The 54,300-nt window shown below is 74.1% G+C and carries 38 protein-coding genes, 1 pseudogene and 1 riboswitch; of the genes and pseudogenes, 16 read left to right on the top strand and 23 right to left on the bottom strand.

Annotated features, from left to right (window positions below; translation table 11 throughout):
• The coding region (locus ACFYUY_RS29280; protein ID WP_387905060.1) for an ice-binding family protein at positions 1 to 1,070 on the bottom strand (1,070 nt) is incomplete at its 3' end.
• Between the two features lie 561 nt (positions 1,071 to 1,631).
• Here ACFYUY_RS29280 and ACFYUY_RS29275 point away from each other — a divergent pair.
• The gene (locus tag ACFYUY_RS29275; RefSeq protein WP_360211982.1) at positions 1,632 to 2,066 is read left to right on the top strand and encodes a hypothetical protein; all 435 of its coding nucleotides are present in this window, start codon (positions 1,632 to 1,634) and stop codon (positions 2,064 to 2,066) included.
• Between the two features lie 112 nt (positions 2,067 to 2,178).
• On the opposite strand, the gene thiC is transcribed toward ACFYUY_RS29275, so the two are convergent.
• The 4 genes from thiC to ACFYUY_RS29255 form a co-directional block, all read right to left on the bottom strand.
• On the bottom strand, positions 2,179 to 4,011 hold the full coding sequence (gene thiC, locus ACFYUY_RS29270; RefSeq protein ID WP_360211984.1) for a phosphomethylpyrimidine synthase ThiC: 1,833 nt from the start codon (positions 4,009 to 4,011) through the stop codon (positions 2,179 to 2,181).
• Positions 4,007 to 4,142: riboswitch (TPP riboswitch) on the bottom strand. It overlaps the preceding gene by 5 nt.
• A gap of 173 nt (positions 4,143 to 4,315) precedes the next feature.
• Positions 4,316 to 4,516: a DUF5326 family protein gene (locus tag ACFYUY_RS29265; protein ID WP_360211986.1), complete on the bottom strand. Its 201-nt coding sequence runs from the start codon at positions 4,514 to 4,516 to the stop codon at positions 4,316 to 4,318.
• Positions 4,517 to 4,767: 251 nt separating this feature from the next.
• Positions 4,768 to 5,436, bottom strand: coding sequence for a thiaminase II (gene tenA / locus ACFYUY_RS29260; RefSeq protein ID WP_360211988.1), 669 nt, complete (start codon positions 5,434 to 5,436; stop codon positions 4,768 to 4,770).
• Positions 5,437 to 5,515: 79 nt separating this feature from the next.
• On the bottom strand, positions 5,516 to 5,833 hold the full coding sequence (locus ACFYUY_RS29255; RefSeq protein ID WP_387905055.1) for a cupin domain-containing protein: 318 nt from the start codon (positions 5,831 to 5,833) through the stop codon (positions 5,516 to 5,518).
• A gap of 164 nt (positions 5,834 to 5,997) precedes the next feature.
• On the opposite strand from ACFYUY_RS29255, the gene ACFYUY_RS29250 reads away from it, so the two are divergent.
• Positions 5,998 to 6,378 (top strand): phage holin family protein, encoded by a 381-nt coding sequence (locus ACFYUY_RS29250; RefSeq protein ID WP_360211992.1) that lies wholly within the window; start codon positions 5,998 to 6,000, stop codon positions 6,376 to 6,378.
• Between the two features lie 89 nt (positions 6,379 to 6,467).
• Here ACFYUY_RS29250 and ACFYUY_RS29245 read toward each other — a convergent pair whose 3' ends face one another.
• The gene (locus tag ACFYUY_RS29245; protein ID WP_387905052.1) at positions 6,468 to 6,893 is read right to left on the bottom strand and encodes an SsgA family sporulation/cell division regulator; all 426 of its coding nucleotides are present in this window, start codon (positions 6,891 to 6,893) and stop codon (positions 6,468 to 6,470) included.
• A 218-nt stretch (positions 6,894 to 7,111) separates the two neighbouring features.
• On the opposite strand from ACFYUY_RS29245, the gene ACFYUY_RS29240 reads away from it, so the two are divergent.
• Entirely contained in the window at positions 7,112 to 7,654 is a 543-nt protein-coding gene (locus ACFYUY_RS29240; RefSeq protein WP_360211995.1) for an NUDIX domain-containing protein, read from the top strand.
• 54 nt (positions 7,655 to 7,708) lie between these two features.
• Here the strand turns inward: ACFYUY_RS29240 and ACFYUY_RS29235 are convergent, their stop codons facing one another.
• The 4 genes from ACFYUY_RS29235 to pdhA form a co-directional block, all read right to left on the bottom strand.
• Positions 7,709 to 9,220 (bottom strand): globin domain-containing protein, encoded by a 1,512-nt coding sequence (locus ACFYUY_RS29235; protein ID WP_387905049.1) that lies wholly within the window; start codon positions 9,218 to 9,220, stop codon positions 7,709 to 7,711.
• A 460-nt stretch (positions 9,221 to 9,680) separates the two neighbouring features.
• Positions 9,681 to 10,988: a dihydrolipoamide acetyltransferase family protein gene (locus ACFYUY_RS29230; protein ID WP_387905203.1), complete on the bottom strand. Its 1,308-nt coding sequence runs from the start codon at positions 10,986 to 10,988 to the stop codon at positions 9,681 to 9,683.
• Entirely contained in the window at positions 10,988 to 11,956 is a 969-nt protein-coding gene (locus ACFYUY_RS29225) for an alpha-ketoacid dehydrogenase subunit beta (protein ID WP_387905200.1), read from the bottom strand. The genes ACFYUY_RS29230 and ACFYUY_RS29225 overlap by 1 nt, the downstream gene beginning before the upstream one ends.
• Before the next feature lie 80 nt (positions 11,957 to 12,036).
• A complete protein-coding gene (gene pdhA / locus ACFYUY_RS29220) occupies positions 12,037 to 13,176 on the bottom strand; it encodes a pyruvate dehydrogenase (acetyl-transferring) E1 component subunit alpha (protein WP_360211999.1) in 1,140 nt (379 codons plus the stop codon).
• Between the two features lie 149 nt (positions 13,177 to 13,325).
• On the opposite strand from pdhA, the gene ACFYUY_RS29215 reads away from it, so the two are divergent.
• Positions 13,326 to 13,787: an Lrp/AsnC family transcriptional regulator gene (locus tag ACFYUY_RS29215; protein ID WP_360212001.1), complete on the top strand. Its 462-nt coding sequence runs from the start codon at positions 13,326 to 13,328 to the stop codon at positions 13,785 to 13,787.
• 18 nt (positions 13,788 to 13,805) lie between these two features.
• On the opposite strand, the gene ACFYUY_RS29210 is transcribed toward ACFYUY_RS29215, so the two are convergent.
• Positions 13,806 to 14,390 carry a TetR/AcrR family transcriptional regulator gene (locus ACFYUY_RS29210; protein ID WP_360212003.1) on the bottom strand — a complete coding sequence of 195 codons (585 nt, stop codon included), beginning with the start codon at positions 14,388 to 14,390 and terminating at the stop codon, positions 13,806 to 13,808.
• Between the two features lie 174 nt (positions 14,391 to 14,564).
• Here ACFYUY_RS29210 and ACFYUY_RS29205 point away from each other — a divergent pair, with 174 nt between their 5' ends.
• From ACFYUY_RS29205 to ACFYUY_RS29195, 3 genes are all read left to right on the top strand, one after another.
• The gene (locus tag ACFYUY_RS29205) at positions 14,565 to 15,830 is read left to right on the top strand and encodes a hypothetical protein (RefSeq protein ID WP_387905044.1); all 1,266 of its coding nucleotides are present in this window, start codon (positions 14,565 to 14,567) and stop codon (positions 15,828 to 15,830) included.
• A gap of 151 nt (positions 15,831 to 15,981) precedes the next feature.
• Entirely contained in the window at positions 15,982 to 17,682 is a 1,701-nt protein-coding gene (gene paaN / locus ACFYUY_RS29200; RefSeq protein WP_387905041.1) for a phenylacetic acid degradation protein PaaN, read from the top strand.
• Positions 17,683 to 17,826: 144 nt separating this feature from the next.
• Positions 17,827 to 19,314 (top strand): FAD-dependent monooxygenase, encoded by a 1,488-nt coding sequence (locus tag ACFYUY_RS29195; RefSeq protein ID WP_360212009.1) that lies wholly within the window; start codon positions 17,827 to 17,829, stop codon positions 19,312 to 19,314.
• A 97-nt stretch (positions 19,315 to 19,411) separates the two neighbouring features.
• Here the strand turns inward: ACFYUY_RS29195 and ACFYUY_RS29190 are convergent, their stop codons facing one another.
• A complete protein-coding gene (locus ACFYUY_RS29190; RefSeq protein WP_360212011.1) occupies positions 19,412 to 19,978 on the bottom strand; it encodes a CGNR zinc finger domain-containing protein in 567 nt (188 codons plus the stop codon).
• Between the two features lie 257 nt (positions 19,979 to 20,235).
• On the opposite strand from ACFYUY_RS29190, the gene ACFYUY_RS29185 reads away from it, so the two are divergent.
• From ACFYUY_RS29185 to ACFYUY_RS29170, 4 genes are all read left to right on the top strand, one after another.
• On the top strand, positions 20,236 to 22,380 hold the full coding sequence (locus tag ACFYUY_RS29185; protein ID WP_387905037.1) for a protease pro-enzyme activation domain-containing protein: 2,145 nt from the start codon (positions 20,236 to 20,238) through the stop codon (positions 22,378 to 22,380).
• Between the two features lie 278 nt (positions 22,381 to 22,658).
• Complete coding sequence (locus ACFYUY_RS29180) at positions 22,659 to 23,672, top strand: XRE family transcriptional regulator (RefSeq protein WP_360212015.1); 1,014 nt, start codon at positions 22,659 to 22,661, stop codon at positions 23,670 to 23,672.
• Positions 23,673 to 23,912: 240 nt separating this feature from the next.
• A complete protein-coding gene (locus ACFYUY_RS29175; protein WP_387905035.1) occupies positions 23,913 to 24,383 on the top strand; it encodes a VOC family protein in 471 nt (156 codons plus the stop codon).
• 25 nt (positions 24,384 to 24,408) lie between these two features.
• The gene (locus ACFYUY_RS29170) at positions 24,409 to 25,335 is read left to right on the top strand and encodes a pyridoxamine 5'-phosphate oxidase family protein (protein ID WP_360212019.1); all 927 of its coding nucleotides are present in this window, start codon (positions 24,409 to 24,411) and stop codon (positions 25,333 to 25,335) included.
• Positions 25,336 to 25,500: 165 nt separating this feature from the next.
• Here ACFYUY_RS29170 and ACFYUY_RS29165 read toward each other — a convergent pair whose 3' ends face one another.
• The 5 genes from ACFYUY_RS29165 to ACFYUY_RS29145 form a co-directional block, all read right to left on the bottom strand.
• Positions 25,501 to 26,253, bottom strand: a complete 753-nt coding sequence (locus ACFYUY_RS29165) for a TrmH family RNA methyltransferase (RefSeq protein WP_387905032.1) — start codon at positions 26,251 to 26,253, stop codon at positions 25,501 to 25,503.
• Between the two features lie 43 nt (positions 26,254 to 26,296).
• A complete protein-coding gene (locus ACFYUY_RS29160) occupies positions 26,297 to 28,462 on the bottom strand; it encodes an FUSC family protein (RefSeq protein ID WP_387905030.1) in 2,166 nt (721 codons plus the stop codon).
• 10 nt (positions 28,463 to 28,472) lie between these two features.
• Positions 28,473 to 29,822 carry an HTTM domain-containing protein gene (locus ACFYUY_RS29155; RefSeq protein WP_387905028.1) on the bottom strand — a complete coding sequence of 450 codons (1,350 nt, stop codon included), beginning with the start codon at positions 29,820 to 29,822 and terminating at the stop codon, positions 28,473 to 28,475.
• A complete protein-coding gene (locus ACFYUY_RS29150) occupies positions 29,819 to 30,484 on the bottom strand; it encodes a DUF5819 family protein (RefSeq protein ID WP_387905026.1) in 666 nt (221 codons plus the stop codon). The genes ACFYUY_RS29155 and ACFYUY_RS29150 overlap by 4 nt, the downstream gene beginning before the upstream one ends.
• Before the next feature lie 92 nt (positions 30,485 to 30,576).
• The gene (locus ACFYUY_RS29145; protein WP_387905023.1) at positions 30,577 to 31,800 is read right to left on the bottom strand and encodes a rhodanese-like domain-containing protein; all 1,224 of its coding nucleotides are present in this window, start codon (positions 31,798 to 31,800) and stop codon (positions 30,577 to 30,579) included.
• A gap of 279 nt (positions 31,801 to 32,079) precedes the next feature.
• Here ACFYUY_RS29145 and ACFYUY_RS29140 point away from each other — a divergent pair, with 279 nt between their 5' ends.
• Positions 32,080 to 34,845, top strand: coding sequence for a SpoIIE family protein phosphatase (locus ACFYUY_RS29140; RefSeq protein WP_387905021.1), 2,766 nt, complete (start codon positions 32,080 to 32,082; stop codon positions 34,843 to 34,845).
• 54 nt (positions 34,846 to 34,899) lie between these two features.
• On the opposite strand, the gene ACFYUY_RS29135 is transcribed toward ACFYUY_RS29140, so the two are convergent.
• Together ACFYUY_RS29135 and ACFYUY_RS29130 are read right to left on the bottom strand one after the other, a co-directional pair.
• A complete protein-coding gene (locus ACFYUY_RS29135) occupies positions 34,900 to 35,613 on the bottom strand; it encodes a hypothetical protein (RefSeq protein ID WP_387905018.1) in 714 nt (237 codons plus the stop codon).
• Positions 35,614 to 35,887: 274 nt separating this feature from the next.
• Positions 35,888 to 37,717: a phosphatidylglycerol lysyltransferase domain-containing protein gene (locus ACFYUY_RS29130; protein WP_387905016.1), complete on the bottom strand. Its 1,830-nt coding sequence runs from the start codon at positions 37,715 to 37,717 to the stop codon at positions 35,888 to 35,890.
• A 340-nt stretch (positions 37,718 to 38,057) separates the two neighbouring features.
• Here ACFYUY_RS29130 and ACFYUY_RS29125 point away from each other — a divergent pair, with 340 nt between their 5' ends.
• Both ACFYUY_RS29125 and ACFYUY_RS29120 read left to right on the top strand, forming a co-directional pair.
• Positions 38,058 to 38,711 carry a response regulator gene (locus tag ACFYUY_RS29125; RefSeq protein ID WP_387905198.1) on the top strand — a complete coding sequence of 218 codons (654 nt, stop codon included), beginning with the start codon at positions 38,058 to 38,060 and terminating at the stop codon, positions 38,709 to 38,711.
• Entirely contained in the window at positions 38,708 to 39,856 is a 1,149-nt protein-coding gene (locus ACFYUY_RS29120; protein ID WP_360212035.1) for a histidine kinase, read from the top strand. The genes ACFYUY_RS29125 and ACFYUY_RS29120 overlap by 4 nt, the downstream gene beginning before the upstream one ends.
• A 76-nt stretch (positions 39,857 to 39,932) precedes the next feature.
• On the opposite strand, the gene ACFYUY_RS29115 is transcribed toward ACFYUY_RS29120, so the two are convergent.
• The 4 genes from ACFYUY_RS29115 to ACFYUY_RS29100 all read right to left on the bottom strand — a co-directional run bounded on the left by ACFYUY_RS29115 (position 39,933) and on the right by ACFYUY_RS29100 (position 43,399).
• A complete protein-coding gene (locus ACFYUY_RS29115) occupies positions 39,933 to 41,057 on the bottom strand; it encodes an acyl-CoA dehydrogenase family protein (protein ID WP_360212037.1) in 1,125 nt (374 codons plus the stop codon).
• A gap of 4 nt (positions 41,058 to 41,061) precedes the next feature.
• Positions 41,062 to 42,180 (bottom strand): hypothetical protein, encoded by a 1,119-nt coding sequence (locus ACFYUY_RS29110; protein ID WP_387905013.1) that lies wholly within the window; start codon positions 42,178 to 42,180, stop codon positions 41,062 to 41,064.
• 88 nt (positions 42,181 to 42,268) lie between these two features.
• A complete protein-coding gene (locus ACFYUY_RS29105) occupies positions 42,269 to 42,511 on the bottom strand; it encodes an acyl carrier protein (RefSeq protein ID WP_360212041.1) in 243 nt (80 codons plus the stop codon).
• Between the two features lie 18 nt (positions 42,512 to 42,529).
• Entirely contained in the window at positions 42,530 to 43,399 is an 870-nt protein-coding gene (locus tag ACFYUY_RS29100) for a 3-hydroxyacyl-CoA dehydrogenase NAD-binding domain-containing protein (RefSeq protein ID WP_360212043.1), read from the bottom strand.
• 640 nt (positions 43,400 to 44,039) lie between these two features.
• Here ACFYUY_RS29100 and ACFYUY_RS29095 point away from each other — a divergent pair.
• Positions 44,040 to 51,380 (top strand): amino acid adenylation domain-containing protein, encoded by a 7,341-nt coding sequence (locus ACFYUY_RS29095; protein WP_387905010.1) that lies wholly within the window; start codon positions 44,040 to 44,042, stop codon positions 51,378 to 51,380.
• Positions 51,373 to 54,300, top strand: a pseudogene (gene gdnF, locus ACFYUY_RS29090) (guadinomine polyketide synthase module 2 GdnF); the annotation flags it as partial. The gene ACFYUY_RS29095 and the pseudogene gdnF, both read left to right, overlap by 8 nt.

The raw sequence follows: 54,300 nt of genomic DNA, 5'->3' as shown, positions 1-54,300 counted from the left end.
GCACCCGGCGAACCGTTGGCACCGGGGGCTCCGGGAGCACCATTGGGCCCGGGTGCGCCGGGAGCACCATTGGGCCCGGGTGCGCCGGGGGATCCGGGGGCACCAGGGGCACCAGGGGCGCCCGGGGCGCCGTTGGGGCCGGGAGCACCCGGAGCACCCGGGGAACCCGCCACACCCGGAGCACCATTGGGGCCGGGGGCGCCGGGGGCGCCGGGCGCACCAGGGGCCCCGTTGGGGCCGGGAGCACCCGGGGCGCCGGGCGAACCGTTGGCGCCGGGGGCGCCGTTGGGGCCGGGGGCGCCGTTGGGGCCGGGAGCACCCGGAGCACCCGGGGAACCCGCCACACCCGGAGCACCGTTGGGACCGGGTGACCCCGGGGAACCGGGAGGACCGGCGGGCCCGCTCGGTCCGGGCGGCCCGCTCGGTCCGGGCGGACCACTCGGTCCGGGCGGGCCGACGGCGCAGGCCGCTCTCGTGATGGTGTTGTCGTCCAGAGTGACGGCGCCGTTGCGTGCCAGGGCGCGGCCTTCGATCACCGAGGCGTGGTTCACGCTGATGGACGTGAGGGCCAGGATGTTGCCCTTGAAGAAGGAGTCGACGTCGATGGTGGCGGAGCTGCCGATCTGCCAGAACACGTTGCAGGGCTGTGCTCCGTTGACCAGGCTGACGACGCTCGACGGAGCCGTGATGAGGGTGGAGCCGATCTGGAAGATGAAGACGGCGTTCGGGTCGCCCATCGCGTCGAGGGTGACGGTACCGGTGAGGTTCAGCGACGAACTCGCCTTGTAGACCCCGGGTGTCAGCGTCAGCCCACCGATGTCGCCGGGCGAGGTCAGGATGGCCGTGGGGGCCCGGCCGGCGGCGTCGTTGTAGGCGATGACGAGGTCGGACTGGGCCTGCGCCGCCTGGGCGTCGTTGACGTGCTGGACCCCGTGCACGGCTCCGGGCGGGAAGCCCGTGACGCTGGTGCCCGGGAAGAGACCGAGATCGCCGTAGATGTCACTGGGGCCGGTGTTGGTGACGGTCGAGCCCGCCAGGACCGCGTAGCTGGTGTCAGTCCCCAGCCCCACTGGTGCCGTTGCGGCGTGCGCGGGGTTGGGGAACAGGCCGGCCGTCGCGAGCAACGTCAGTCCGGACAGCAGGACGGACGCCCCCGCGAGTCGAGCGCGTCTGCGCCCTCGTCCCGGTGGAGCGGACAACATGGCATCGACTGCCATAGGACAGTACCTTTCTTGTCGCCGTTGAACCCCGTCACCCGAAGAGGGCATGCGGAGCGCCGCTGGTGCTTCCGGCCGGGCCTCACGTCCACGCGCTCATGTCGGAGGGCTTTCGAGGGCGAGGGCCGACCACGGCAGGTGATGAATAGTCACCGACTCACTACACCGTGCAACAACAACATGGAAAGAAGAGAGTCATAAAGATGCAACGGAGTGACGCACCAGAGCCGATCGGGGAATGACCCCCATTCCACAGCTCCGTTCGTCTACGTACTAAATGATGAGCTGCCCCCACTGGACGCCGTCGGCTGTCCAGGGCGCCGCCAGCGCCATAGCAGTACCGTTTTTTCCTCTTGGCCGCGCCCAGGCCGGTGAATCACGTATCGCCCCGTGATCCCAATCGTTGGCCCGATCATGAACGACCTAACGAATCTGCAGGAAGAGGCTCCCCCCACTGCGGCCGCCGGGGGCGCCGGCACGGTGGCCGAGCGCTGCCGCGCCGCAGGCGGCCTGCTCAGGGTCACCCTCGGTGAACTGCGCGCGGAAGTCGGCTACCGAAGACTCGGCAAGTACGTCCTGGAAGAACTCGCCGACCGCCTCGCCGAAGAGGGGCTCGGCTGGTTCCCGGCCTGGCGGCTCTCCCCGACGGAGAACGGCGAGCCGCGGAAGGACCACGAGGTGTGGGTGTTCGTCCGGGACGGCGGCCTCCGCTGTCAGGTCATCGACGCCGTCCAGGCCCCCGACGGCTCCGACGTCCCCACGGTCCTGAACGACCTGCTCGCCGGCCGCCCCCAGAACCTCTCCCCGGAGCGCAAACTCGGGCTCATCCGCGAGATCCTCGGGCTCTGACGCACACTCGGGCGATCCACGGGATTCCCCCTGCAGGCCCGGACGTTCGCGGGCGCCGCACCGGACGGCCCCTTCAGGGATCCCGGCGCAGCGCCCCGACACCCACCGTCAGTCAGTCCGCCAGCGGGAGGTAGACCCGGTTGCCCTGGGCCGCGAACTCCTCGGACTTGGCCTGCATGCCGGCCAGCGCCTCGGCGTCGAACCCGCTGGCGACGGCGGTGGAGCCGTCGCCGTGCTCGTCGCGGATCTTCTGGGAGATCTTCATCGAGCAGAACTTCGGGCCGCACATGGAGCAGAAGTGCGCGGTCTTGGCCGGCTCGGCGGGAAGGGTCTCGTCGTGGAACTCGCGGGCCGTCTCCGGGTCGAGGGCCAGGTTGAACTGGTCCTCCCAGCGGAACTCGAAGCGGGCGTCCGAGAGCGCGTCGTCCCAGGCCTGGGCACCGGGGTGGCCCTTGGCGAGGTCGGCGGCGTGGGCGGCGATCTTGTAGGTGATCACGCCGGTCTTGACGTCGTCGCGGTTGGGCAGGCCCAGGTGCTCCTTGGGCGTGACGTAGCAGAGCATCGCGGTGCCCCACCAGGCGATCATCGCGGCGCCGATGCCCGAGGTGATGTGGTCGTAGCCGGGGGCGACGTCGGTGGTGAGCGGGCCGAGCGTGTAGAACGGCGCCTCGTCGCAGATCTCCTTCTGGAGATCCATGTTCTCCCGGATCTTGTTCATCGGGACGTGGCCGGGGCCCTCGATCATCACCTGGACGTCGCGCTCGCGGGCGATCCGGCCGAGCTCGCCGAGGGTCTGCAGCTCGGCGAACTGCGCCTCGTCGTTGGCGTCGGCGATGGAGCCCGGGCGCAGGCCGTCGCCCAGCGAGAAGGTGACGTCGTAGGCCGCGAGGATGTCGCAGAGCTCCTCGAAGTTCGTGTAGAGGAAGTTCTCCTGGTGGTGCGCCAGGCACCAGGCGGCCATGATCGAGCCGCCGCGCGAGACGATGCCGGTCTTGCGGCGGGCGGTCAGCGGGACGTACCGCAGCAGCACGCCGGCGTGGACGGTCATGTAGTCGACGCCCTGCTCGCACTGCTCGATGACGGTGTCCCGGTACACCTCCCAGCTGAGCTCCTCGGCCCTGCCGTCGACCTTCTCCAGGGCCTGGTAGAGCGGCACCGTGCCGATCGGCACGGGGGAGTTGCGCAGGATCCACTCGCGGGTGGTGTGGATGTTGCGGCCGGTGGAGAGGTCCATGACGGTGTCGGCGCCCCAGCGGGTGGCCCAGGTCATCTTCTCCACCTCCTCCTCGATCGAGGAGGTGACGGCGGAGTTGCCGATGTTGGCGTTGATCTTCACCAGGAAGTTGGTGCCGATGATCGCCGGCTCCACCTCGGGGTGGTTCACGTTCACCGGGATGACGGCCCGGCCGCGGGCCACCTCGTCGCGCACGTACTCGGGCGCCAGCCCCTCGCGCAGTGCCACGAACTCCATCTCCGGGGTGATCACCCCCCGCTTGGCATAGGCGAGTTGGGTGACGGCGGCACCTCCGCGGCCGCGCAGCGGACGGCGCGGGCGGCCGGGGAAGACGGCGTCGAGGTTGCGCAGGTTCCCGCCGCGCGGCGAGGTGTGCTTGATGCCGTCGTCCTCGGGGCGCGCCTCCCGGCCGTCGTACTCCTCGACGTCGCCGCGCTGGCGGATCCAGGAGTCGCGCAGGGCGGGCAGGCCGCGCCGCACGTCGGGCTCGTAGGCGGCGTCGGTGTACGGGCCGGAGGTGTCGTACAGCGGGACGGTCCGGCCGTTGGTGAGCTGCACCTCGCGGTACGGGACCCGCAGATCGGGCCGGGACCCCTCGCGGTAGGCCTTGCGCCAGGCCGGGGTGGGGTAGCCGGTGCCCGCGCTGGTGACGGCGGAGCCGTCGGCGTCGGTGCTGCGGGCAGACTTCGGCTGTGCGTCGAACGTGGTCATCTGACCTCATACTCCCTACGCCGGCATTACCCGGTCCAGGTTCCTGCGGTCGACGCAGCCGTCGGTCCGTCCGTCGACGGTCCGGTCAGCGTCCTCTCAGCCCGGTGCTCCGAGCTCCCGCGTCCACAGGCGGTGTTGCCTGCACATGACGCCCAACACCGTAGCGAGCCGATCGCCGCAGGTCCAGAGGGGGTCCACGGACGGCGGGGCGGGACCGGCGGACCGGGCCCCCAGGCGCGCGGCGGCCGGGAACGCCGGAGGCCCGGTACCCCGCGCGGGGTACCGGGCCTCGGGGGTGCCGGTCTCAGCCCTTGGCGGCCTTCTTGACCAGGACCACCACGGCGGCGGCGATGCCGACCACCACCAGCACCTTGATCACGATCGCCAGCAGGGCGCCCACGACGCCGAAGACGAATCCCACGACGTTCCAGAGCAGCACCAGGACCAGCACCGGGATGACGATGTTGCGCACCCAGGAGGGCAGCGACTTCCAGAGCTCAGCCATGTCCGTTCCTTCTCTCCCCGTGGGGTCGGCTGCCTGTCCGGTGCCGTCTCCCGCTTGCTTTCGGTACTTCGATCGTACGGGGGCCGGGGTGCCGGAACGAGGGCCCGCAGCCCGGAGAGAACCCGGAGATCACCCCGACCCGGAGACCGGGGAAACCCTGGTCAGGGCCCGGGGAGGACTCCCGGACAGGCCCCCGGAGAAGCCCCCCCGGGAGCGGCCCCGGAAGGCCCGGGCCGCGGTCCGGCCGGCCGTCAGACCGGCCAGCGCTCCCCGCGCCAGGCCGCGTCCCAGAACATCCACTCGTACCGCGAGGTGGTGACGAAGTGCTCGACCACACGGCGCCGTTCGGCCGGGGACACCTCCTCGCCGAGCCGGTCGGTGAGCGCCAGCACCCGGCGCACCACGGACTGGAAGGCCTCGTCGCCGTACGTGGCGATCCACTTGGCGTACAGCGGATCGGGCGAGCCCTGGGCGAGCAGCGCCTCCCCGACCCGGGCGTAGATCCAGTAGCAGGGCAGCACCGCGCCGACCGCCTCGGCGAAGGAGCCGCCGTAGACGGTGGCCAGCAGGTAGCTGGTGTAGGCCCGGGTGGTGGGCAGCACCGGCTCGGCGGCGGCCTGTTCGGCGCTGTCGCCGAAGGCCGTCATGAACTCGGCGTGCATGCCCTGCTCCGCGGCCAGCGCGCCGACCGCGTCGTCGGCGAAGGCCCGCACGTCCGCCTCGCCGGGCGCCTTGGCGGCGCAGACCGCGAGCGCCCGGGCGTAGTCGCGCAGGTAGTGCGAGTCCTGGACGACGAAGTGGCGGAAGGCGGCGCGCGGCAGGGTGCCGTCGGTGAGGCCGCCGATGAAGGGGTGGGCGAGGATCTCGGCGTACACCGGCTCGATGGCCGCCCAGAGTTCTTCCGTCAGGCTCATGCTCATGCCCCGACCCTAAGGCGTGCCCCGTGGATCACCGCCGGGGCCGGTGGCCGGGGCGGTCCCGGAGCGGCGGCCGGCCGGCTCAGGCCTCCGGCGGCGAGAACACCACCAGCACCCGGAGTTCCTCGGTGACGTGGTGGAAGCGGTGCGGGGTGCCGGCCGGGACGTAGACGACGGTGCCGCGCGCGACGGTGGCGGTCTCGGCGCCGACGGTCAGTTCGGCGCGGCCGCTGATCACCTGGTAGATCTCGTCCTGGTCGTGCGCGGTCTGCGGGTCGGTCGCTCCGGGGGCGAGCGCGTAGAGCCCCGCGGACATCCGCGGTTCGCGCAGGAACCGCAGGTAGGCACCGTCGTTGGCCGCGCGTTCGGCGTCCAGCTCGTCCAACCGGAACAGCTTCACGCCGCCGTCCTCCCTCGTCCGTCCGTGGTGGGGTCGCTCGCATTCAACACCACCGGAGGCGGCGCCGGCCGTCCGCGGGGAGGCGCCGGGCGGGGCACCGGGAGCGGGGAGGCACGCCGGGGGAGCTTCCCCCGGGGCCTCGGGGCCTGCCACTCTTGGGCGCCATGAAGGGTTTCGTCATCAAGACACTGATCAACGCGGTGGCCATCTGGGTCGCCGCCTGGATCGTCACCGGTATCCAACTCGCCGACGGCAAGGCCGACTGGCAGCACAAGACGCTGACGGTGCTCGCCGTCGCCCTGGTCTTCGGCCTGGTCAACTTCCTCATCAAGCCGCTGGTCAAGCTGTTCTCGTTCCCGCTGTTCATCCTCACGCTGGGCCTGATCACCTTCGTGATCAACGCCCTGATGCTCTGGCTGACCTCCTGGGCGTCGGGGAAGCTGGAACTGGACTTCAACGTCACCGGCTTCGTTCCCGCGCTGCTCGGTGCGCTGATCATCAGCCTGGTCTCCTGGGGCCTGCACCTGGCCCTGGACGACGACTGAGCCCCTCCACCGGCCCCCGAGGGGCCCGCACCCGGGTGACGGCCCGGGCGCGGGCCCCTCTCGTTCCCGGTGCCGGCCCGGCGGGCCGCTCAGCCCGCGTTCTCGCGTCCGCCGAGGATGGCCGCGAGCTGGGCGTCGAGCTCCCGCCCGGCCGTCTCCCGGCCGGTCGGCACCAGCCGTTCGGTGCCCGCCAGGAAGGCGAGCACCGGCGCCACGGCGGCCCGCAGCACGGCGGCGCCCTCCGGCGAGCGCAGCACGATGCGGAGCTCGTCCGGGTCACCGTCGGCGGGGTGGACGCGGACGTCCCCCTCGCCGCACGGGCGGCCGAGGCCGTGCAGCAGCAGCCCGCGCGCGAACACCCAGGTGACCGGGTCGTCGCCGGACAGGTGGAAGGTCAGGCGGACGGCGTACGGGTCGGCGGCCCGGTACTCCAGGTCCGCCAGGACGCGGAGGGAGAGCTCGCGCGAGACGACGAGGCTCATCTCGAGGTGGGTCTGGACGGTGCTCTGCTGCATGGCGCCGGTACCTCTCCTTCTGCCCGGCCGGTGGGGTGCGGCCGGTCCGCCGGCCGCCGGCCGTGCGGTTCGCTGACGTGTCGCCGGGACGCCGGGCCGGGGAGCACGGCGACCGGGCGGATCGTGCGGCATTCGGGCGGACCGACCGGTTCGGACGGGTTTCGCCCGGACCGCCCCGCGGGAGACTCCCGCACAACGCTCCCGCCCCGGAGGTCGCCATGGGCCCCGCCAACCGAATCCCGCCGCCCCGCCCGGTGGTCAAACGCACCGCGCGGGCGATCCTGCTGGAGCTCGACCCGGCCGACCCGTACGGCCCGGCCTCGATCGTGCTGATCCGGCGGGTCCGGCCGGGCTCGCCGCACCCGTACTGGATCACCCCCGGCGGCGGCGTCGAACGCGGTGACCGCACGGTGGTCGAGGCGCTGCACCGCGAGGTGGACGAGGAGCTCGGCGGCAAGATCACCGACGTGGTGCCCGCCTTCGTCGACACCATCAGCCACACCCACCACGACGACGGCACGCTGCTCCACCCGCACGGGGTCAAGGTGCAGCACTTCTTCGTCTGCCGGCTCGCCTCGATGGACCTCGACCGGCGGCACGGGCCCGAGGTGGACGAGCCCAACGGCGAGTACCAGGTGGTGCGGCTGCCGTTCACCCGCGAGGGCGTGACCTCCGTCAACGTCGTCCCGCCACGGCTCCGGGCGTACCTGGCGGCCAACATCGAGGGCGTCCGCGCGCTGCTGGCACCCGATCTGGGCTAGGGCTCCCGGTCCGCCGGGCGTCCGGCCCGTTCGGCGGTCCGTGCTCCCGTCCGTTCAACCCGCCGCGAGGTCGCCGACCAGGTCGTGCCGGATCCACTCGGCCGCGACGCCCGACCGCAGCAGCACCCCGACGCCCCGCCGGACCATCGCGGGCGGCCCGCTGAGGAAGGCCTGCCGACCGGTCCACGGCCCGAACCGGCCGACCACCTCGGGCAGTTCGCCGGTCATCGCGCCACCGGACGGCCCGCTGCCGGAGAGCACCGGCCGCACCGTGAGCCACGGGTGCCGGCGGGCCAGCTCCTCCAACCCGTCCAGCTCGTAGAGGTCCGCCGCGCGTCGGGCGCCGTAGAAGACGTCCATGCTGCGCACCGGCGTGCCGCGCTCGGCGACCTCCTCGACCAGGGCGCGGATCGGCGCGATGCCGGTGCCGCCGCCCAGGCAGAGCAGGTCCGCCCCGGCGCCGTGGTCGACGGTCATCGAGCCGGCCGCCGGGCCGAGCCGCAGGACGTCGCCGGGCGCCGCCCGGTGCACCAGGGCGTTGCTCACCCAGCCCGCCTGGACGGCCTTGACGTGGAAGGTCAGCAGGCCGTCCGGGCGGGGGGCGGAGGCGAACGAGAAGTGCCGCCACACCCGGGGCCACCAGGGCGTCTCCAGGCTGGTGTACTGCCCGGCCCGGTACGGGTAGGCCTGGTCGGGGCGGACGGTGATCACCGCGACGTCCCGGGTGCGGCGTTCGTGCCGGACCACCTCGCCCTGCCACCACGGCGGCGAGGTGCGGGCGGCCTCCTCGGCGGCCTCGATCATGATCGACGACACCAGCCGGTAGACCCGGCGCCAGGCCAGCTCGGTCTCGGCGTCCCAGCGACCGCCCGCGTACCGGGCCAGCGCCTGCACCAGGCACTCGCCCACCGGCCCGTAGTGCCCGGTCAGGGTGCCGTACCGGCGGTGGCCGCGGCCGAGCCCGCTCAGGTAGACGCGCAGGCCCTCCGGGTCGTCGGCGCTGCGGGCGGCGGCCAGCAGCGCCCGGAACAGGCGGTCGCGCTGGACGTCCATGGCGGCCGGGAAGAGCGCCCGGACCTCGGGGTGGTGCAGGAAGATCAGCGCGTAGAAGTGCGCGGTGGCCCGGTCGGCGAGCGGCTCGACCACCGCCAGGCTGGCCCGGATCAGTTCGACGTCCCGTGCGGTGGGCGGGAGTTCGGCGGCCGAGTGGTTGTGCGCCGGGTCGGGCAGGGCGGCCGGCCGGCCCTCGGCGAGCGTCTGGACGGCCCAGGCCTGGCTCCAGCTGTCGCCCGGGCCGGCCCAGTTGAGGCCGGGGGCATCGGTGAACAGCGGCTGGAACGCGGCGGCGGCGGGCGGCGCGGCGACCGGCTCCGGATAGCTCGGCGCGGGGACGACCGGCGGCCGGGCCGGCGGTTCGGGCACGGCCGGCCGCACCGGCTCGGCGGCCACCGGCGGCAGGACGGCCGTCGGCGGACCGGGATCGGACGGCGCCGTCAGCACCGGCAGGACGGCCGTCGGCGCCTCCGGCGCGGCCGGGGGCGGGAGGTCGGGCGGGTCGAGCGGCATCGGCGGCCGTTCGTACCGAGCCGCCGGCGCCGGCCCGTACGCCTGCGCGGGCGCGGCCCCCTGTGCCGGCCCGAGGACGTCCCCGGGCGTCCGCGCCACCGTCGCGTCGGGCGGGAGCTCCGGCAGGCCCGGGACGGAGGCGGCTCCCCCCGCGCCGTGCCCGGTGCGGACCAGAAGTGTTCTGCGGGACTTCACCGCAACATTTCGAGTACCCAAGAGAATCGTTTCGCCTCCGGCCGGCCTGTGCCACCACCTGGCTTGTCCCTGTTGACGCCTAGGCAGCGTGGCACGCCCGAAGTGCTCATCCGACAAATCGCGCGAAGCCCGGACACCCGGGCCGGGGACGCGCTACTCTCACCCGACCTACGGCCGGACGCCCCGGGCACGGAGTCCGCGCCCGGGGCGTCCCGACCTGCCGGAACGGCTCCCCGACAGAGCCGCCCCGCCCCTGGAGACGACCTCAGAGCTGCCGCAGCAGCGTCCCCGGCCGCTCCACGCAGTCCGCGACGAACCGCAGGAAGCCGCCCGCGGTGCCGCCGTCGCAGACCCGGTGGTCGAAGGTGAACGACAGCTGCACGACCTCGCGCACCGCCAACTCCCCCTCGTGCACCCAGGGCTTGGCGATGATCCGGCCGACCCCGAGCATCGCCGCCTCGGGGTGGTTGAGGATCGGGGTGGAGCCGTCCACCCCGAACACCCCGTAGTTGTTCAGGGTGAAGGTGCCACCGGTCAGCTCGGCCAGGGAGAGCGAGCCGTCCCGGGCCGAAGCCGTCAACCGCCCGAGCTCCTCGCCGAGCTGTTCGGTCGTCCGGGCGTGGGCGTCGCGCACCACCGGCACCACCAGGCCCCGCTCGCCCTGGGCGGCGAAGCCCAGGTGCACCGCGGAGTGCCGCACGATCGCCGAACCGTCCTCCGTCACGCTGGAGTTGAGCTCCGGGAAGCGGCCCAGCGCGACGGTGCAGATCCGGGCCAGCAACGCCAGTACGCTCACCTTCGGGCCCGGCGTGGCATTCAACTGCCGCCGCAGCGCCATCAGTTCGGTGGCGTCCGCGTCCACCCAGCAGGTCGCGTCGGGGATCTCCCGACGGCTGCGGCTGAGCTTCTCGGCCACCGCCTTGCGCAGGCCGCGCAGCGGGACGACCTCCTCCCGCCCGTCCGGCGCGGGCGCGGCCGGGGCCGCCACCTTCGCCGCGACCGCCCGGTCGACGTCCGCCCGTATGATCAGCCCGTCCGGGCCGCTGCCGGTCAGCCCGGCCAGGTCGACCCCCTGCTCCCGGGCCAGCCGCCGCACCAGCGGCGAGATCACCGGCACCACCGCGGGCGCGACCGGACCGGACCGCAGCACGGGGGCGGGGGCCGGCACGGCGGGGGCGGTGGCCACGGCGACCGGGGCGGCGGCGCCCACGGCCGGCACCCCCACCCGGCGCCGCCGACCGCCCTTGCCGGTCTCGGCCACGCCGTACCCGACCAGCGGCCGCTCCACCTGCTCGGCCGGCTCCCCCGGCAGCACCGGGCCGTCCGACGGAGCCACCGCCACCGTCACCAGCGGCGCGCCCACGGCGATCTCCTCGCCGGGCTCGCCGTACCGGGCGGTGACCACCCCGCCGTACGGGCAGGGCACCTCCACCACGGCCTTGGCCGTCTCCACCTCCACCACCGGCTGGTCGACCGCGATCACCTCGCCGACCTCGACCATCCAGCGCACCACCTCCGCCCCGGTGAGACCCTCACCGAGGTCGGGCAGCTTGAACTCGCGCACGACGGGCATCATCCTCGGTCCTCCCACTGCAGCCGGGCGACCGCGTCCAGGATCCGGTCCACCCCGGGCAGGTGGTGGTGCTCCAGCATCGGCGGCGGGTACGGGATGTCGAAGCCCGTCACGCGCAGCACGGGCGCCGCCAGGTGGTGGAAGCAGCGCTCGGTGACCCGGGCGGCGATCTCCGCACCCGTACCGCCGAAGCCGCTCGCCTCGTGCACCACCACGGCCCGGCCGAGCGAGCGCACCACCCGGCAGACCGTCTCGTCGTCGAACGGCACCAGCGTGCGCAGGTCCAGCACCGCGAGGTCCCAGCCCTCGGCCTTCGCCGTCTCGGCCGCCTCCAGGCAGACCGGCAGCGACGGGCCGTAGGTGATCAGCACGGCGGAGGTGCCGGGGCGGCGCAGGACCGCCCGGCCGACCGGCTCCACCGGCACCGCCGGATCGAACCCGTCCTTGCCCCAGTAGAGCCGCTTGGGCTCCAGGAAGACCACCGGGTCGTCCGAGGCGATCGAGGCGCGCAGCAGCCCGTACGCGTCGGCCACCGTGGCCGGCGTGACCACGTGCAGGCCGGGCGTGCTGGTGTAGTACGCCTCGGAGGCGTCGCTGTGGTGCTCGACGCCGCCGATGCCGCCGCCGTACGGGATCCGGACGGTGATCGGCAGCGGGAGCCGGCCCCCGGTGCGGTTGCGCATCTTGGCGACGTGCGAGAACAGCTGCTCCAGCGCCGGGTAGGCGAAGGCGTCGAACTGCATCTCGACCACCGGGCGCAGCCCGTACATCGCCATGCCGATCGCCGTGCCGAGGATGCCGGCCTCGGCCAGCGGGGTGTCCAGGCAGCGGTCGGGGCCGAACTCGGCGGTCAGCCCGTCGGTGATCCGGAAGACGCCGCCGAGCGCGCCGACGTCCTCGCCGAGCACGTGGACCGTCGGGTCCTCGCGCAGGGCGTCGCGCAGCGCGGCGTTGAGCGCCTGCGCCATGGTGGCGGTGCGCGCACCGGCGGGGCGGGCCGCGGCGGCCCGGGCCGGGGCGGCGGGCGACGGGTGGGAGGTCGGGGACATCAGTGCTGCACCTCGGCCTCGGCGGCCAGCTCGGCGGACAACTGGGCGGCCTGCTCCCGCAGCTGCGGGGTCGGCTCGGCGAAGACGTGGGCGAAGAGCGACATCGGGTCCAGCTCGGGATCGGCGTGGAACTCGGCCCGCATCCGGGCCGCCAGCGCCTCCGCCTCGTCCGCCGCGGCCTGCACCAGCGCGTCGTCCAGCACGCCGAGCCCGCGCAGCGCGCGCTCCATCAGCAGGACCGGGTCGTGCTCGCGCCAGGCCTCAACCTCGGGCTCGGTGCGGTAGCGGGTGGCGTCGTCGGCGTTGGTGTGCGCCTCGACCCGGTAGGTCAGCGCCTCGACCAGGGTCGGACCGCCGCCCGTGCGGGCCCGCTCGACCGCCTCGGCGAGGACGCCGTGCACGGCGGGCGCGTCGTTGCCGTCCACCAGCCGGCCCGGCATCCCGTAGCCGACGGCCTTGTGGGCCAGGGTCGGCGCGGCGGACTGCGCGCTGAGCGGCACGGAGATCGCGTAGCCGTTGTTCTGCACCAGGAAGACCACCGGGGCCCGGAGCACCGCGGCGAAGTTCAGCGCCTCGTGGAAGTCGCCCTCGCTGGTGCCGCCGTCGCCGAGCATGGCGAGCGCCACCACCGGGTCGCCGCCCAGCCGGGCGGCGTGCGCCAGCCCCACCGCGTGCGGGGCCTGGGTGGCCAGCGGGGTGCAGAGCGGGGCGGTGCGGCTGGCGCGCGGGTCGTAGCCGGTGTGGGCGTTGCCGCGCAGCAGGGTGAGCGCCTCCAGCGGGTCGACGCCCCGGGAGACCACCGCGAGGGTGTCCCGGTAGCTGGGGAACAGCCAGTCGCGCTCGCCGAGCACCAGCGCGGCGGCGACCTGGCAGGCCTCCTGGCCGGTGGACGCCGGGTAGACGGCGAGCCGGCCCTGCTTGGTCAGGGTGGTGGCCTGCTGGTTGTAGCGGCGGCCGACCACCAGGCGGCGGTAGAGCTCGCGCAGCAGCGCCGGGTCGTACTTCTCCAGCTCGGGGGTGCCGAGCACCCGGACGGGGGAGGCGTCCGGGAGCAGGGGGGCCGGATCGGAGCGCGGGGCGGTGGCCCCGGGCTCCCAACCGGGCACCGCCGTGTGGTGTCTGTGGTCGAGAACGGTCATCTCGGGGCACCTCCTGGGGTGGCGGGGGCTCCCTACCGATTGTTCGGTCGTCTGTTCATCTTGACCAGAAGCGTGACAAGGTGGTGGACATTCGGCCCGTTCGGCGGTCGACTGGTGGCAGTGCGTCCAATCGGTGAGGGTGGGGGGTCATGTCGGCTGAACAGATGTCCAGACTCGACCGGGTCGACCGGTCGATCCTGCGGCTGCTGCAGCAGGACGGTCGCGCCTCCATCCGCTCGGTGGCCGAGCGGGTGCACGTGTCCCGGGCCAACGCGTACGCCCGGATCTCCAGGATGGTCGAGGACGGCGTCATCCGCGGCTTCACCGCTCGGGTCGACCACGAACGGGCAGGTCAGGGCGCGTCCGCGTACATCACCCTGAAGATCGTGCAGAACTCCTGGCGGACGGTCCGGGAGCAGCTCCTGGAGCTCCCCGGGGTCGCCCACATCGCCCTGGTCGGCGGGGACTTCGACGTCCTGCTGCTGGTGCACACCGCCGACAACCACGCCCTGCGGGAGCTCGTGCTCAACCGCATCCAGTCCATCCCGCAGGTGCTCGGCACCCGGACCATGCTGATCTTCGAGGAGACCGACCAGGTCCCCCCGCTCTGAGCGGCGCCGGGTGCGGCGCTAGCGGGCGCGCAGGCCGTCGAAGGCCAGGTGGACGACCGCGTCCGCGACGCCGTCGGCGCCGCGCAGGCCCGGCCGGTACCACTCCACGATCGAGTTGATCATCCCGAACAGCAGCCGGGTGGCCAGCCGGGGCTCGACGTCCGCGCGCAGCGAGCCGTCCGCGACGGCCGCCCGCAGCAGCTCGGCGACCTGGTGGTCGAAGTCCCGGCGCCGCTCCAGCGCCCACAGCTCGGTGGCCGTGTTGCCGCGCACCCGCAGCAGCAGGGTCACGTACGGCAGCTCCGCCAGCAGCACCTCGGCGGTACGCCGCACCACGTGCTCCAGCCGCTCCACCGCGGGGCCCTCGACCGCCGCCGGCTCGGACAGGATCGCGAACAGCCCGTCCAGCGCCCGCCCGACGGCCAGCCGCAGCAGCTCCTCCTTGCCGCGGACGTGGTGGTAGATGGACGACTTGGAGATCCCGGCGGCCCGGGAGAGGTCCTCCATCGAGGTGCCGTCGTAACCGCGCTCGTTGAAGACGTCGACGGTCACCGCGAGCAGTGACTCGACGGTGTAGGCGGTGCGCGTGGTGTGATCGGCCATCCCCCGAGTATCCCCGGCCCCCCGGCGCCATACGCGATCGGGTCGGCCCGGTGCGCACCGGCCGCGGTGCGCACGGGCTCTGCTCCACACGGGCTCTGGTCCACACCAGCTCTCAGGGCCAGGGCCTAGACTCTGCGGACGATCGTCCACGTCCAGCAGGTGGGGTCCAGTCCGATGAACGCAATACCGGCCGTCGCCTCCGACGCGCCCGAGCAGCGCAGCGACGAGCCGGAGGGCGTTCCCGGCGGTTGGCGGGAGCACGCCCGGGCCCTGGTGGTCCGGTTCGGCCCGGCGGTGTGGTGCTACGCGGTGCTGAAGCTGATCGGCTTCACGGTCTTCATGAAGCTGCTCTCCTTCTCCGGCGACTACATCAAGAAGCACCCCCGGTTCGGCGGCGGTGCCAATCCGTGGGACGTCCTGGCCAGCTGGGACGGCTGGTGGTACCAGCAGGTGGCCGAGTTCGGCTACCACCCCGCACTGATCCCGGTCCCGAACGGCCCGGTGGGCTTCACCGTCGAGCAGAACTCCGCCGCGTTCTTCCCGCTCTACCCGGGCCTGATGCGGATGACCTCGGACGTCACCGGCCTCGGCCTGTACGGCGCCGGGATGCTGGTGTCGGTGGTGGCCTCGCTGTTCGCCGCCGCCGGGATCTACGCGGTGGTGGACCGGATGGCCGGCCCGAAGGCGGGCGTGATCGCGGCCGGGATCTGGGCGATCGCCCCGGGCTCGGGCGCCGAGTGGGCGATCTACTCGGACTCGCTGTTCGTCGCGCTGGCCGCCTGGGCCTGCTACTGCGTGATGAGCAGGCAGTGGGTCGCGGCCGGCGTGATCACCCTGGTCGCCGGGCTGAACCGGCCGACGGCCGCGGCGCTGATCGGGGCGGTCGGGCTGGCGGCGCTGGTCGAGCTGTACCGGCGCGACAGCGGCGTGCTGCGCCCGCTGGCCGCGATGGTGCTGGCCCCGGTCGGCCTGCTCGGCTACGTCGCCTGGGTGGGCTGGCGGATGGGCGAGTGGGGCGGCTACTTCCGGCTGCAGCACGACGCCTGGCTGCACTACTTCGACTGGGGCCAGGGCACCTGGGCGGCGATGCGGGGCGTGCTGCTGGGGCGCAACGACTACCCGTTCGCGTTCCCGGTGCCGGACCTCTTCGCGACCCTGATCGTGCTGACCCTGCCGGCCCTGGTGGTGCTGCTGTTCCGGCTGCGCCCGCCGCTGGTGCTGACCGCCTACACGCTGGCCACAATCGTCTCGGTGCTCGGCAGCCTGGGCATCTTCGGCAACGTCTCGCGCTACCTGCTGCCGGCGTTCCCGCTGTTCATCGCGCTGGCGGTGGCGATGCGCAAGCTCAGCTGGCCGGTGCTGGCGGCGGTGCTGGGCACCGGGGCGATCGCCTCGGGCTGGTTCGCCGGGTACGTCATCTTCGAGCTGGGCGTTCCGTAGACCGACCACCTCTCCAGGCCCCCGGGGGCGCGTCCGCGACGGACGCGCCCCCGCGTGCTTCCCGGATTCGCGACCGCTGCACCCTCTTGAGCCGACCGATCGTTCGGTTACTCTGTGACGTGTCCCGTCCTCCCCTCTGAGGAGCGCACAGATGTCCGCAGCGGTCACCCACCCCCTCGTCGGCGAACTGGTCGAGCGCCACCAGGCCACCCTGGACGCCGCCCTCGACGCCGCCGCCAAGCGCGACTACTGGTCGCCCTACCCCGAGTTCCCCAAGGCGTACGGCGAGAGCGGCCCGGCGGACGGCAAGGCCGCCTTCGACGGCCTGCTCGGCCGGCCGTTCGCCCTCGACGGCCACCCCGCCGACGGCGACCTGGTCGGCGGCGAGGCCTCCCCGTACGGCCTGGAGCTGGGCGTCGGCTACCCGCACGCCGAGCCGGACGCGCTGATCGCCGCGCTCACCGCCGCCCGCCCCGGCTGGGCCGCCGCCACCCCGCTGGAGCGCGCCGCCGTCTGCCTGGAGATCCTGCACCGGATCAACGCCCGCTCCCACGAGTTCGCCCAGGCCGTCATGCACACCACCGGCCAGGCCTACGGCATGGCCTTCCAGGCCGGCGGCCCGCACGCCCAGGACCGCGGCCTGGAGGCCGTCGCCTACGCGTACGCCGAGCAGACCCGGCTGCCCCGCCGGGCCGGCTGGACCAAGCCGCAGGGCAAGCGCGACCCGCTGGTGATGACCAAGGAGTTCACCGTCGTGCCGCGCGGCCTCGCGCTGCTGATCGGCTGCAACACCTTCCCCACCTGGAACGGCTACCCCGGCCTGTTCGCCTCGCTGGCCACCGGCAACCCGGTGCTGGTCAAGCCGCACCCGCGGGCCGTCCTGCCGCTCGCGCTGACCGTCCGGGTCGCCCGCGAGGTGCTCGCCGAGGCCGGCTACGACCCCAACACGGTCTGCCTGGCCGTCGAGCACGAGGGCGGCACCGTCGCCCAGACCCTCGCCGTCCGCCCCGAGATCCGGCTGATCGACTACACCGGCTCCACCGCCTTCGGCGACTGGCTGGAGGAGCACGCCCGGCAGGCCGAGGTATACACCGAGAAGGCCGGCGTCAACGCGGTGGTCATCGACTCCACCGACGACTACAAGGGAATGCTGGGCAACCTGGCCTTCGCGCTCTCGCTCTACAGCGGCCAGATGTGCACCACCCCGCAGAACCTGCTGATCCCGCGCACCGGCATCAGCACCGACCAGGGCGACAAGTCCTACGACGAGGTCGTCGCCGACCTCGCCGCCGCGATCGAGGGCCTGCTCTCGGACGACGCCCGCGCCGCCGCCGTCCTCGGCGCCGTGGTCAACCCGGGCGTGCTGCAGCGCTCGGCCGCCGCGGCCGGCGGCGAGTACGGCGAGCTCGCGCTCGCCCCGCGCGCGGTCACCTCCGCCGAGTTCCCCGGCGCGACCGTCCGCACCCCCGCGCTGGTCAAGCTGGACGCCGACAAGCCGGACGACCGCGCGGTCTTCCGCACCGAGTGCTTCGGCCCGGTCTCCTTCGCCGTCGCCGTCGAGTCCACCCCGGCCGCCGTCGAGCTGCTGCGCACCACCGTCCGCGAGAAGGGCGCCATGACCGCCACCGGCTACACCACCTCGCCCGAGGTGGAGGGCCTGCTGGTCGAGGCCGCGCTCGACGCGGGCGTCTCGCTGTCGCTCAACCTGACCGGCGGGGTCTACCCCAACCAGACGGCCGCCTTCTCCGACCTGCACGGCACCGGCGCCAACCCGGCCGCCAACGCGGCCTACTGCGACGGCGCGTTCGTCGCCAACCGGTTCCGCACGGTGGAGGTCCGCCGGCACGGCTGAGCCCTGCGGACCACCCACCCGGGCCCCGGCGGCACCGCCGCCGGGGCCCGGCGGTTCACAGTCCCCGGCGCGCCCGGGATGATGGAGGCTGGGAGAACGCCGGACACGGCGTCCAACCGACCTCCGAACACCGGGAGCTGACACATGACCGCGAAGCCGACGACCGCCACCGACGTCCTGATCGTCGGTGCCGGACCGACCGGACTGCTGCTGGCGGGGGACCTCGCCGCCGCCGGGGTCGGCGTCACCGTCCTGGAGAAGCGCGGCGCCGAGTCCAACCTGACCCGGGCGTTCGCCGTGCACGCCCGCACCACCGAGCTCCTGGACGCCCGCGGCCTCGCCGACGACCTGATCGCCACCGGCCGGCCGGTCACCTCGCTGCGGATGTTCAACCGCTTCGGCATCGACCTCGGCTCGCTGCCCACCCGGTTCCCGTTCGTCCTGATCACCCCGCAGTACAACGTCGAACGGCTGCTCCACGAGCGCGCCGTGCAGGCCGGCGCGACCGTCCTGCGGGGCGCCGAGGTCACCGCGCTGCGCCAGGACGCCGAGTCCGTCACCCTGGAGACCGCCGACGGACGGGCCTTCACCGCCGGGTACGCGGTCGGCACCGACGGCGTCCGCTCCACCGTCCGCGACCTGCTCGGCATCCCCTTCCCGGGCGAGTCCGTGGTCGACTCGGTGATGCTCGCCGACGTCCGGCTGGAGCGCGAACCCGCCGACGCCGTCACCGCCGGCGCCAACGAGGCCGGGTTCGCCTTCCTCGCCCCCTTCGGCGACGGCTGGTACCGCGTCATCGCCTGGGACCGCGAGGAGCGCCAGCCGGACGGCGACACCCCCTCGCCCGAGCGGATCGCCGACGTCGCCCGCGCCGCCCTCGGCGAGGACTACGGCCTGCACGACGTCCGCTGGAGCTCCACCTTCCACAGCGACGAGCGCCAGGCCCCCAACTACCGCTCGGGCCGGGTCTTCCTGGCCGGCGACGCCGCGCACTGCCACTCCCCGGCCGGCGGCCAGGGCATGAACACCGGCCTCCAGGACGCCGCCAACCTCTCCTGGAAGCTCGCCGCGGTGCTCCGGGGCCGTGCCACCGACGCCCTGCTGGACACCTACCAGACCGAGCGGCACCCCGTCGGCCGGACGGTGTTGCGCACCTCCGGGGCGCTGATCCGGATCGCGCTCGCCGAGTCCGCCCCCACCCGCGCCCTGCGCGGGGCGCTCACCGCGCTCGGCGGCCACCTCGACGTGGTCACCCAGCGCGGCGCCCGGATGGTCTCCGGCCTCGACATCTCCTACCCGGCCCCGAAGGACGCCCACCCGCAGGTCGGCAAGCGCGTCCCGGACCTGCGGCTCACCGCGCTGAGCAAGCCCGTCGAGGGCGCTCCGGCCGCCCCGGAGCGGCTCTACGAGGCGCTGCGCACCGGGCGGTTCGTGCTGGTCAGCAATGACGAGCTGGCCGCCGCCGAGCCCTGGGCGGACCGGATGGTCACCGCCGCACCGGCCGACCCGCACGGGAAGCTGCGCGACACCGTCCTGCTGATCCGGCCGGACGGCTACGCCGCCTGGGCCGCCGTCGACCCCGGCCAGGGCGAGCTGCGCGCGGCCCTCACCGAGTGGCTCGGCGCCGTCTGACCCACCGCCGCCCGACCCGCCGCCGGCGGGTGCGCGGCCGACCGCCCGCACCCGCCCACCGGGCCGCCGGAGCCCCGACCGCTCGTTCGGTCGTCGGTTAACCCCGGCCCTTCCCGTAGTGCCGCGCGGCCTTGGCGCGATTGCCGCAGACCGCCATCCGGCACCAGCGCCGGCGCCCGTTCTGCGACGTGTCGAGGAAATGCAGGATGCAGGCCTCGTGTGCGCACCGCTTGATGCGGTGCGCACCCCGGCCGAGCAGGTCGAGGAGGTCGTCCGCGGCCAGCCAGGCCGCCAGCCACTCGGCCCCGTCCACCTCGACGCGGGCGGCCGGCCCCTGCGGGCCGAGCTCCCGGTGCAGCCGCCCGTGCCGCAGCACGGCGTTCAGCCGCTCCGTCGCCTCCGCGCCCAACTCGCCTCCGGTGAGGACGTCCTGGACGACCGCGGAGATCGCCCCGCGGGCCTCGCGCAGGGCCGCGAGGGCGGCGTCGGTGTCCTGGCAGCGGTCGGTGAGGCCGGCGGAGGAGAGCCAGATCCGCTGCCCGTCCGGCTCGGCGAGCAGGTCGTTGACGGGGGTGCCGGCCCACCGGGTGTTCAGCAGGTCGAGTGCCAGCGGCTCACCGGTCAGCGGCCGGGGGTCCCGGGGGTCCGTCGTCACGTCGGTCATCGTCCTCCCTCGGATCGCCCCGATTCTACGTCCGCCCGTTGCGCCCCGAACTGGTATGGACCGGGCCGGGAATTCGGGCCATTCACTGTATGCGGGCCCGGCATTTCCAGCCCTCCACACTTGACTGTTTTTTAGCAACGAATTGCTTGACCATGAGCCAACTCGCGCAGTTGTTCTGTCATGTTCTAGCCAGCGTTCTCGACCCCGGAACGCCATGGCCCCCAGCCGGCCCCCACAGCCGGCCAGAGGAGGATCCGTTGCGCCCCCGCTCCCTTGCCCTCGCCGCGGCGATAGCCGTGCTGCCGCTGACCGCCGTCTCCCTCGGCGTCTCCACCGCGCAGGCCGCGCCCGCCCCCCGCGTCGCGCTCCCCGACACCGTCAACCCCGCGGTGGCCCACTCGGAGAAGAAGGGCGACGTCCCGGCCGAGCAGCAGATCTCGGTGGCCGTCAGCCTGAAGCTGCGTGACACCGACGCCCTGGACCGCTTCCTCACCGCGGTCACCACGCCGGGCGCCCCGGAGTTCGGCAAGTACCTGACGCCCGAGCAGTTCACCGCCCGGTTCGGCCCGACCCAGGCCGCCGTCGACCAGGTCAAGTCCTACCTGGCCGCCCAGGGCCTGACGGTCACCGACGTGAGCGCCAACCGCCAGGTGGTCAGCGCCCGCGGCACCACCGCCCAGGTCTCGCAGGCCTTCGGCACCCACGAGAGCGCCTACGTCGACCCGCAGCTGCAGCGGGCCTTCTTCGCCAACGACGCCGCCGCCTCCGTGCCCGCCGACCTGGCCTCCGTGGTCCAGGGCGTCGAGGGCCTGGACAACCACGCGGTGCGCAAGAACCGCCTGGCCAAGCCGAACGCGATCGCCCCGAAGGCCGCCACCGCGACCCCGAGCGGCTTCGGCCCGTCCCAGTACAACGGCGCCTACAACCTGAACAAGACCGGCGCCGACGGCACCGGCGTGACCGTCGCCCTCTGGGAGTTCGACGGCTACTCCAAGGGCAACCTGACCACCTACGACTCGCAGTACGGCCTGACCGGCCCGGCGGTCTCCACCGTCTCGGTGGACGGCGCCAACTACGACTCCAAGCCGGGCGAGGGCCAGGGCGAGGTCGAGCTGGACAGCGAGATCGTCCGCGGCGCCGCGCCCAAGGCGACCCAGCTGGTCTACGAGGCGCCCAACAGCGACCAGGGCGAGATCGACATGGCCAACAAGATCGTGGCCGACAACCGGGCCTCGGTCATCTCGATCTCCTGGGGCTCCTGCGAGCCCGACACCACCGCCGCCTCGATGACCGCGGTCGACAACGCCTTCAAGCAGGCCGCCGCCCAGGGCATCTCGATCTTCTCCGCCTCCGGCGACGACGGCTCGCGCGACTGCACCCGCTCCACCAGCGGCTCGACGGTCAAGGCGGTCGACTTCCCGGCGTCCAGCCCGCACCAGACCGGCGTCGGCGGCACCAACCTCAAGGTGTCCGGCACCGCCTACTCCTCCGAGAGCGCCTGGAGCACCGCCGGCGGCGGCGTCTCCACCGTGTTCGCCAAGCCCGCCTGGCAGACCGGCACCGGGATCAACGGCACCATGCGCACCGTCCCGGACGTCTCCTCCAACGCCGACCCGGCGAGCGGCTTCGCGATCTACACGGCCGGCGGCTGGCAGGTCTACGGCGGCACCAGCGCGGCCGCGCCGCTCTGGTCCGGCTACGCGGCCCAGTTCAACCAGAAGGCCAAGGCGGCCGGCCAGCCGGTCCTCGGCGAGGCCAGCCCCCGCCTGTACGCGGTCGCGAACGGCAGCGGCTCCGCCTCCGCGTTCCACGACGTGACCAGCGGCTCCAACCAGGACTTCCCGGCCAAGGCCGGCTACGACCAGGTCACCGGCTGGGGCTCCCCGATCGCCGACGGCCTGACCACCGCCCTGCTCGGCGGCACCACCCCGCCGCCCAGCGGCGGCTGCACCGCCGCCCAGCTGATCGGCAACGGCGGCTTCGAGACCGGCACGGCGTCCCCGTGGACGGCCTCCAGCGGCGTGGTCGACAACAGCTCCTCGCAGGCGGCGCACGCGGGCAGCTGGAAGGCCTGGATGGACGGCTACGGCTCCGCCCACAGCGACACCGTGTCGCAGACCGTCTCGATCCCGGCCGGCTGCAAGTCCGCGAGCCTGACCTTCTGGCTGCACGTCGACACCGCCGAGACCGGCTCCACCGCGTACGACAAGCTGACCGTCCAGGCCAACAGCACCACGCTGAAGACCTACTCCAACGTGGACGCCGCGGCCGGCTACGTGCAGCGCACCCTGGACCTGACCTCGTTCGCGGGCCAGACCGTCACGATCAAGTTCACCGGCACCGAGGACTCCTCGCTGCAGACCAGCTTCGTGATCGACGACGTGGCGCTGAACGTCGGCTGATCCCCGACCGCCAGCACCACCAGACCCCCGCCGGGGCGGCGCCGTACGGCCCGCCCCGGCGGTGTCCGTCGTCCGGCCGGATCCACGGCGGGTGTTTCCGAAGTGTTTCAAGATCGCTAACCCTTCGGTTCACCTGCCGTGACCACTGTCATACGCACGACTGATGACGTAGCCTCTCGACCGTGCATAGGGTTCCCCAAAGCTCGGTGAAGCCGCTGGCGGCGCGCCCCGGCGTCGGCCAGGTCCCACCGAACTCACCTGGTGGGGAGTGTCACCGCATGGCCGCACAGCAGCCTCAGGACTCCGCGCGGCTCCGACTGGTCGGACCGCGCCCGGAGCGCCCCGGCCCACCCGCGCCCGCACCGGCGCCGAACACCCCCTCCGCAGGACGGCCCGCCCCCGCGGGCGGCTTCGCGGACACCCTGCACCTGGCCATCGAGGCCAGCGGCCTCAGCCTGGACCGGATCCGGGCCGCACTCGCCCAACGCGGTGTCAGGGTCAGCGTCACGACCCTGAGTTACTGGCGCCGCGGGCGCAGCCAGCCCGAGCGGGCCAGCTCGCTGCGCGCCGTCCACCTGCTGGAGGAGCTGCTCGGGCTGCCGCACAGCGCGCTGACCTCGCTGCTCGGCCCGCCGCGCCCCCGCGGCCGCTGGGCCGCCACCGCCAACACCCTGCACCTCGGGCTGGAGGACGTCTGGCCCGGCGAGCAGGAGATCGCGGACATCTTCACCGAGCTGGACGCGCCGCCGGCCGGTGAGCTGGAGCGGCTGAGCATCCACGACTCGTACTACGTGGACGCCGAGCGGCGCGGCAACCTGCTGCGGATGCGCCAGGTGGTGCGGGCCACCGTCAGCGGCGTCGGCCGCTGCCTGGTGGTGCACAAGGCCGACGAGGAGGCCACCGGCTGCCCCGAGATCACCTCGGTGCGGCACGGCCGGCTCGGCCGGGTCCGCCGACGCCCGGAGGCCGGCCTGACCGTCGGCGAGCTGATGCTGGACCGCCCGCTGGCCCTCGGCGACAGCACGGTCTTCGAGTACGAGGTGGAGATCCCGCCCGGCGGCCCGACCCTGGAGTACAGCCGCCGCTTCGCGACGACGGTGCGCGAGTACGTGCTCCAGGTGCACTTCGACCCGGCGGCCGTCCCCGCGCACTGCGAGCGCTACGACCGCGAGCCGGGCGCCGACGTCGACCACCGCCGCGAGCAGCTCTGGATCGGCGCCTCCGCGAGCGCCCACGTGCTGGCCCCGGACCAGCAGCCGGGACACATCGGCATCCGCTGGGAGTGGCAGTAGCCGCCGACCGTCCCGTGGGCACCACCCCTTGACCGACCCCCGTTGACCGACCCCCGTTGAGCCCGCCGGACCGCGTCCGGCGGATTCTTCGCGTGCCCGGTCCGGCCGCGCGCCCACGCCGACACCTAACCCCTTCGTGGACCGGTACCGGTTGACGCCCCATCACCTAACCCCTACATTCGTGAGTACCGGTTAGGCAGCAGCCTCGCCGACGGCCCCACACCACGGGAGTGACCAGGCATGTCCGCCACCACCGCGCTCCGCACCCTGACCACCGGCCACATCGGGCTGAACGTCACCGACCTGGCCCGCTCGATCGACTTCTACCGCGCCGTGTTCGGCCTGGAGGTCACCCGCGAGGGCACCGACCCCGAGCGCCGCTTCGCCCTGCTCGGCCGCGACGGCCGCCTCGTGGTGACGCTCTGGCAGCAGAGCGAGGGCACCTTCGCCACCTCCGCGCCCGGCCTGCACCACCTCTCCTTCGAGGTCGAGAGCCTCCAGGAGGTCCGCGCCGCCGAGGAACTGCTGCGCGGACTCGGCGCCTCCTTCGCCCACGGCGGCGTCGTCCCGCACAACGAGGGCTCGGCCTCCGGCGGCATCTTCTTCACCGACCCCGACGGCATCCGGCTGGAGATCTACACCCGCACCGGGGTGGACGAGACCGGGGCCACCGCCCCCACCCCCTCCGCCCCGACCTGCGGTTTCTTCTAACGAGCACCCCCGACTGGAGCCGGCCATGACGCCCCCCACCGCGACGCCCTACCACCCCGGCGAACGGGCCGCCCAGGCCCGGGCCGGCCGGAGCGACCGGGCGGACCACGCCGGCCGGTCAATCCGGGACACCGTCCCGGCGGTGGCCGCCCGTTTCCTCGCCGAACGCCGGATGCTCGTCCTCGGCGCCGCCGACCGGGACGGCCGGATCTGGGCCACCCAGCTGGCCGGCCCCGCCGGCTTCCTGCAGGCCCCCGACGAGCGGACCCTGGCGGTGGCCGCCCACCCCGCCGGGGACGACCCGCTGGCCGCGGCGCTGACCCGGCCCGCCCGGGTCGGCACCATCGCCCTGGACCCGGCCGGCCGCCGCCGGATGCGGCTCAACGGCCGCTCCGCACCGGACGGCCGGGGCGGCCTGACGATCACCGCCGAGCAGGTGGTCGCCAACTGCCCCAAGTACATCCAGCGCCGCACCCCGCTGGACCGGCCCGCCGCCGGCCCGCCGCGCGCGGTCGCCGCCGGGCCGGTGCTGTCCACCGCCCAGCAGCTGACCGCGGCCACCGCCGACACCTTCTTCGTCGCCACCACCGGCCCGGACGGCAGCGTGGACGCCTCCCACCGGGGCGGCTTCCCCGGCTTCCTGCAGGCGGTGGCGCCGGACCGGCTGCGCTGGCCCGAGTACCCGGGCAACAGCATGTTCCTGACCCTCGGCAACCTGGAGCTGGACCCGCGCGCCGGCCTGCTGCTGCCCGACTGGGAGACCGGCGGGGCGCTGCTGGTCACCGGGGAGGCCCGGACCGACTGGTCCGACGGGGCCCGGCAGGGCGCCCCGGGCGCCGAGCGGATGGTCGAACTGACCGTCACCGGCGTCCGCGAGCTGGCCGACGCCACCCCGCTGACCTGGACCGGACCGGAGTACTCCCCGGCCCTCCCGCCCGCCGCCGCGGCCTGACGCGCCACCACCGCCCGCCCCGGACAAGGCCTTCCGACCGCAAGGCCGTTCCAGGCCCTCCAGCAGGCCCAGGGCCGGACCGGCCCGGACGCCGCCGGCCACCCGGGCCCGGAGACCTGGCGCCGGCTGTTCTCCTGACCGCCCGGCGGCCCGCGGCGCGACGCCTCAGCGCCGCCCGGACATCCAGTGGAAGAGACCCATCGCCACGCTGGTCGCCAGGTTGAAGCTGGACACCCCCGGCTGCATCGGCACCGCGACCAGCTGGTCCGCCCGCGCCCTGAGCTCCGCCGAGACGCCGTGCCGCTCGGTCCCGAAGGCGAGCAACGCGTCGTCCGGGAAGGGCAGCGTGCGGATGTCCGCGCCCTCCGGGTCCAGCACGTACAACGGCCCGGCGGGCAGCTCCGGCAGGGCCAGCCGCTCCACGGCGGTGGCGAAGTGCAGGCCGGCGCTGCCGCGCAGCACCGTCGGGTGCCACGGGTCCAGGTCGCCGGTGGTGACCACGCCGGTGGCGCCGAACCCGGCCGCCAGCCGGATCACCGCCCCGACGTTGCCCAGGTTGCGCGGGTTCTCCAGCAGCACCACCGGGGCCCGCCGGGGGCGCTCGGCCAGCACCGCCAGGTTCGCGGCGACGGACGGCCGCACCGCCAGCGCGATCACCCCGGTCGGGTGCAGCCGGGGCGCCAGCGCCCGCAGCCGCGGCTCCGGCAGCTCCTCGGCCAGGCCGTCCAGCGCGGGCAGCACGTCCGCCGCCAGCTCCGCGGCCAGCTCCAGCAGCGCCGCCCGGTCGGCGGTCAGCACCCGCCGGACGTCCCCGCCGAAGCGCAGTGCGTGCTTCAGCGCGTGGAACCCGTCCAGCAGCAGCGCCCCCGGCTCCCGCTCCGCCACCCGCCACGCCCGCACCAGCTCGTCCTCGTCCATGGCGTTCACTCTGTCACCCCGGTGGACCCCGGCCCGCCGGGGCCTACCGCGGGCCCTCCGGCGCCGGCACCGCCTCCCGGTACCGCGCCTCCTCCGGCCCCCGGACGTCCTCCCGCCCGCGCAGCGCCCGCTCCAGGTCCTTCAGCGCCTGCCCGAGCAGTCGCGTCCCGGCCCGCACGACGTCCCGCTGCACCCCGGCCGGCGCCTGCGCCAGTCGCTCCTCCAGCCGCGCCTGGGCCTCCCGCACGGCGTCGAACTCCACCGGCCGCCCGGTCAGCAGCGCGGCCCCCGCGAGCGCGGTGGCCAACCGCAGCTCCTCCGCGTACTCCGCGGTGCCCGGGACGGGATCGGCGTCGGCGGCCGGGAGATGGGCCTCCAGCAGGACGGCGACCCGCCCCAGGTGCCCGACCGCGGCTCGGGCCCGGTCCAGCTGGCGCCGGTTCAGCCCGGGCAGCCCGGAGGCGTGCCGGCCCGGTTCGGCGTCGGCCCGCTCCATCGCCTGGAGCAGTTCGGAGCGGGCCTCCCGGGAGTCCAGCAGCGCCGAGCGCACCGCCCGTCCGCGCGGCGCCGCCGGGTCCTCGTAGCAGGCGACGACGGCGCCCGCGTACCGCCCGGCGGCGGCCAGCCACTCGGCCAGCCGCTCCCCCAGCCGGGCGGTCTGCCAGGTGGGGAAGAGCGCGTACGCGACCAGCGCCACCGACCCGCCGAGCAGGGTGAGCCCGACCCGCTCGACGGCCGTGGTGAACGGGTCCCCGGCCTGCAGGCCGAGCAGGAACACCACGTAGGAGGAGATGCCGACGGTCATCAGCGCGTACCCGGTCCGCAGGGTGAGGTACGCCCCGCCGATGCAGAGCACGGCGAGCACCGCCAGGACCCACTCGCCGGGGTGGGCGAGCTGCACCACCAGGGTGGAGACGGCCACGCCGACGACGGTGCCGGCCAGCCGGGCGACGCCCCGGCTGTAGGTCTGTGCGAAGTCCGGCCGCATCACCATGGCCGCCGTCATCGGTGCCCAGTACCCGTGGTGGAAGCCGGCCAGCCGGGCCAGCAGGTAGGCGACGGTGACCACGCCGGCGAGCCGGACGGCGTGCTGGAAGACCGCGGAGCGCGGCTGGAACTGGCGCTGCACCATGCGCAGGGCCACCGGCAGCATCCGGAACATCGGCGGCTTGTGCAGCGCTCCGCCGGCCCCGACCACCGGGGTGCTGATGGTCTCCTCGTCGCCCCGGTCGAGGGCGTCGGCGGCCTTGCGCAGCAGCCCACCCAGCCGCCGGGCGGACCGCCGGGCCGCGCCCCGGAGCCGGACGCCCTCCTCGGGGGTGGCCAGCGTGAGCGAGGGCGCCGAGCGGGGTAGCCGGACCGCCTCGCCGCTGCGGACGGCCCGGGCCAGGGCATCCATCACCTCGGCCGAGGCGGCCAGCACCTCGCGGGCCCGGTCGCGCTCCGGGCCCTCCGCGGGAGCACCGACCCTGGGGTCGGCGAGTGCGGCCAGGGTGGGCCGGATGCGCTCGGCGAGGCCGCGCAGGCCGCGCAGTTCGGGCGGCCGGTGGCGGTCCTGCCAGGGCGTGAGCGCGGCGGCGTGCCGGGCGGTCATGAACGGCGCCGGGTCGACGTGCGCGGTCGGGTCCTGGCGCAACCTGCGGGCGTAGTCGGCGAGTTCCGCGTAGGTGTCGGCGAGGGCGTCCCGCTGGGCGGTCCAACTGCCGATCGGCCAGAGGGTGATCACGGCGGCCTGGACGACGCCGCCGAGGGCGCAGAGGAGTCCGTGGCCGAGCGCGGCGAGCGCGCTGACCGGCAGCTGGACGACGACCAGCATCACCGAGACGGTGTTGGCGGCGACCACGCCGGCGGTGGGCCCGATCGCCCAGGCCAGTCCGGCGCCGAAGGCCCAGACCGCCAGCAGCACCGGGAAGAGGCCGGCGACCCCGGCCGCCAGGTAGCCGAGGAAGGTGCTGGTGCCCAGCGCGAGGCCGGCCGCGACGGCGAGGCTGGCCCGGGGCCGGAAGCTGCGCTGGAAGGTGGCCGTACCGGCGATGAACGCGCCCATCGCGGCGGAGGTGGCGGGGGTCGGGCCGGCGAGCGCCAGGGTCGGGAGGAGCACCAGGGCGACGGCGACGGCACCGCGGACGGCCCGTTTGGGGTCGGTGAGCGCCCGGTCGAGGGTCAGTCCGGTCCGCGCGGTGTCACGAAGGGCGGCGAACCAGGACATGTCGGTCAGCCTAAGTGACGGGCCCCCGGCCCCGCCGGATCCGCTGCACCCGGGCCGCCAGCCAGAGCAGCGCCCCGGTCGGCAGGAAGACCGCGTCCGCCGCGATCATCGCGAGGGAGAAGACCGGCAGCCCGAGCAGCACCGCGATCCCCAGGTGCTCGGCCATCATCACGGCCAGCAGCACGTTCTTCACCCGCCGGTTGAGCAGGGTGAAGGGGAACGCGACCTGCACGACCACCGTGCCGTAGGAGATCAGGAAGACCGGCACCAGCGCCGAGCCGACCAGGGCGGACAGCCACGGCCAGGGCGCGAAGTAGTCCAGGTGCAGCGGGTAGTACAGCGCGGTGCCGTCCTGCCAGCGCGAGCCCTGCACCTTGTACCAGCCGGCCGTCGCGTAGATCAGCACCACCTCGGCGGCGATCACCAGCATGGCGCAGTTGTGCACCATGGTGGCCAGCGCGTCCAGCACCGCCCGCGCCTCGCCGCCCGGGCGCAGCCGTCCCAGCGCCCACCAGAGCCCGGCGACCGCCCACAGGCCCCAGAACAGCGGCGCCCAGCCGACGTACGGGAAGGTCCGGGCCGTCCAGGTGAGGCTCTCGCCGGAGAAGTCGCCGAGCTGGCAGAGCGCCAGGACGGCGCCGAGCAGCCCCCAGAGCAGCACCCCGCCGCGGTCGGCCCCGGACCGGCCCGGGGGGAGCGCCCGGCGGGCGGCCCGGCGGGCATCGAACGACCACACCTCGGCGCAGCGGGTGAAGACCAGGTAGACCGCCATCAGGTGGACGACGTTGTCGCCGCCGTCGCCCAGGAAGACGTCGCGGTTCTGCAGGGACAGCACGGTGACCAGGAACAGCACGCCGCTCGCCCTGGTCCGCCAGCCGAGGACCACGGCCAGCGCGGCCAGCACCGCCAGGTGGTAGACCAGCTCGAACCAGAACCGCCCCCCGAACCAGGGCAGCACGGTGAACGCCCCGTTGTCGGCGAGCAGCCGCTCGGCCAGCTCCATCGACCAGGGGGAGCGGTCGCCGTACAGCACCCGCCGGTTGGGCCACTCGCGCAGCAGGTAGGCGAGCCAGACCAGCCCGAAGCCGATCCGCACCACCGCGGCCTGGTGCCGGCCGAACAGCTGCCCGGTGAACGCCGCGACGGCCCGCGCGGCCGCCGTGCCCAGGGCCGCCCGGGCGGCGGGTACGGTGCCACCGGGCGCGACGGGCCCGGGTGCGACGACCCCCGGCGCGACGGGCCCGGCCGCGGGCGGCGGCCCGGCCTGCTGCGGCAGCCCGACCGCCCCGGCGTCGACGGGGGAGTCGACGGGGGCCTGCGCGGGGGCACCGGCCGGTGGCCGCGACGACGTCTCGTTCACCCGAGCCCCCGGTAGTCCTCGTCGCCCACCGGCCACCACGGCAGCTCCCGCGCCTTCGGCGCCGCCGGCGCGGCCTCGCCGCTCCAGGACGGCGGCGGGACGGTCGTCGCGGTCACCCGGAACTCGATCTCCAGGATCCGCTCACCGGCCACCTCCCGGCCGATCCGCTGCAGGGCGATCCGCTTGAGGTACTGCTCGGCGAGCTTGCCGCGGGCGTTGGTGAGGGAGTCGTCCTGCGGGCTGTGCGAACCGTCGTAGAAGTCCCAGGCCCGGCGCAGCAGGTTCTGGTCGACGTGGCTGGGCGCGGGGTTGCCGCGCACCGCGGCGAGGTCCTGCGCCGTCAGCCCGGTCCAGTCCCGGGTGGTGGTGGCGCCGCCGTCCCCGACGGTGCGCACCCGGGCGTCCAGGCTGACGTTCTGCTGCAGCGGGTTGGGCGCGAACAGCTTCCAGTTCTGCTCGAACTCCGGGTACACCAGGCCGTCGACCTCCGCCCGGTACTGCCGGGAGAGCGCGTTGGGCGGCGCGACGTGCAGGAACACCGCGGCGAGGAAGAGCCCGGTCGCGACCACCAGCACCGCCCCGGCCAGGCCGAGCACCAGTTGCGCGGGCGCCGACCAGACCCGCCCGGGGGCCGGTGCCGGCCCCGTCGTCGTCTCCGTCACGGCCTCCCCGATCCGGTGGGCGCGCCGGCCCGGTCCCGTCCCGGCGCGGTCGCGCGCCCATCCTGCCCTACCGGGCGGGGATGCAGGAGACCTCAGAGCACGTAGGCGTCCTGGCCGGTGCTGCTCACCATCGGGCGGCCGGCACCCTCCCAGGCGTACATGCCGCCGTCCACGTTCACCGCGTCCCGGCCCTGCTGCACCAGGTACTGGACGACCTGCGCGGAGCGGCCGCCGACCCGGCAGAGGACGTAGAGCTTGCCGTCCGGCAGCTCGCCGAGCCGGGCGATCACCTCGCCGAGCGGGATGTGCAGCGCGCCGTCCACGTGCCCGGCGTCCCACTCGTCCTGCTCGCGCACGTCCAGGAGGGCGGCGTCGGCGGGCACGGCGGCAGCGGCGGCGGAGGGGATCTGCGCGAACATCGTGGGGCTCTCCTGGTGGGGGTGCGTTCCGGCCGAAGGAGGCCGGGGGTCGGCGGTCGGGTCGGTGCCATTGTCGCCCACCGGCGGGCGGTGACCGCCGTGCGCGGACTGCGGGCCGCCGAGCAGCCGCTCCAGTTCGGCCTGCTGGGCGGCGGCCTTGGCGAGCAGTTCCTCGGCGAGCTGCTCCAGCAGCCCGTCCGGGTCCTGCGGGGCGAGCGCGAGCAGCTGCCCCATCGGGGTGCGCTCCAGCCGGACCTGCTCGACGGCGGTCTCGGTGATCTTGGCGGTCAGCCACTCGAGCCGGCGGCGCAGCCACTCCAGCCGGTCGGGCGCGTCGACGGCGGGCGCGGCCTCGGGCGCGGTCGACCACTCGGCGGCCAGGCCCTCCAGCGCGGTGCCGTCGCCGAGGGCGTAGGCCTCGTTGACCCGGGCCAGGAACGCGGCGCGCCGCTCCTGCTCGGCCGGGTCGGTGCTCAGGTCGGGGTGAGCGCGGCGGACCAGCTCCCGGTAGACGCGCTGGGCGTCCCGCCCGGGGCGCACCCGGGCGGGCGCGGCGGGCGGCGGCGCGGCCGCCTCCTGCTCCCGCACGGAGTCGAACAGCGCGTCCAGGTCGGGCAGCTCCTCGACCTGTCGGCGGGCCTCGGCGGCCCGGCGCAGGTCCTCGGGGTTCCCGGTCCGGGCGGCGACCGCCTCGGCGACCAGCGCCTCCAGCTCGTCCAGCCGCGCGTACAGCGGGCCGAGCAGCTGATGGTGGATCAGGGCGAAGTTGTCGATCTCGACCCGGAGCGTCTGCACGTCGACGTCCATGCTCAGCCAGGCGAGTTCCGCGGCGGCGACCCGCTCCTCCAGCTCCTGCTGCTCCGGATCCGTCCAGCGGACGGGGCTCTGCGCGCTCACTTCTCGCCTCTGTCTCGTCCGGCCTGCTGCGTCCCGCGGAACCGCCCCGCGGGGCGGCCCGGCCTGCCACCCTACCGTTGTGCGCGAAAGCCCCGTCCGGGTGAACGAGGAGCGCGGACCGGCGCGCGCCGCACGACACGCAACCGATCCTGAGGAATCTCCCCGTTTCGCTATCGAGCCCGGCCCGGTCCGTGCTTCGCTGGTATCCACACAGCGTGCCTTCCTCCGGAGAGACGGCCGCCTCCAGGCGTGGCGGCCAGGCGGGAGCAGACCGAATCCATGGTGGCCGAGTCCAACTCCACACCGCGTCCGGCGGGCGCCGACACCGTGCCGGGTGACCACCCGACCGGCGTGGCCGCCCTGGTCCGGCTCGCCCTCGTCCTGGTCGACCGGACCGGACGGATCGCCCAGTGGAGCCGGGCCGCCGAGGAACTGTTCGGACACCGCGCCGACGTCGCCCACGACCGTGCCGCCAGCGGGCTGCTGCCCGCCGTCGAACCGCTCGGCGCCTCCGGCTCCGTCGTCCGGCGCCGCTGCGACGCCCTGGACACCCTGGCCGCGCTGACCTCCGAGGGCCGCCCCTGGGCCGGGCAGATGCCGGTCACCGACCGCGAGGAGCACCTGCGCGACGTGCTCTGGTGGGCCTACCCGCTGCCCGAGCCGTTCGGCGGCCTGCTGGCCCTCGCCGCCGACGCCCGGCCGCTGCGCACCGCCGGCCCGCGGCTCGTGCTCGGCGAGCGGCTGCTCCCGTTCGCCGCCACCCCGTCCGCCCGGGGCGGCTTCCACCGGCTGGGCGCCACCCTGACCGCACCGGGGCGGCTGAGCGCCGGCCTGCTCCCGGCCGACCGGCTCGTCCCGCTGCTGCCGGCCGGCTCGGCCGACCGCCGGGCCCTGCTGCTCGACGCCCTGGACCGGGCCGGGCTGCCCGCCCTGCGGCTGGACGCGTCCACCGTGCTGCCGGTCCTGCCCGCCGACGCCCAGGCCGCCGCCGCGCACGCGGCCGCCGGGCTCGGCCGGCGCTACCCGACCGCCCAGCAGCGCGCCGCCCGGCTCGGCCCGACCCCGCCGCCCGACCCCGCCGCGCCCGCGGCCCGCACCGTCCGGGGCCGCCCGCCCGGGCCGCTGCCGGCCCAGCGCGAGGCCGCCGAACCCGTCACCGCCGAATCCGTCACCGCCGCACCGCCGACCGCCCCGCCGCCCGCCGGAGGAGGAGTCCCCATCGACCAGGCCGCCGCCGAGCCGTCCACCCGCGCACCGTCCTCCCCCGGGGCGTCCGGCCCCGAGCCGGCCGGCAACGGCCACCGGCCGCCCCCCGTCGTCCCGGCCCCCGCGGCCGCCGAGGCCGCGCAGCCCGGGCGGCTGGGCCCGTTCCTGACCAACGGGCAGGCCGGCGAGCAGCTGGCCCTGCTGAACGAGGTCGGCGGCAAGGTCGGCACCACCCTGGACCTCGGCTTCACCGCGCACGAGCTCTGCCAGGTGCTGGTCCCCCGGGTCGCCGACTTCGCCTGCGTGGACCTGGTGGACGGGCTGATCTCCGACTCCGAGCTACCGGTCGCCCGGCCGGACGACGACACCATGCTCCGGAGGGTCGCCCTCGTCTACAACGAGACCGGCGGCGCCTGGGACCACGTGCTCGCCGAGGGCTCGCTGGTCAGCATGCCCCGCCGGACCCCGCCCGGGATGGCCCTGCAGCTCAACCAGCCGGTGCTGGTCCCGGTGGTCAGCGAGGACGTCGCCGTCGACTACGCGATCGCGCTCGGCGGCGTCCGGCTCGCCCCGGTGGTCACCGGCCGCTCGATGCTGGTGGTGCCGCTGTCCGCCCGGGGCACCGTGCTGGGCATCCTCAAGCTGCTCCGGCTGCCGGACCGCGCGCCCTTCGACGAGAGCGACGCCGCCACCCTCAAGGAACTGGCCGTCCGCGCCGCGCTCTCCCTGGACAACGCCCGGCTGCACCGCGCCGAGGCCAGGGTGGCGACCACCCTGCAGCGTTCGATGATCCCGACCCGCCCGCCGCAGATCCCGGGCGTACAGATCGCCCACCGCTACCTGCCGGGCGACCCGAAGGCCGAGGTCGGCGGCGACTGGTTCGACGCGATCCAGCTGCCCGGCAGCCGGGTCGCCCTGGTGGTCGGCGACGTGATGGGGCACGGCCTGCACTCGGCGGCCGCGATGGGTCGCTTCCGCACCGCCATGCAGACCCTCGCCGCCCTCGACCTGCCGCCCGGCCAGCTGCTGCGCCACCTGGACAACCTGGCCCACAAGCTCGGCGACGACCACCTCGCCACCTGCCTGTACGCGGTCTACGACCCGATCAACCGCACCTGCGAGCTGGCCAGCGCCGGCCACGTCCCCCCGGTGCTGGTGCACCCCGACGGCTCCGGCGAACTGCTGGAGATCCCGGCCGGCGCACCGATCGGCGTCGGCGGCGTCCCGTTCGTCGCCAAGACGATCGACGTCTCGGACGGTTCGATGCTGGTGCTGTGCACCGACGGCCTGGTCGAGGTCCGCGGCGGTGACATAGGGGCGGGCCTGGCCGCGCTCTGCGGGAACCTGATCGACCCGCGGCAGAGCCCGGAACAGGCCTGCGACGTGGTGCTCAAGCGGCTGCACTCGGACGACCGGAAGGACGACGTCGCCCTGCTGGTGGCCCGCTTCGACGGGGTCGCCCCGTCCGAGGTGGCCACCTGGGACCTCACGGTGGACCACCGCGAGGTCCGCCGGGCCCGTTCACTGGTCCGCGAGCAGCTGGCCGGCTGGCACCTGGAGGCGCTCAGCGACACCACCGAGCTGCTGGTCAGCGAGCTGGTCACGAACGCCGTCCGGGTGGCCCGGGACCGCGTCCAGCTCCAGCTGATCCGGGTGGACAAACTGCTGGTCGAGGTCAGCGACGACAACCACAACCTGCCGTCGCTGGAGCCCGCCGAGCAGCTCGGCGAGACCGGCCGGGGCCTCACCCTGGTGACCAAGCTGGCCGAGCGCTGGGGCACCGCCCGCAAGGCGGTGGGGAAGGTCGTCTGGTTCGAGCTCCCGCTCCCGCACGCCTGACGCGCCGGTGCGCGCCCGGCCCGCGGCCCGGCGCGCACCCCGGCTCCGGGCGCCTCAGGGGATGACCGCACCCGCCGACCGGCGGCGCCGGGCCTCCACCGCGACCTCCCGCGAGGCGGCCGCGGCCACCGAGGTGGCGGCTCCGACCCCGGCCAGCACCCGCGGCCAGAAGTCCCCGAACACCTCGACCGAGACGGCGATCAGCAGCGCGGCGATCACCGCCACCACGTGCTCCAGACCGGCCAGGTTCGGCAGCACGACGGCCTCGCCGACCATCAGCGCCACGACCAGGCCGGCGGTGAACCAGGCCCGGCAACGGAACGCGATGACGATCGCCAGCGCCACCACCGCGGCCGACGGCCCGGTGTCCCGCACGTAGGCGACCCACTTCGGGAAGCCGAACAGGTGGTCCGGGCCGATCGCCACGCCGACCCGGGCGAACAGCGTGCCCGCCACGGTGCAGGTGTAGGCGACCACCAGGGTCATCCGCCGGCCCAGCACGATCTCGGCGAGGCCGAAGACCACGAACACCTGGGCCAGCGCGCCCCAGACCGGCAGGTCCAGGGCCGGCACGTACAACGAGAGCGGGGTCCGCAGCAGCGAGACCTCCAGCGGCAGCGCCGCCTTGACCACCCCGATGTGGTTGACGAAGCGCTCGCCCCCCGGCAGGTGCTGGGTGATGCTGAACAGCAGGATCAGAAACGTCGCCGCCGTGGCCATCGGTACGGCCGCGAGCTTCTTGCGCGCCACCGTGTCCCGGACCGTCACGTACAACGTTCCCCACTCGGCGACAGCGGCCGAACCGGCGAGTGCCAGCGGCCCCTTTCGCACGCCCCCCGCGTGGGTCCTGTGAATCACAACCGTTACTCCCGAATCCCCGAACTTCTCAGCTACTCCAACATTAGAAGCCGGTTAACAAATCCACATCGGCATGGATGGGGATCCCGGTCATCCTCAGGGGGGAGGGAGATCCCTGAGCGCACCCCCATACGGCCGCCCCGGCACTCGGCCGACCGGCCCCCCTCCGCCCCCCGGCGGAGGGCTACCCCTTCCCGTCCCGGGCCGCGACGGGCTCCCGGGGCGCCACCACGGCGGACCCGGCGTGCCGGCGGCGGAACAGGGCGGGCAGGCTCGGCGCGACGATGAAGCCCTCGGCCCGCGCGCTCGCCAGGCCGATCCGCGGAATCTCGCTGCTCTTCCCGAAGAGCAGGTAGCGGGGCTCCCAGATCGGCCGGTACTTCGCGTTCGCGCGGTACAGCGACTCGATCTGCCACCAGCGCGAGAAGAAACCGAGGACGGAACGCCACAGCCGCAGCACCGGGCCGGCGCCGAGCCGCGAACCGCGCTCGAAAACGGAACGGAACATCGCGAAGTTCAGCGAGACCCGCTTCAGCCCGACCTCCTCGGCCCGCTGCAGCAGTTCGATCACCATGAACTCCATCAGGCCGTTCTCGGTGTCCCGGGCGCGGCGCATCAGGTCCAGCGAGAGGCCGTCCGGGCCCCACGGCACGAAGCTCAGCAGGGCCTTGAGCTCGTCGTCGCCGTCGTGGCACTCGAGCATCACGCAGCGGCCGTCGCCCGGGTCGCCGAGCCGGCCGAGGGCCATCGAGAAGCCGCGCTCGGTCGCCCCGTCGCGCCACTGGTCGGCCTTGGCCACCAGCTCGGCCATCTCGCACTCGGGGATGTCCTCGTGCCGCCGGATCCGCACCGTGTAGCCGGCCCGCTTGACCCGGTTGTACGCCTGGCGGACGACCCGCATCGCCCGGCCGTCCAGCGAGAACTCGTCCAGCTCGACGATCGCCTCGTCGCCCAGCTCCAGCGCGTCCAGCCCGTGCCGGGCGTAGATCACCCCGGCCTCCTCGGAGGCGCCCATCACGGCCGGCGCCCAGGCGTGCTCACGGGCCTCGGCCAGCCAGGCGTCGATCGCGCCGGGCCAGGCCTCCGGGTCGCCGATCGGGTCGCCCGAGGCCAGCGAGACGCCGCCGACGACCCGGTAGGTCACCGCCGCCTTTCCGCTGGGGGAGAAGATCACCGCCTTGTCGCGGCGCAGCGCGAAGTAGCCGAGGGAGTCCCGCTCGCCCTGCTTGTCGAGCAGCCCCCGCAGCCTGGCCTCGTCCTCGGGGGTCAGCAGCTCCTTGCCGCGCGGGCTGCGGAACGCCACGTAGAGGACGAGCAGGAAGAGCGCCCCGCCCATCGCGTTGATCGCCGCGTTCACCCAGGTGGGCGCGGAGATCACCGACCGCAGGTGCTCGGACGGGGTGATCGTGATCATGCGGCCGACCGAGTACCGGAAGAGGTCCCAGAAGCCCGCACCGCTCAGCCCGTTGGTCATCCAGACCAGCAGCGCGCCCACCGTGCCGCCGAACAGCAGCCCGCCGACGAAGGTGGCCGCCGCCGTCTTCGGGTTGGAGCGGTCCCCCTTGGACGTGAACTCCTTCCGCCCGACCAGCAGCGCCAGCACGAACAGGCAGGTCAGCACGGTGGAGACGTAGTTCAGCGGGTGCCGGTTGAAGCGCTCGTCGGGCAGCACCATGGCGGCCAGGTAGAGCAGGGCGAACACGCTCGACAGCGCGATGTTGAAGATCCAGGCGGCCCGCTTGCGCCGGCGCATCGCGATCGCCAGGAAGACCGACAGGACGGCGCTGGCCAGGCCGGAGGTCATCAGGTACGGGGTGAAGTACTCACCCTCGTTGTGCTCGCTGACCTGGTCGCGGAAGGGCACCAGCAGCACGGTCGCGATGTTCAGCAGCGCGATCAGCCGCAGGTACCAGACGGAGGCCGCGGCGGCCCGGGGGCGCCAGCGGTCGAGCACGCCGACGGGCCGGGGCCCGGTGGACGTGGCGGACGGCTCCGACTTCACAGTGGACGACACAGCTCAATTCCAAACGATCAGATGGTGGGGCGCATCCGCACACGGCCCGGCGCCGGGCGCCCGCACGGGCCCGACGGACTGACCGGCGGCCCTCGCCTCGGCCGATCGCCCCTGGTGGGGAGCGGGTCGGCAAAAGGGCAGCCAACTCAATGGTTCCCCACTCCACCTGAGAATCGCGTGAACCGGGTAGCGGATTCCGACCCCCGCCGAACGGCGGGGGTGCAGACCCGCCATGAGTTCGGCACGCCGCCCCCTCTGCCCCTACCCTCGATACGACCCACGCGGACCGCCCCCACCCGGCCGCCCGAACCGAGGAGGCACCATCTCCACCACCCGCGTGCTGATCGTGGACGACGAGATCCTGGTCCGCTCCGGCCTCGGCCTCATCGTCGGCTCCGCCCCCGACCTGGAGGTGGTCGGCGACTGTTCCGGCGGGCAGGCCGAGGAACACGTCCAACGGCTGCGCCCGCACGTGGTGCTGCTCGACATCCGGATGCCCGACCTCGACGGCATCTCCGTGCTGCGCCGCCTGCGCGCCCTGCCGGACCCGCCGGCCGTGGCCATGCTGACCACCTTCGACACCGACGAGTACATCGGCACGGCGCTGCGGGCCGGCGCCGTCGGCTTCCTGCTCAAGGACACCGCCCCCGAACAGCTGGTGCACGCCGTCCGGGTGCTCGCGGCCGGCGGCACCATCCTCTCCCCGACCGTCACCCGCACCGTGATCGGCGGCTACGTGGACGGCGGCGGCCCCGACGCCGAGGCCAGCGCGCTCACCCGCACTCTCACCGGCCGGGAGCTCGACGTGCTGGCGCTGCTCGGCGAGGGCCTGTCCAACGCCGAGATCGCCGACCGCCTGTTCCTCGGCACCGGCACCGTCAAGGACCACATCAGCGCCATCCTCGGCAAGCTCGGCGCCGCCAACCGCGTCCAGGCGGCCGTGCTCGCCCACCGCGCCGGGCTGGTCCGCCCGAAGCCCGGCGACGGGGCATGACGACCGCCGAACAGCTGCCGTCCCGCCGGCTCCCGGCCTGGTGCACCGCGCCCTGGCTGATGCTGCTGCTGCCCGCCCTCTACTCCCTGCTCGACGCCGCCCTGGTCGCCCGGGACGCCCCCTGGTGGCAGGTCACGCTGTCCGTGGTGGCCGCCGTCGCGCTGCTCTGGCGCCGCCGCTTCCCGGTGACGGTGCTGCTGCTCACCATGCCCGGCAGCTACCTCGACGACATCTGGCTCGCCCCGATCACCGCCGTCTACACGGTGGCCGCCGAGCGCCCGCGCCCCCGCGTCGTCATCCCCTGCGCGACCCTGTTCGCGCTGGTCGAGTACTTCCACTGGCCGCTGTCCGAGCAGATCGTCGAGCTCAGCCGGGACACCGCGCTCTACGCCATCCAGTCGGTGATGCTGGCCGCCGGCCCGGCCGCCACCGGTCTGCTCTCCCGGACCCGCCGGGAGCTGGCCGCCCGCCTCGACGAGCTCACCCGCGGGCAGGAGCGGGAGAGCCGGCTGCTGGCCGAGCGGGTGCTGATCAGCGAACGCGGCCGGCTCGCCCGGGAGATGCACGACGTGGTGTCGCACCAGGTCAGCCTGATCAGCATCCAGGCCGGCGCCCTCCAGGTCAGCACCGCCGACCCGGCCGCCGTCGCCTCCGCCCGCACCATCCGCGAGCTGGCCGTCCGCACCCTGGACGAGCTGCGCCAGATGGTCGGGGTGCTGCGCAGCACCCCGGGCCAGCGCGCGGACGCCCCGCTCGCCCCGCAGCCCCGGCTGGCCGACCTGCCCCGGCTGATCGAGGAGAGCGGGCTGGCCGCCGACACCGAGCTGAGCCCCGGCGACCGCCCGTGGCCGGAGGCGGTCGAGCGCGCCGCCTACCGCACCGTCCAGGAGGCGCTCACCAACATCACCAAGTACGCCCCCGAGGCGGGGGTGCACGTGAAGGTCCGGGCGAAGGGGCGCCGGCTGCGCGTCGAGGTGCGCAACGACGCGCCGCCCGGGCGGCCGGCCGAGGTGCTGCCCGGCGGCGGCCACGGCCTGGTCGGCCTGCGCGAGCGCGCCCAGCTGCTCGGCGGCACGCTCACCGCCGGCCCGACCCAGGACGGCGGCTTCGAGGTCCGCGCCGACCTGCCGGCCGAGCGGTCCTGAGGCGGGCCACCGGACCCCGGTCGCGGCACGCGTCGGGCCCGGCCGGTGTCCCCGGCCGGGCCCGTGGCGCCGCGGGCTAGAGGGTCAGATCGGCGATCTGCACCTGCTGGATCTGGCTGGTGCCCTCGATGATCTCCTGGATCTTGGCGTCGCGCAGGTGGCGCTGGACCGGGAAGTCCGGGCCGACGCCGTTGGCGCCGTGCAGCTGCACCGCGTCGTTGGCGACCCGGAAGCCGGTCTGCGAGGCCACGTACTTGGCGATCAGCGTCTGGCGGATCGCGTCGCGGTGGGCCGTGGCCCGCAGCGCGCCGGCCTGCCGGCAGAGCAGCCGGGCCGCCTCCACACCGGAGATCATGTCGGTGAGGATGCCGCGCACCAGCTGGTGCTCCTTGAGCGGGACGCCGAACTGGGTCCGCTCCCGCGCGTAGTCCAGGCTCGCGGTCAGGCAGCCTTGGGCGAGCCCGACCGCGCCGTAGGCGGTGCTGTAGCGGCCGTAGTCGAGGGACCCGGTGGCCAGCAGGTCGAAGGTGAGCCGACCGTGGCTGATCAGGTTGGCCTTGGGCACCACGCAGTTCTCGAAGGTCAGCTCGGCGAGCTCGGAGGCGCGCAGGCCCAGCATGTCCGTGATCGGCGTCGTGCTGAAGCCCGGCGTGCCGCGCTCGACCACGAAGGCGGCCGACTCGCCGTCCAGCTTGGCGAAGACCAGGAAGATCCCGGCCCGCTGGCCGAAACTGATCCACTTCTTCCGGCCGTTGAGGACGAAGTCCTCGCCGACCCGCTCCGCGCTCGTCGTACCGCTGCGGGCGTCGCTGCCGGCCTCGGGCTCGGTGAGCCCGAACGCGCCGACGGTCTCGCCGGTGCCGATGCGCGGCACCCAGCGGTCCGCCTGCTCCTTGCTGCCCCACTTGAGGATGGCGTGCGCGACCATGCCCTGGACGGCGACCAGGTTGCGGATGTTGCCGCAGCCCCGCCCCAGCTCCTCGCTCAGCAGGCCGTAGGTCATCACGTCCATCGCCCGGCCGCCCGCCTCGACGGGCAGCGTGGGCACCAGCAGGCGCTCCTTGCCGAGCAGTTCGACGATCTCGTCGGAGAGGCGCTGCTCCCGGTCCCACTGGTTCGCCCGGGGGAGGAGGTGCTCGTCGGCGAAGGCCGCGAACGCGGACTGGTCCTCCCGCTGCTCCGCGGTCAGTGCGTACTGCATGCGTCTACCCAATCTCCTGTGCGACCGCGGTCGGCCATCGTGCGGGATCACTGCCGTGCTGACTCAAGAAGGCGTGGACCAGCCGTTCCAGGCCGAACCCGACGCAGCCGCTCGCGATCGGGCCGCCGTCCGGGCCCTTGATGTCGAAGGACTCGCCGAAGAAGTGCCCGTGCAGGTTGAAGGAGCCCACGGCGATCGACCGGTCGGCCGCGACCGGCAGCAGGAGCTCGAACTTGAGCTCCATCATCCGCTGGGAGAGGATCTTGCCCGCGGTGTCCGCGTTGGCGAAGAAGTGGTCGTTGGCCACCTCGCACCCGCCGGCCAGCTCCAGCTCCTCCATCAGCGCGAAGGTCTGGCGCATCACGGAGTTGCGGCACTCGGCGGCGAACTCCGGGGTGCCCATGAAGACGATCTCGCGGATGGTGAAGTCCCACAGCCGCTCGAGGCTGGTGTGGTACCGGGACTCGTAGCGGAACGACTTGCCGCGTGCCGTGACCACCGAGTCCCCCGCCAACTCCCGCCCCTGGTACTGGTGGAAGCTGTGGTAGCACATCGTCGGCGGCAGGCAGTAGTCGGTGTTGGAGCAGTGCGCGAAGAGGTCGTCCGGGACCCGCTGCTCCTCCCGGTACCGCTCCACGAAGTCCGCGTAGACGTCGATGTCGTTGTGCAGCCGCGTCACGAACATCGGGAACTGCGGGAACGAGCCGAAGTACCCGAACCGGTCCAGGACGCTGGTCGGCAGCAGGGTCGGGTACTGGTACTCGCGGGCCCCCTCGAGGCTCAGCGCGATGGCGCGCAGCCTCCGGTCGAGGTAGCCGAACAGCGATATCAGCGGCTCCGCGAATCCGACTTGGCCCTCACCGGACACCACCACGGTGTCCTGGGCCAGGAGTTCGGGGAAGGCGTCCGTGAACTCGCTCCGGACCACCGGGGACTCCCAGACCGAACGGGGCGCCAGCGGACGCTGGGTCAGCACCTGCTCGGCCACCACGCGGTCGATCTTCTCGGCCACCCCGGCGGAATCCGCGGAATTCAGCGTCAATTCGACGCCGACCACGGAGCCGTCCTCCGTGAATAGCTGGAACTCTTCGATCGAGCTGGCCGCGAAGAAAAGCCGCTTCATCAGTTCGGGGGCCAGGGTTTCCGGCACCCGCTGAGAAAGTCGGACATGTACAGTCGGCATCCGAAAACCCTCTCGCCCTCCGATTCCGTCAGGCAGCGGCCAGTTTGCGGGTGACCAGTTCGTCGATCCGCTCGACCGTGCGGAAGTTGTCGAACTGGAGATCGTCACCGGTGACGGAGATGCCGAACTCCTGTTCCACGAAGAGCACCAGCTGCATCACGAACATCGAGCGCACCAGACCGCGCTCGAAGATGTCCTCGTCGTCCCCGACGGTGGACTCGGTGATGCTTTCCAGAATGAACTCGCGAATGACGGCCCTGTTGTCGGCCATGTCTGTCGCCCTCCCTTTTCAGCCGCGCTTGGCGGACTCGTAGTTGAAGAATCCCTGCCCGCTCTTGCGGCCGTGCAGGCCGGCGTCCACCAGCTTGGTCAGCAGGGGGCACGGGCGGTACTTGCTGTCCTTGAACTCGTCGTACAGCACCTCGATCGAGAGCAGCACGGTGTCCAGGCCGATGAGGTCGGCGGTCTCCAGCGGGCCCATCGTGTGGCCGAAGCACTCCACGAACAGCCGGTCGGTGTCGGCCGCGGACGCGACGCCCTCGTGCACCAGGAAGGCCGCCTCGTTGACGGTCAGCATCATGACGCGGTTGGTGACGAACCCGGGGGAGTCGTTCACCACGATGCTCTTCTTACCCAGGGCGGTGAGGAACTCGCGGGCCGCGTCCACCGTCGATTCCGAGGTGTGGTGGGCGCGAATGACCTCGACCGTAGGCTTCAACGGCACCGGGTTCATGAAGTGCATGCCGATCACGTTCTCGGGCCGACCGGTCAGAGCGCCGAGCCGGGTAATCGAGATGGCTGACGTGTTCACAGCGATGATGACGTCCGGCCGGCAGATCCCGCCGAGCCGCTCATAGATCGGGCGCTTGACCGTCCAGAGCTCGGTGGCGTTCTCGACGACCAGGTCGACGTCCGCGAGGTCCTCGAGATTTGTCGTGAACACGGTCTCGGCAAAGAGCTCGTCGGCGGTGATGGCCGATCCCGGAGCGAGCATCGCGTACAGCCGGACGTCATCGCGCAGCCGGGCCCGGGTGCGCTCCAGGATCTCCTCGTCGCGGTCGACCAGGACGACCCGGAATCCGGCCTGCCGCAACGCCGTGGTGACACCCCGCCCCATGACCCCGGCACCGATGACCCCGACGGTGCGAACGTTCCCCATGGCTATTTCCCCTGTCTCCCCGTACTGGCCGGTAACCCCGACGGTCCTCGAAATAAGGACACCGGTCCCCTAATTGGTGTTCATGAAAAGGGCGGACGGAATACCACTCACGCCGATCAATAGAACAAACAGATGCTCCGCCCCCGGATCACGAGTCGGCAAAGGCGCGGCAACCGACGCCTTCGGCCACGAAGCACCGAGGAAGCCGGTGACATGCGGGAACGATGATCTCTCAACGCCGGACCGAGCTGACCGACCCGCAGCCTACCTGCTGAGCAGCATCCCACCATGTGATCAAGATAACAAGGGTTAACGCTGGACTGCCCAGAAGGTTCGACTGAGGATCTCGTCCGGGAAGCGGGGAACTCCGGGGGTCAAAAGTTCGTCAGCCACTCTTGCGCACCGGGTCACCCAGCTGCTTACTCTGGGGCCCGACGGCAGATCACATTGGCGCAACGGTCGACGATCTGACGACCGATCAACACTGATCAACGGGGACAGGTAGATCGCTGGTTCAACGGGGACAGGTAGATCACGGGTTCATTCGCCCGGGCCGCCGGGGGGACCGGCCGTCACGGGCCTTACGGGTAATCCAGCCGCTTCCGCATGCTCGCAAGTCAGACTCTGGGGGAACTGCACCATGAATAGCGCGGTCGGTACGCAGGGTCAGGGCGGCGCCCCGGAGTCGAGCGCGTGGTACGGCACCGCCGTCGACGTCCCCTCCGTCACGGTCCACGGACTCTTCCGGCAGGCGGTCGAGGCGGCCCCGGACGGGATCGCGATCGTGCGGGGCGACAGGGAGTTGACCTACGGTCAGCTCGACTGGCTCGCCGAGGACGTCGCCGACCGGCTGCGCGCCGCCGGGGCCCGTCCCGGCGTCCCGGTCGCCCTGTGCATGGAGCGGACCCCCGAGCTGTTCGCGGCGATGCTGGGCGTCCTCAAGGCCGGCACCGCCTACCTCCCCCTGGACACCGCGGACCCCGACGAGCGGGTGCGCCACATCGCCGAACAGGCCGGTGTCGGCGTCATCGTGACGGACGGCTCCCGCCCGCTCCCGGACGTCCCCGCCCGGGTCCTCGTCCTGGACGAGCGGTGGGCCGCGGCCGCCGGGGACGGCGCGACCCGTCCCGACGGCGAAACCGGCGCGACCGGCGCGACCGCCGATCCGGACGCCCCCGCCTACGTGATCTACACCTCCGGGTCGACCGGCCGCCCCAAGGGCGTCGCCATGGCCCACCGGTCCCTCGTCAACATGCTGCTGTGGCACGACCGCACCCGCCCCGGCAGCTGCCGCGCGCGCACCGCGCAGGTCTGCACGGTGAGCTTCGACTTCTCCTTCCACGAGATCTTCTCGACCCTCTGCTTCGGCGGCACCCTGGTGCTCGCCGACGACGAGGTACGGCGCAACTCCTTCGCGCTCGCCGACTTCCTCACCGAGCAGCGCGTCGAGCGGCTCTTCGTCCCGGTCACCTCGCTCGGGCAGCTCGCCGAGGCCGTCACCGGCCGGGCGGCCCCCGCGGCGCTCACCGAGGTGGTCACCACCGGCGAGCTGCTCCAGCTCACCCCGGCCACCCTCGACCTGTTCCGCCGCACCGGCGCGCGCCTGCACAACCACTACGGGGCCACCGAGTTCCAGGACGCCACCACCTGCACCCTCGACGGCGACCCGGCCGACTGGCCCCGGACGGTGCCGATCGGCCTGCCGATCGACAATGTCCAGGTGTACGTGCTCGACGCCCGGCTGCAGCAGGTGCCGGCCGGCACCGAGGGCGAACTCTGCATCGCGGGCGCCGGCGTCGCCGACGGCTACCTCGGACGCCCCGACCTCAGTGCCGAGCGCTTCGTCGCCAACCCCTTCGGCCCCGGCCGCCTCTACCGCACCGGCGACCTCGCCCGCGCCGCGGCCGACGGCACCGTCGAGCACCTCGGGCGGATGGACGACCAGGTCAAGATCCGCGGCGTGCGGATCGAGCCCGGCGAGATCGAGGCGGCCCTCACCGCCCACCCCGACGTGCGCGAGGCCGTCGTGCTCGCACACGGGGAACAGGACCGGAAGCGGCTGGTCGCCCACGTGGTGCTGCGGCCCGGAGCCGCCCGCGACGGCGCGGCTCGGCGGCTGCACGCCCACCTCGGCGACCGGCTCCCCCGCCACATGGTGCCCGAGGCCTACGACCTGCTCGACGCGCTGCCGCTGACCTCCAGCGGCAAGACCGACCGCCGCCGGCTCACCCCGCCCGCCGTCCTCGAGCGGCTCTCGGACGCCGCCGCGGTCCGCGCCGGCACCGACACCGAGCGCTTCCTGGTCGAGGTGCTGCAGGAGGTCCTGCAGCTCGACTCGATCGGGGTCCAGGACAACTTCTTCGACATCGGCGGCACCTCGCTGCACCTGGTGGCCGTCCAGCGCCGGATCACCGAACTGGGCCGCCCCTTCTCCGTCGTCGACCTGTTCCGCCACCCCACCGTCCGCGCGCTCGCCGCGCACCTCGACGGGGCCGGCACCGGGCCCGACGGCGGGGCGCCCGCCGCCCCCGCCCGCCGCGCCCCCGCGTTCGGCGCCGACATCGCGGTCATCGGCATGGCCGGCCGCTTCCCCGGCGCCGACGACCTGGAGGCCTTCTGGCGGAACCTGCGGGACGGCGTGGAGTCCGTCACCCCGCTCTCGCCCGAGGAGCTCGACCAGGTGGACCCGCGCCTGCGCGACCACCCCGACTACGTGCGGGCCGGCGCAGTGCTGCCGGACATCGAGGGCTTCGACGCGGGCTTCTTCGACATCACCGCCAAGGACGCCGCCACCATCGACCCGCAGCAGCGGGTGTTCCTGGAGTGCGCCTGGGAGGCGTTCGAGCACGCCGGCTACGTGCCGGGCGACGCGCACGGCCCGGTCGGCGTCTTCGCCGGCTCCGGCATGTCCACCTACCTGGTCAACAACCTCAACCCGCACTTCGGCATCCCCGACAGCGGCCCGCTGATCGAGGCGGACATGCTGCAGTTCCAGCTGAAGCTCGGCAACGACCGCAACTACCTGCCCACCAGGGTCTCGTACAAGCTCGACCTGCGCGGCCCCAGCGTCAACGTGCAGACCGCGTGCTCGACCTCGCTGGTCGCCCTGCACCTCGCCTGCCGCAGCCTGCAGGCCGGCGAGAGCGCCATGGCGCTGGCCGGCGGCGTGTCGATCGTGGTGCCGCAGAAGGGCGGCTACCTCCACGAGGAGGGCATGATCCGCTCCCGCGACGGGCACTGCCGGGCCTTCGACGCCGAGGCGGAGGGCACGCTGTTCGGCAACGGCTGCGGCGTGGTGCTGCTCAAGCGGCTCGACGAGGCGCTCGCCGACGGCGACCACGTCATCGCCGTCGTCAAGGGCTCCGCGATCAACAACGACGGCTCGGACAAGGTGGGCTTCACCGCGCCGAGCGTCGAGCGGCAGGCCGACGTGGTCCGGGAGGCGCTGGACGCCGCGGGCGTCGACGCCTCGACCGTCGGTTACGTCGAGGCCCACGGCACCGGCACCGCGATGGGCGACCCGATCGAGATCGCCGCGCTCACCGAGGCCTTCCGGGACGCCGCCGCGGAGCCCGCGCCGGCCGGCTCCTGCGCCATCGGATCGGTGAAGACCAACATCGGCCACCTGGACGAGGCCGCCGGCATCGCCGGGCTGATCAAGACGGCGCTGGCCCTGCGGCACCGCACCCTGCCGCCCAGCCTGCACTTCACCGAGCCGAACCCGCGCATCGACTTCGCCGCCGGGCCGTTCTTCGTCAACACCGCCACCACCGACTGGGCGCCGGGCGCCGCACCGCGCCGCGCCGGGGTCAGCTCCTTCGGCATGGGCGGCACCAACTGCCACGTCGTCCTGGAGGAGGCCCCCGGGACCGGGGCCGCCGAGAACGCCGGGGAGGAGCGGCCGCAGCTGCTCACCCTCAGCGCGCGCACCCCCGGGGCCCTGCACGAGCTGGCCGGGCGCTACACCCGCTGGCTCACCGACCACCCCGAACTGCCCTTCCCCGACGCCTGCTTCACCGCCGCCGTCGGCCGCCGGGCCTTCGAGCACCGCCTGGCCGTGGTAGCCCGCACGGCGGAGGAGGCCGCCGCCGCACTCGCGGCCCACCCCGCCGGGCCCGCGGCCCCGCGCCGCACCGGGCGCACCGCCTTCGTCTTCAGCGGCCAGGGCTCGCAGTACCCGGGCATGAGCCGGGAGCTGTACGGGACCGAGCCCGTCTTCCGGGCCGCCCTCGACCGCTGTGCGGCCCTCCTGGACGGCAGGCTGGCCCGCCCGCTCCTCGACGTGCTCTTCCCCGCCGAGGGCGCGGAGCCGCTCGTCGACCTCACCGAGTACGCCCAGCCCGCCCTGTTCGCGGTCGAGTTCGCCCTGGCCGAGCTGTGGGAGTCCTGGGGTGTGCGGCCGGACGTGATGATCGGCCACAGCCTCGGCGAGTACGTCGCGGCCTGCCGGGCCGGGGTCTTCTCGCTGGAGGACGCCCTGACGCTGGTCGCCGAGCGCGGCCGGCTGATGCAGGAGCTGCCCGCGGGCGGCCGGATGGTCTCGGTGGCCGCACCCGAGCGGGACGTCGCCGAGCTGATCGCCCCGTACCCGGCCGAGGTCTCGATCGCGGCCGTGAACGGGGCCCGCTCGACCGTGGTGTCCGGCGCGGGGGAGGCCGTCGCGGCGATCGTCGCGCAGCTCGTCGAACGCGGCGTGCGCCACCGCGAGCTGACGGTCTCGCACGCCTTCCACTCGCCGCTGATGGAGCCCGTGCTGGCCCGGTTCGCCGAGGTCGCCGGGGCCGTCGAGTACCGCGCCCCGCACACCCCGGTCGTCTCCAACGTCACCGGCGAGGTCATCGGCGCGGAGATGGCGCGGGCCGAGTACTGGGTCGACCACGTCATGCGCCCGGTCCGGTTCTCCGACGGGGTGGCGGCGATGGAGCGCCTCGGCGCCGACGTCTTCGTCGAGGTCTCGCCCCGGCCCACCCTGCTGCAGTTCGTCGGGGAGCAGCTCGCGCACGCCGAGCCGCTGGTGGTGGCGAGCCTGCGGGCCGACCGCGAGCGGAGCCAGCTGCTGGAGGCGGTCGGCGCGCTGTGGCAGGCCGGCGTCCCGGTCGAGCCGGCGCGGCTGTACCGGCCCGGGACGCACCGCAGGGTCCCGCTGCCCGGCTACCCCTGGCAGCGGCAGCGGCACTGGATCGACGCCCCGGCCGGCCCGGCCCGGCGGCCCGCCGCCCCGGAGGGCCTGCCGCTCATCGGCACCCGCCTGGACCTGGCCGACACCGACGACATCCGCTTCGGAGCCGTCGTGGGCGCGCGCCACCTGTCGTGGCTGGAGAACCACCGGGTCTTCCAGACCATCGTGATGCCCGGCGTGGCCTACATGGCGACCGCCTTCGCCGCCGGTCAGGAGGCCTTCGGCAGCGAGGCCGTCGAACTGCGCGACTTCTTCATCCACCGCGCCATGACCTTCCCCGACGAACGGGCCGACCGCGACGTCCAGATCGTGCTGAAGCCGGAGGGCCAGGACGAGCACGGGCTCGGGATCTTCTCCCGCCTCGCCGACCAGGGCCGGGGCCCCTGGACGCAGCACATCTCGGGGCGCCTCGCCCCGGCCGCCCGCCAGGAGCCCGCCGACCGGGCGGCCGAGCCGCTGGCCGGGCTGCGCGCCCGCTTCACCACCGAGATCCCCGTCGAGGAGATCTACCAGGGCGAGCGCGAACGCGAGATCGACCTGGGCCCGCTGTTCTGGGCCACCGAGAGGCTGTGGCGCGAGGACACCCGCTGCCTGTCCCGGATCGCCCTGCCCGAGGCGCTGCGGCACGAGGCCCCGCAGCACCGGATCCACCCGGTGCTGCTGGAGGCCTGCTTCCTGGCCCTGACGGTGACGTACCCGGAGAAGTACGGGCGGCGCACCTACGTGCCGGTCGGCGTGGAGCGGATGCGGTTCCACGAGCGGGTCGGCACCCACGCCTGGTGCCACGCGCGCCTGCGTCCCGCCGACAGCGACGACCCCGAGACCCTGCACGGCGACGTCGACCTCTACGACGCCGACGGCCTGCTCCTGCTCACCATGGAGGGCGTGCTGCTCAAGCGCGCCGACCGGCAGACCATGGTCGGCCGCCCGGACGCCGCCTGGCGCGACTGGCTCTACCGGCTGTCCTGGACGCCCGAGCCGCTCGACCCGGCGGCCGCCCCCGGCCGGGAGCGCTGGCTCGTCCTCGCCGACGGCCCGGCCGGCCGGGCCCTGGCGGACGCCGCCCGTGCCCGCGGCGTCGACTGCCGCACCGCGGACCCGGCGGGCGCGGACGGCCCCGACGGCTTCACCCGGCTGCTGGACGAGGCGGGCGACCGCGACCTCGTCGTCGCGGCCTGGCCGGTCGAGGCCACCGCCGACGGCCCGTCCGACGGAGGCTCGTCCGAGGCCGCGCTCGACCACGGGGTGCGCCTGCTGCACCTGGTCCAGGCCCTGACCGCGCGCGGCGAGCGGGCACCGCGGCTCGCCGTGGTGACCCGGGGCGCCCAGGCCCTCGCCGACCGCGAGGCGACCGAGCCGGCGCAGGCCGCCCTGTGGGGCTTCGGCCGGGTCGTCGTCCTGGAGCAGCCGGACCTGCGGCACACCCAGATCGACCTGGACCCGACCCGGCCCGCCGCCGGTCAGGCCGCCGAACTCGCCGCCGAACTGCACGCGCTCGCCGGCTCGGACGAGAACCAGATCGCCTACCGCGGCGGGGTCCGGCACCTGGCCCGGCTCACCCGGGCGACGGTCGGGACCGACGGGCCGGCCGTCCGCGCGGACGGCAGCTACCTGGTCACCGGCGGCCTCGGCGGGCTCGGACTGGAGACCGCCCGCCTGCTGCACGAGCAGGGCGCCCGCCACCTGGTGCTCGCCGGGCGCGGCGCGCCGGGCCCGGCCGCCGAGGAGGTGCTGGCCGAACTGCGCGCCGCGGGCACCCGGGTGGTGACCGTCGCCGTCGACGTCGCCGACGGGACCGCCCTGGCCGGGTGCCTGCGCGAGCTCGCCGACACCCCCGGCCTGCCGCCGCTGCGCGGGGTGCTGCACCTGGCCGGCGTGCTGGACGACGGGGTCCTCGGCCAGCAGTCCGCCGAGCGCTTCGACCGGGTGTTCGCCGCGAAGGCCCGCGGCGCCTGGCTGCTGCACCGGCTGACCGAGGGGCTGCCGCTGGACTTCTTCGTCCTGTTCTCCTCGGTGTCCTCCGCGCTCGGCTCCCCGGGACAGGCCAACTACGCCTCCGCCAACGCCTACCTGGACGGGCTGGCCTCGTACCGCCGCGGCCTCGGCCTGCCCGCCCTCGCGGTGCAGTGGGGCTCCTGGGCCGAGGCCGGGATGAGCGCCCGGCTGGGTCTCGACGGCAAGCTGGAGCGGATGGGCGAGGGCGTCATCCCCAAGGCCCAGGGCGTCGAGGCGCTCGGCGCGCTGCTCCGCACGAACGCCGACGGCGGTGCCGTCGCGGTGCTGCCGATCGACTGGCCCCGCTTCCTGGAGCACCAGGTCGGAGCGGTGCCACTGCTGTCCCGGTTCCGCACCCGCGGACCGGCCGGCCCGGCGGCCGCCCCCGCGCAGTCCTTCCGGGAGCGGCTGGCAGCGGCCGAACCGCACCAGCGCCGCAAGCTGCTGGCCGACCAGGTCTGGGACCAGGTGGTGCGCAGCCTCGGCTCGGACCGCGGGCTGGAGCCCGACGTGGGCTTCTTCTCGCTCGGCCTGGACTCGCTGGGCTCCATCGAGCTGCGCAACCGGCTCCAGACGGCGCTCGGCTGCCGCCTCGGACAGACCGTGGTCTTCGACTACCCCACGTTCGACACCCTCACCGACCACCTCTGGGACGTGGTCGGCATCACCGACGACTCGGGCGACGGCGCCGGCGACCAGCCGGCCGACGCGACCCGCCAGGACGGCCCGCAGAGCCGCTCCGGGGCGGACGAGGCGGCTCTACTGCTGGCCAAGAAGCTGGGGATCGGGAACTTCGACCATGCGTGAGACGAACGACGCCTACGAGGCCCTCCTGAAGGGGGCGCTGGCCCGGATCGAGGCACTGGAGGCCGAGGTCGAGCAGGCCCGCGGCCGGGCCGCCGACCCGGAGCCGATCGCCGTCGTCGGCATGGGCTGCCGCTTCCCCGGCGCCGACGGACCCGACGCGTACTGGCGGCTGCTGACCGAGGGCCGCGACGCCGTCGTCGAGGTGCCCGCCGACCGGTGGGACGTCGACGCCTACTACGACCCGGACCCGGACGCCCCCGGCAAGATGTCCACCCGGTACGGCGGGTTCCTGGACGGCGTCGCCGAGTTCGACGCCGCGCTGTTCGGCGTCTCCGCCCGCGAGGCGGCCAGCATCGACCCCCAGCAGCGGCTGCTGCTGGAGGTCTCCTGGGCGGCCTTCGAGGACGCCGGCATGCCGGTGCGGAGCCTGCCCGCGCGCACCGGCGTCTTCGTCGGCATCAGCAACGTGGACTACCGCGAGGCGATGGTCTCGCACGGCGCCGAGCACCTCGACGGGTACTTCAGCTCCGGCAGCACCACCAGCACCGCCAGCGGCCGGCTCTCCTACTTCCTCGGCCTCACCGGGCCCGCGCTCTCGGTGGACACCGCCTGCTCCTCCTCGCTGGTCTCGGTCCACCTGGCCGTGATGAACCTGCGCAGCGGCGCCTGCGACATGGCGCTGGCCGGCGGCGTGAACCAGATCGTCACCCCGCACGAGACGATCAGCCTGTCCAAGGGCCGGATGATGTCCCCCGACGGGCGCTGCAAGCCCTTCGACGCCGCGGCCAACGGGTACGTGCGGGCCGAGGGCTGCGGCATGGTCGTGCTGAAGCGGCTCTCCGACGCCCGCCGCGACGGGGACCGCGTGCTCGCCGTCGTCCGCGGCGGCGCCACCAACCAGGACGGCCACCGCAGCGGCCTGACCGTGCCGCACGGCCCCTCCCAGCAGGACGTCGTCCGCCGGGCCCTGGAGGACTCGCGGGTCGAGCCGCACCAGGTCGGGTACGTCGAGGCGCACGGCACCGGCACCGCCCTCGGGGACCCGATCGAGGCCGCCGCGCTGGGCGCGGTGTTCGACGGCCGGCCCCGCCCGCTGGCGGTCGGCTCGGTGAAGTCCAACTTCGGGCACCTGGAGTCGGCGGCCGGCATCGCGGGCGTCATCAAGGCGGTCCTCGCCGTGCGCGAGGCCGCGATCCCCCCGACCCTGCACTTCGACACGCCCAACCCGCTCATCGACTGGGACACCCTGCCGCTGCGCGTCCCGACCGCGCTGGAGCCGTGGACCGAGGAGCGCCGGGTCGCCGGGGTCAGCTCCTTCGGCTTCAGCGGCACCAACTGCCACCTGGTGCTGGAGTCCGCGCCGCAGGAGGAACCGGCCGCCGGGGCGCCGGCCCGCCCGCTGCACGTGCTGACCGTCTCCGGTGCGACCGCGGCCGCGCTGGACGAGGCGACCACCCGGATGGCCGCCTTCCTGGCCGACGGCGCGGGCGGCGCCGACCTCGCCGACGTCTGCGCCACCGCCAACTCCGGCCGCAGCCACCTGGACCACCGCCGGGCCGTCGTCGCCGCCACCGCGGGCGAGCTGGTGCAGCGGCTCACCGAGGGCGGCCCGGGCAGCTTCGACGGGCACGTCCAGGGGCGTCGCAGCGTCCCGGAGGTGGCCTTCCTCTTCACCGGCCAGGGCTCCCAGTACCCGGGCATGGGACGGGAGCTGTACGAGTCGCAGCCGGCCTTCCGGCAGGCCGTGGACGAGTGCGCCGCGGTCCTCGACCCGCTGCTCGGCCGGTCACTGACCGGGCTGCTGTACCCGGACGGTGCACAGCCGGCCGGCGACGAGCTCGACCGCACCGGGTACACCCAGCCGGCGCTGTTCGCCGTGGAGTACGCGCTGGCCCGGCTCTGGCGCTCCTGGGGCGTCGAGCCGCAGGTGGTGCTCGGCCACAGCGTCGGCGAGTACGTGGCCGCCTGCGTCGCCGGGGTGTTCTCGCTGTCGGACGCGCTGCGCCTGGTCGCCGAGCGCGGCCGGCTGATGCAGGAGCTGCCGGCCGGCGGGGTGATGGTGTCGCTGCGCGGCCGCCCCGAGGTGGTCGAGGCCGCCGTCGCCGGCCACCCGCTGGTCTCGGTCGCCGCCGTCAACGGGCCCGAGGAGGTGGTGGTCGCGGGCGACGCCGGGCAGGTCGAGCAGGTCGTCGCCGAACTCGCCCGCCAGGGCGTCACCGGGCGCGCGCTGCGGGTCTCGCACGCCTTCCACTCCCCCCTGATGGAGCCGGTCACCGCGCCGCTGACGGCGCTCGCCAGGACCGTCAGGTACTCGGCGCCGCGGATCCGGGTGATCTCCAACGTCACCGGTGAGGCGGTCGGCGCGGACCGGCTGTGCGACCCGGAGTACTGGGCCCGGCACGCGCTCGCCCCGGTGCGGTTCGCCGACGGGATCCGGGCCGCCCACGCCGGCGGCGCCCGCGCCTTCGTGGAGATCGGGCCCAAGCCGGTGCTCCTGGGGCTCGTCCGCGCCTGCCTGCCGGACGCCGACGACGCCGTCCTGCTGCCCAGCCTGCGCCCGGACCGCGACCTGACCGAGCTGCTCGGCAGTGCGGCCGCGCTGCACGTGCGCGGGGTTCCGGTCGACTGGGCCGCCGTCGACGGCCGGCCGCGGCCGCGCCGGGTCGCCCTGCCGACCTACCCCTTCCAGCGGGAACGCCACTGGTTCACCGAGGAGACCGCGCCCGGTGCGCGGCCGCTGCCGGCGGACGACGACTGGCTGGTGGGCGTCCGGTGGGAGGAGACCACCGAGGACAACCCGCCCGCCCCCACCGGACACTGGCACATCACCGGCACCACCACCGACGTCGACCTCGGCCCCCACGCCACCACCGTCACCGACCCCACCGACGCCGACCACCACCTCTACCTCCCCGACCCC

Origin of the sequence: Kitasatospora sp. NPDC004745 (genome assembly GCF_042873275.1) — a bacterium.
GTDB lineage: Bacteria > Actinomycetota > Actinomycetes > Streptomycetales > Streptomycetaceae > Kitasatospora.
The sequence above is the reverse complement of the archived record's forward strand: the minus strand, read 5'-3'. Positions and strand labels throughout refer to the sequence as shown.

What these genes read in the sequence shown, in the direction of transcription:
- ACFYUY_RS29230 (WP_387905203.1), bottom strand. Translation starts at nt 10,988, where the DNA reads ATGCCCGTCGTGCGCGAGTTCAAGCTGCCCGACCTCGGTGAGGGTCTC.
- ACFYUY_RS29215 (WP_360212001.1), top strand. Translation starts at nt 13,326, where the DNA reads ATGTCGGCTGAACAGATGTCCAGACTCGACCGGGTCGACCGGTCGATC.
- ACFYUY_RS29110 (WP_387905013.1), bottom strand. Translation starts at nt 42,180, where the DNA reads ATGAAGCGGCTTTTCTTCGCGGCCAGCTCGATCGAAGAGTTCCAGCTA.
- ACFYUY_RS29170 (WP_360212019.1), top strand. Translation starts at nt 24,409, where the DNA reads ATGACGCCCCCCACCGCGACGCCCTACCACCCCGGCGAACGGGCCGCC.
- ACFYUY_RS29205 (WP_387905044.1), top strand. Translation starts at nt 14,565, where the DNA reads ATGAACGCAATACCGGCCGTCGCCTCCGACGCGCCCGAGCAGCGCAGC.
- ACFYUY_RS29175 (WP_387905035.1), top strand. Translation starts at nt 23,913, where the DNA reads ATGTCCGCCACCACCGCGCTCCGCACCCTGACCACCGGCCACATCGGG.
- ACFYUY_RS29165 (WP_387905032.1), bottom strand. Translation starts at nt 26,253, where the DNA reads ATGGACGAGGACGAGCTGGTGCGGGCGTGGCGGGTGGCGGAGCGGGAG.
- ACFYUY_RS29240 (WP_360211995.1), top strand. Translation starts at nt 7,112, where the DNA reads ATGGGCCCCGCCAACCGAATCCCGCCGCCCCGCCCGGTGGTCAAACGC.
- thiC (WP_360211984.1), bottom strand. Translation starts at nt 4,011, where the DNA reads ATGACCACGTTCGACGCACAGCCGAAGTCTGCCCGCAGCACCGACGCC.
- ACFYUY_RS29160 (WP_387905030.1), bottom strand. Translation starts at nt 28,462, where the DNA reads ATGTCCTGGTTCGCCGCCCTTCGTGACACCGCGCGGACCGGACTGACC.
- ACFYUY_RS29250 (WP_360211992.1), top strand. Translation starts at nt 5,998, where the DNA reads ATGAAGGGTTTCGTCATCAAGACACTGATCAACGCGGTGGCCATCTGG.
- ACFYUY_RS29235 (WP_387905049.1), bottom strand. Translation starts at nt 9,220, where the DNA reads ATGCCGCTCGACCCGCCCGACCTCCCGCCCCCGGCCGCGCCGGAGGCG.
- ACFYUY_RS29190 (WP_360212011.1), bottom strand. Translation starts at nt 19,978, where the DNA reads ATGACCGACGTGACGACGGACCCCCGGGACCCCCGGCCGCTGACCGGT.
- ACFYUY_RS29180 (WP_360212015.1), top strand. Translation starts at nt 22,659, where the DNA reads ATGGCCGCACAGCAGCCTCAGGACTCCGCGCGGCTCCGACTGGTCGGA.
- ACFYUY_RS29095 (WP_387905010.1), top strand. Translation starts at nt 44,040, where the DNA reads ATGAATAGCGCGGTCGGTACGCAGGGTCAGGGCGGCGCCCCGGAGTCG.
- ACFYUY_RS29105 (WP_360212041.1), bottom strand. Translation starts at nt 42,511, where the DNA reads ATGGCCGACAACAGGGCCGTCATTCGCGAGTTCATTCTGGAAAGCATC.
- ACFYUY_RS29120 (WP_360212035.1), top strand. Translation starts at nt 38,708, where the DNA reads ATGACGACCGCCGAACAGCTGCCGTCCCGCCGGCTCCCGGCCTGGTGC.
- ACFYUY_RS29265 (WP_360211986.1), bottom strand. Translation starts at nt 4,516, where the DNA reads ATGGCTGAGCTCTGGAAGTCGCTGCCCTCCTGGGTGCGCAACATCGTC.
- tenA (WP_360211988.1), bottom strand. Translation starts at nt 5,436, where the DNA reads ATGAGCATGAGCCTGACGGAAGAACTCTGGGCGGCCATCGAGCCGGTG.
- ACFYUY_RS29100 (WP_360212043.1), bottom strand. Translation starts at nt 43,399, where the DNA reads ATGGGGAACGTTCGCACCGTCGGGGTCATCGGTGCCGGGGTCATGGGG.
- ACFYUY_RS29275 (WP_360211982.1), top strand. Translation starts at nt 1,632, where the DNA reads ATGAACGACCTAACGAATCTGCAGGAAGAGGCTCCCCCCACTGCGGCC.
- ACFYUY_RS29195 (WP_360212009.1), top strand. Translation starts at nt 17,827, where the DNA reads ATGACCGCGAAGCCGACGACCGCCACCGACGTCCTGATCGTCGGTGCC.
- pdhA (WP_360211999.1), bottom strand. Translation starts at nt 13,176, where the DNA reads ATGACCGTTCTCGACCACAGACACCACACGGCGGTGCCCGGTTGGGAG.
- ACFYUY_RS29210 (WP_360212003.1), bottom strand. Translation starts at nt 14,390, where the DNA reads ATGGCCGATCACACCACGCGCACCGCCTACACCGTCGAGTCACTGCTC.
- ACFYUY_RS29115 (WP_360212037.1), bottom strand. Translation starts at nt 41,057, where the DNA reads ATGCAGTACGCACTGACCGCGGAGCAGCGGGAGGACCAGTCCGCGTTC.
- ACFYUY_RS29140 (WP_387905021.1), top strand. Translation starts at nt 32,080, where the DNA reads ATGGTGGCCGAGTCCAACTCCACACCGCGTCCGGCGGGCGCCGACACC.
- ACFYUY_RS29245 (WP_387905052.1), bottom strand. Translation starts at nt 6,893, where the DNA reads ATGCAGCAGAGCACCGTCCAGACCCACCTCGAGATGAGCCTCGTCGTC.
- paaN (WP_387905041.1), top strand. Translation starts at nt 15,982, where the DNA reads ATGTCCGCAGCGGTCACCCACCCCCTCGTCGGCGAACTGGTCGAGCGC.
- ACFYUY_RS29225 (WP_387905200.1), bottom strand. Translation starts at nt 11,956, where the DNA reads ATGGCGCAGGCGCTCAACGCCGCGCTGCGCGACGCCCTGCGCGAGGAC.